The sequence below is a fragment of the Enterobacter cloacae complex sp. P24RS genome (genome assembly GCF_014982165.1).
GTDB lineage: Bacteria > Pseudomonadota > Gammaproteobacteria > Enterobacterales > Enterobacteriaceae > Enterobacter > Enterobacter quasihormaechei.
Genome location: NZ_JADCKU010000020.1, coordinates 1 through 56,602, shown reverse-complemented (window position 1 = coordinate 56,602; position 56,602 = coordinate 1). Strand labels below are relative to the sequence as shown.

At 56.9% G+C, this 56,602-nt stretch carries 55 protein-coding genes; 25 read left to right on the top strand and 30 right to left on the bottom strand.

Annotated elements, in window-relative coordinates; genetic code table 11:
* The first annotated feature begins 15 nt into the window (after positions 1–15).
* Both dinF and INF58_RS18610 read left to right on the top strand, forming a co-directional pair.
* Complete coding sequence (gene dinF, locus INF58_RS18615) at positions 16–1,353, top strand: MATE family efflux transporter DinF (protein WP_193032836.1); 1,338 nt, start codon at positions 16–18, stop codon at positions 1,351–1,353.
* Positions 1,354–1,472: 119 nt separating this feature from the next.
* Entirely contained in the window at positions 1,473–1,682 is a 210-nt protein-coding gene (locus INF58_RS18610) for a CsbD family protein (RefSeq protein ID WP_003860314.1), read from the top strand.
* Positions 1,683–1,728: 46 nt separating this feature from the next.
* Here the strand turns inward: INF58_RS18610 and zur are convergent, their stop codons facing one another.
* Complete coding sequence (gene zur, locus INF58_RS18605) at positions 1,729–2,241, bottom strand: zinc uptake transcriptional repressor Zur (protein WP_006810484.1); 513 nt, start codon at positions 2,239–2,241, stop codon at positions 1,729–1,731.
* 116 nt (positions 2,242–2,357) lie between these two features.
* Between zur and INF58_RS18600 the strand changes: the two genes are divergently transcribed.
* From INF58_RS18600 to pspG, 4 genes are all read left to right on the top strand, one after another.
* Entirely contained in the window at positions 2,358–2,846 is a 489-nt protein-coding gene (locus INF58_RS18600; protein WP_063449861.1) for a cupin domain-containing protein, read from the top strand.
* A 192-nt stretch (positions 2,847–3,038) separates the two neighbouring features.
* Entirely contained in the window at positions 3,039–4,325 is a 1,287-nt protein-coding gene (gene traF / locus INF58_RS18595) for a conjugal transfer protein TraF (protein ID WP_227415128.1), read from the top strand.
* An 82-nt stretch (positions 4,326–4,407) separates the two neighbouring features.
* Positions 4,408–5,403, top strand: coding sequence for a tRNA dihydrouridine(20/20a) synthase DusA (gene dusA / locus INF58_RS18590; protein ID WP_063449859.1), 996 nt, complete (start codon positions 4,408–4,410; stop codon positions 5,401–5,403).
* A gap of 136 nt (positions 5,404–5,539) precedes the next feature.
* Entirely contained in the window at positions 5,540–5,782 is a 243-nt protein-coding gene (gene pspG / locus INF58_RS18585) for an envelope stress response protein PspG (protein ID WP_017382623.1), read from the top strand.
* 184 nt (positions 5,783–5,966) lie between these two features.
* Here the strand turns inward: pspG and INF58_RS18580 are convergent, their stop codons facing one another.
* Positions 5,967–6,950 carry a quinone oxidoreductase gene (locus INF58_RS18580; protein ID WP_193528272.1) on the bottom strand — a complete coding sequence of 328 codons (984 nt, stop codon included), beginning with the start codon at positions 6,948–6,950 and terminating at the stop codon, positions 5,967–5,969.
* Positions 6,951–7,010: 60 nt separating this feature from the next.
* On the opposite strand from INF58_RS18580, the gene dnaB reads away from it, so the two are divergent.
* From dnaB to INF58_RS18550, 6 genes are all read left to right on the top strand, one after another.
* A complete protein-coding gene (gene dnaB / locus INF58_RS18575) occupies positions 7,011–8,423 on the top strand; it encodes a replicative DNA helicase (protein WP_003860298.1) in 1,413 nt (470 codons plus the stop codon).
* A 16-nt stretch (positions 8,424–8,439) separates the two neighbouring features.
* Positions 8,440–9,519 carry an alanine racemase gene (alr, locus tag INF58_RS18570; protein ID WP_193528271.1) on the top strand — a complete coding sequence of 360 codons (1,080 nt, stop codon included), beginning with the start codon at positions 8,440–8,442 and terminating at the stop codon, positions 9,517–9,519.
* A 109-nt stretch (positions 9,520–9,628) separates the two neighbouring features.
* A complete protein-coding gene (gene tyrB / locus INF58_RS18565) occupies positions 9,629–10,822 on the top strand; it encodes an aromatic amino acid transaminase (protein ID WP_193528270.1) in 1,194 nt (397 codons plus the stop codon).
* 234 nt (positions 10,823–11,056) lie between these two features.
* Positions 11,057–11,770, top strand: coding sequence for an acid phosphatase AphA (aphA, locus tag INF58_RS18560; RefSeq protein ID WP_107534472.1), 714 nt, complete (start codon positions 11,057–11,059; stop codon positions 11,768–11,770).
* A 111-nt stretch (positions 11,771–11,881) separates the two neighbouring features.
* On the top strand, positions 11,882–12,298 hold the full coding sequence (locus INF58_RS18555; protein WP_193528269.1) for a secondary thiamine-phosphate synthase enzyme YjbQ: 417 nt from the start codon (positions 11,882–11,884) through the stop codon (positions 12,296–12,298).
* 2 nt (positions 12,299–12,300) lie between these two features.
* Positions 12,301–12,654, top strand: a complete 354-nt coding sequence (locus tag INF58_RS18550) for an MmcQ/YjbR family DNA-binding protein (protein ID WP_063449853.1) — start codon at positions 12,301–12,303, stop codon at positions 12,652–12,654.
* 3 nt (positions 12,655–12,657) lie between these two features.
* Here the strand turns inward: INF58_RS18550 and uvrA are convergent, their stop codons facing one another.
* Entirely contained in the window at positions 12,658–15,480 is a 2,823-nt protein-coding gene (uvrA, locus tag INF58_RS18545) for an excinuclease ABC subunit UvrA (protein ID WP_003860287.1), read from the bottom strand.
* A 251-nt stretch (positions 15,481–15,731) separates the two neighbouring features.
* On the opposite strand from uvrA, the gene ssb1 reads away from it, so the two are divergent.
* Entirely contained in the window at positions 15,732–16,262 is a 531-nt protein-coding gene (ssb1, locus tag INF58_RS18540) for a single-stranded DNA-binding protein SSB1 (RefSeq protein ID WP_193528268.1), read from the top strand.
* A gap of 63 nt (positions 16,263–16,325) precedes the next feature.
* Here ssb1 and INF58_RS18535 read toward each other — a convergent pair whose 3' ends face one another.
* Entirely contained in the window at positions 16,326–16,607 is a 282-nt protein-coding gene (locus INF58_RS18535; protein ID WP_022646751.1) for a YjcB family protein, read from the bottom strand.
* 781 nt (positions 16,608–17,388) lie between these two features.
* Here INF58_RS18535 and INF58_RS18530 point away from each other — a divergent pair.
* Positions 17,389–18,954, top strand: coding sequence for an EAL domain-containing protein (locus tag INF58_RS18530; RefSeq protein ID WP_193528267.1), 1,566 nt, complete (start codon positions 17,389–17,391; stop codon positions 18,952–18,954).
* Positions 18,955–18,960: 6 nt separating this feature from the next.
* On the opposite strand, the gene soxS is transcribed toward INF58_RS18530, so the two are convergent.
* Entirely contained in the window at positions 18,961–19,287 is a 327-nt protein-coding gene (gene soxS, locus INF58_RS18525; protein WP_003860277.1) for a superoxide response transcriptional regulator SoxS, read from the bottom strand.
* Between the two features lie 98 nt (positions 19,288–19,385).
* Between soxS and soxR the strand changes: the two genes are divergently transcribed.
* From soxR to INF58_RS18505, 4 genes are all read left to right on the top strand, one after another.
* Positions 19,386–19,844 carry a redox-sensitive transcriptional activator SoxR gene (gene soxR, locus INF58_RS18520; RefSeq protein WP_003860275.1) on the top strand — a complete coding sequence of 153 codons (459 nt, stop codon included), beginning with the start codon at positions 19,386–19,388 and terminating at the stop codon, positions 19,842–19,844.
* A gap of 362 nt (positions 19,845–20,206) precedes the next feature.
* Positions 20,207–20,878 carry a glutathione S-transferase family protein gene (locus tag INF58_RS18515; protein WP_193528266.1) on the top strand — a complete coding sequence of 224 codons (672 nt, stop codon included), beginning with the start codon at positions 20,207–20,209 and terminating at the stop codon, positions 20,876–20,878.
* A gap of 297 nt (positions 20,879–21,175) precedes the next feature.
* Positions 21,176–22,525 (top strand): guanine/hypoxanthine transporter GhxP, encoded by a 1,350-nt coding sequence (gene ghxP, locus INF58_RS18510; protein WP_063449848.1) that lies wholly within the window; start codon positions 21,176–21,178, stop codon positions 22,523–22,525.
* A 153-nt stretch (positions 22,526–22,678) separates the two neighbouring features.
* Complete coding sequence (locus INF58_RS18505; protein WP_063449847.1) at positions 22,679–24,325, top strand: Na+/H+ antiporter; 1,647 nt, start codon at positions 22,679–22,681, stop codon at positions 24,323–24,325.
* Between the two features lie 81 nt (positions 24,326–24,406).
* Here INF58_RS18505 and INF58_RS18500 read toward each other — a convergent pair whose 3' ends face one another.
* Positions 24,407–25,294, bottom strand: a complete 888-nt coding sequence (locus INF58_RS18500; RefSeq protein WP_193528265.1) for a LysR family transcriptional regulator — start codon at positions 25,292–25,294, stop codon at positions 24,407–24,409.
* A 102-nt stretch (positions 25,295–25,396) separates the two neighbouring features.
* On the opposite strand from INF58_RS18500, the gene INF58_RS18495 reads away from it, so the two are divergent.
* Positions 25,397–25,807 (top strand): CidA/LrgA family protein, encoded by a 411-nt coding sequence (locus INF58_RS18495; RefSeq protein WP_063865496.1) that lies wholly within the window; start codon positions 25,397–25,399, stop codon positions 25,805–25,807.
* Entirely contained in the window at positions 25,800–26,489 is a 690-nt protein-coding gene (locus INF58_RS18490) for an LrgB family protein (RefSeq protein WP_102751355.1), read from the top strand. Before INF58_RS18495 ends, INF58_RS18490 begins: the two co-directional genes overlap by 8 nt.
* Positions 26,490–26,521: 32 nt before the next feature.
* On the opposite strand, the gene actP is transcribed toward INF58_RS18490, so the two are convergent.
* The 3 genes from actP to acs form a co-directional block, all read right to left on the bottom strand.
* Positions 26,522–28,171, bottom strand: coding sequence for a cation/acetate symporter ActP (gene actP, locus INF58_RS18485; protein WP_107534475.1), 1,650 nt, complete (start codon positions 28,169–28,171; stop codon positions 26,522–26,524).
* Entirely contained in the window at positions 28,168–28,482 is a 315-nt protein-coding gene (locus INF58_RS18480) for a DUF485 domain-containing protein (protein ID WP_131637960.1), read from the bottom strand. Before INF58_RS18480 ends, actP begins: the two co-directional genes overlap by 4 nt.
* Positions 28,483–28,570: 88 nt before the next feature.
* On the bottom strand, positions 28,571–30,529 hold the full coding sequence (gene acs, locus INF58_RS18475; protein ID WP_193528264.1) for an acetate--CoA ligase: 1,959 nt from the start codon (positions 30,527–30,529) through the stop codon (positions 28,571–28,573).
* A 423-nt stretch (positions 30,530–30,952) separates the two neighbouring features.
* Between acs and gltP the strand changes: the two genes are divergently transcribed.
* Positions 30,953–32,266 carry a glutamate/aspartate:proton symporter GltP gene (gltP, locus tag INF58_RS18470; RefSeq protein WP_102751353.1) on the top strand — a complete coding sequence of 438 codons (1,314 nt, stop codon included), beginning with the start codon at positions 30,953–30,955 and terminating at the stop codon, positions 32,264–32,266.
* Between the two features lie 80 nt (positions 32,267–32,346).
* On the opposite strand, the gene INF58_RS18465 is transcribed toward gltP, so the two are convergent.
* The 3 genes from INF58_RS18465 to fdhF all read right to left on the bottom strand — a co-directional run bounded on the left by INF58_RS18465 (position 32,347) and on the right by fdhF (position 35,763).
* A complete protein-coding gene (locus INF58_RS18465) occupies positions 32,347–33,021 on the bottom strand; it encodes a tetratricopeptide repeat protein (RefSeq protein WP_131637925.1) in 675 nt (224 codons plus the stop codon).
* 121 nt (positions 33,022–33,142) lie between these two features.
* A complete protein-coding gene (locus INF58_RS18460) occupies positions 33,143–33,295 on the bottom strand; it encodes a Hok/Gef family protein (RefSeq protein WP_063865490.1) in 153 nt (50 codons plus the stop codon).
* 320 nt (positions 33,296–33,615) lie between these two features.
* Entirely contained in the window at positions 33,616–35,763 is a 2,148-nt protein-coding gene (gene fdhF / locus INF58_RS18455; protein ID WP_107534479.1) for a formate dehydrogenase subunit alpha, read from the bottom strand.
* Positions 35,764–36,068: 305 nt separating this feature from the next.
* Here fdhF and yjdP point away from each other — a divergent pair, with 305 nt between their 5' ends.
* Positions 36,069–36,392, top strand: coding sequence for a DDRRRQL repeat protein YjdP (yjdP, locus tag INF58_RS18450; protein ID WP_058652447.1), 324 nt, complete (start codon positions 36,069–36,071; stop codon positions 36,390–36,392).
* An 81-nt stretch (positions 36,393–36,473) separates the two neighbouring features.
* Here the strand turns inward: yjdP and phnP are convergent, their stop codons facing one another.
* From phnP to INF58_RS18370, 16 genes are all read right to left on the bottom strand, one after another.
* On the bottom strand, positions 36,474–37,232 hold the full coding sequence (gene phnP, locus INF58_RS18445) for a phosphonate metabolism protein PhnP (protein WP_193528263.1): 759 nt from the start codon (positions 37,230–37,232) through the stop codon (positions 36,474–36,476).
* A gap of 9 nt (positions 37,233–37,241) precedes the next feature.
* Positions 37,242–37,676 carry an aminoalkylphosphonate N-acetyltransferase gene (phnO, locus tag INF58_RS18440; RefSeq protein WP_063865487.1) on the bottom strand — a complete coding sequence of 145 codons (435 nt, stop codon included), beginning with the start codon at positions 37,674–37,676 and terminating at the stop codon, positions 37,242–37,244.
* Positions 37,669–38,220 (bottom strand): ribose 1,5-bisphosphokinase, encoded by a 552-nt coding sequence (gene phnN, locus INF58_RS18435; RefSeq protein WP_107534481.1) that lies wholly within the window; start codon positions 38,218–38,220, stop codon positions 37,669–37,671. The genes phnO and phnN overlap by 8 nt, the downstream gene beginning before the upstream one ends.
* Positions 38,217–39,353, bottom strand: coding sequence for an alpha-D-ribose 1-methylphosphonate 5-triphosphate diphosphatase (gene phnM, locus INF58_RS18430; RefSeq protein ID WP_112793231.1), 1,137 nt, complete (start codon positions 39,351–39,353; stop codon positions 38,217–38,219). The genes phnN and phnM overlap by 4 nt, the downstream gene beginning before the upstream one ends.
* Positions 39,350–40,030 carry a phosphonate C-P lyase system protein PhnL gene (gene phnL / locus INF58_RS18425; protein WP_193528262.1) on the bottom strand — a complete coding sequence of 227 codons (681 nt, stop codon included), beginning with the start codon at positions 40,028–40,030 and terminating at the stop codon, positions 39,350–39,352. The genes phnM and phnL overlap by 4 nt, the downstream gene beginning before the upstream one ends.
* Positions 40,031–40,136: 106 nt before the next feature.
* Complete coding sequence (gene phnK / locus INF58_RS18420; RefSeq protein WP_063449830.1) at positions 40,137–40,892, bottom strand: phosphonate C-P lyase system protein PhnK; 756 nt, start codon at positions 40,890–40,892, stop codon at positions 40,137–40,139.
* Positions 40,889–41,734, bottom strand: a complete 846-nt coding sequence (gene phnJ / locus INF58_RS18415; RefSeq protein ID WP_063449829.1) for an alpha-D-ribose 1-methylphosphonate 5-phosphate C-P-lyase PhnJ — start codon at positions 41,732–41,734, stop codon at positions 40,889–40,891. The genes phnK and phnJ overlap by 4 nt, the downstream gene beginning before the upstream one ends.
* A complete protein-coding gene (locus INF58_RS18410; RefSeq protein ID WP_193528261.1) occupies positions 41,727–42,791 on the bottom strand; it encodes a carbon-phosphorus lyase complex subunit PhnI in 1,065 nt (354 codons plus the stop codon). Before INF58_RS18410 ends, phnJ begins: the two co-directional genes overlap by 8 nt.
* Positions 42,791–43,375 carry a phosphonate C-P lyase system protein PhnH gene (gene phnH / locus INF58_RS18405; RefSeq protein ID WP_193528260.1) on the bottom strand — a complete coding sequence of 195 codons (585 nt, stop codon included), beginning with the start codon at positions 43,373–43,375 and terminating at the stop codon, positions 42,791–42,793. Before phnH ends, INF58_RS18410 begins: the two co-directional genes overlap by 1 nt.
* Entirely contained in the window at positions 43,372–43,824 is a 453-nt protein-coding gene (phnG, locus tag INF58_RS18400) for a phosphonate C-P lyase system protein PhnG (RefSeq protein WP_063865482.1), read from the bottom strand. The genes phnH and phnG overlap by 4 nt, the downstream gene beginning before the upstream one ends.
* On the bottom strand, positions 43,825–44,550 hold the full coding sequence (phnF, locus tag INF58_RS18395) for a phosphonate metabolism transcriptional regulator PhnF (RefSeq protein ID WP_063865481.1): 726 nt from the start codon (positions 44,548–44,550) through the stop codon (positions 43,825–43,827).
* 20 nt (positions 44,551–44,570) lie between these two features.
* Positions 44,571–45,350, bottom strand: coding sequence for a phosphonate ABC transporter, permease protein PhnE (gene phnE, locus INF58_RS18390; protein ID WP_032646912.1), 780 nt, complete (start codon positions 45,348–45,350; stop codon positions 44,571–44,573).
* A gap of 102 nt (positions 45,351–45,452) precedes the next feature.
* Complete coding sequence (gene phnD, locus INF58_RS18385) at positions 45,453–46,469, bottom strand: phosphonate ABC transporter substrate-binding protein (protein ID WP_063865480.1); 1,017 nt, start codon at positions 46,467–46,469, stop codon at positions 45,453–45,455.
* A 23-nt stretch (positions 46,470–46,492) separates the two neighbouring features.
* The gene (gene phnC, locus INF58_RS18380) at positions 46,493–47,281 is read right to left on the bottom strand and encodes a phosphonate ABC transporter ATP-binding protein (protein ID WP_193528259.1); all 789 of its coding nucleotides are present in this window, start codon (positions 47,279–47,281) and stop codon (positions 46,493–46,495) included.
* Between the two features lie 173 nt (positions 47,282–47,454).
* Positions 47,455–47,886, bottom strand: a complete 432-nt coding sequence (gene yjdN / locus INF58_RS18375; protein ID WP_193528258.1) for a VOC family metalloprotein YjdN — start codon at positions 47,884–47,886, stop codon at positions 47,455–47,457.
* An 80-nt stretch (positions 47,887–47,966) separates the two neighbouring features.
* Positions 47,967–48,302, bottom strand: a complete 336-nt coding sequence (locus tag INF58_RS18370; RefSeq protein WP_063449823.1) for a zinc ribbon domain-containing protein YjdM — start codon at positions 48,300–48,302, stop codon at positions 47,967–47,969.
* Between the two features lie 589 nt (positions 48,303–48,891).
* Between INF58_RS18370 and crfC the strand changes: the two genes are divergently transcribed.
* Together crfC and INF58_RS18360 are read left to right on the top strand one after the other, a co-directional pair.
* Positions 48,892–51,246 carry a clamp-binding protein CrfC gene (gene crfC / locus INF58_RS18365; RefSeq protein WP_193037790.1) on the top strand — a complete coding sequence of 785 codons (2,355 nt, stop codon included), beginning with the start codon at positions 48,892–48,894 and terminating at the stop codon, positions 51,244–51,246.
* On the top strand, positions 51,243–52,121 hold the full coding sequence (locus INF58_RS18360; RefSeq protein ID WP_193528257.1) for a diguanylate cyclase regulator RdcB family protein: 879 nt from the start codon (positions 51,243–51,245) through the stop codon (positions 52,119–52,121). Before crfC ends, INF58_RS18360 begins: the two co-directional genes overlap by 4 nt.
* A 32-nt stretch (positions 52,122–52,153) precedes the next feature.
* Here the strand turns inward: INF58_RS18360 and kdgT are convergent, their stop codons facing one another.
* Positions 52,154–53,146, bottom strand: coding sequence for a 2-keto-3-deoxygluconate transporter (gene kdgT, locus INF58_RS18355; RefSeq protein ID WP_063865474.1), 993 nt, complete (start codon positions 53,144–53,146; stop codon positions 52,154–52,156).
* 645 nt (positions 53,147–53,791) lie between these two features.
* On the opposite strand from kdgT, the gene proP reads away from it, so the two are divergent.
* Positions 53,792–55,294 carry a glycine betaine/L-proline transporter ProP gene (gene proP, locus INF58_RS18350; protein ID WP_063449819.1) on the top strand — a complete coding sequence of 501 codons (1,503 nt, stop codon included), beginning with the start codon at positions 53,792–53,794 and terminating at the stop codon, positions 55,292–55,294.
* Positions 55,295–55,327: 33 nt separating this feature from the next.
* On the opposite strand, the gene INF58_RS18345 is transcribed toward proP, so the two are convergent.
* A complete protein-coding gene (locus INF58_RS18345) occupies positions 55,328–56,281 on the bottom strand; it encodes a nickel/cobalt transporter (RefSeq protein WP_107534492.1) in 954 nt (317 codons plus the stop codon).
* Between the last annotated feature and the right edge of the window lie 321 nt (positions 56,282–56,602).

Here is a 56,602-nt window from a genome sequence, read left to right as displayed (position 1 = left end):
ATTCCGGTAATTTCCATGGCATTGCTAACTTCTGCCGATAAGGCGTTGTGGCGTCTTGCGCTACCGATGATTTTTTCCAATATTACCGTTCCCCTGCTGGGGCTGGTGGATACGGCGGTAATCGGGCATCTGGATTCGCCGATTTATCTGGGCGGCGTCGCGATCGGCGCAACGGCGACCAGCTTCCTCTTTATGCTGCTGCTCTTTTTGCGCATGAGTACAACAGGCCTGACGGCCCAGGCGTATGGTGCAAAAGATCCCCTGCGTCTGGCGCGTGCGCTGGTTCAGCCGCTCATGCTGGCGTTCGGTGCCGGCGCGTTAATCGTCCTGTTGCGTACGCCGCTCATTGATCTGGCGCTCCATATTGTGGGCGGCAGTGATGCCGTGCTGGAGCAGGCCCGGCGCTTCCTCGAAATTCGCTGGCTCAGCGCGCCCGCTTCCCTGGCAAACCTGGTCCTCCTGGGCTGGTTACTGGGCGTGCAGTACGCCCGCGCGCCGGTGATCCTGCTGGTGGTGGGCAACCTGCTTAACATTGTGCTCGATCTCTGGCTGGTAATGGGACTGCACATGAACGTTCGCGGCGCGGCGCTGGCCACGGCGATTGCTGAGTACGGTACGCTGCTGATCGGTTTGTGGATGGTCTGGCGCGTGCTGACGATGCGCGGCATCACCCTCGATCTTCTGAAAACGGCCTGGCGCGGCAATATGCGTAAGCTGCTGGCGCTTAATCGCGACATCATGCTGCGCTCGCTCCTGCTGCAACTCTGCTTTGGTGCGTTAACCGTTTTTGGTGCGCGGCTTGGGCCAGAAATCGTCGCGGTCAACGCAGTGCTCATGACCTTACTGACCTTTACCGCTTACGCGCTGGATGGTTTTGCTTACGCCGTGGAGGCGCATTCCGGGCAGGCGTACGGCGCGCGTGAAAGCGGCCAGCTACGCGAAGTGTGGCGGGCCGCCTGCCGTCAGGCGGGTCTGGTGGCGCTGATCTTTGCCCTGGTTTACGCCTGTTTTGGTGGGCATATTGTCGCGCTACTTACCTCGCTGCCCGCGCTTCAGGCGCTTGCCGATCGCTACATCCTCTGGCAGGTGGTATTACCGGTGGTGGGCGTGTGGTGCTATCTGCTGGACGGCATGTTTATTGGTGCCACGCGAGGGGCGGAGATGCGCAACAGCATGGCCGTCGCGGCGGCGGGCTTCGGCCTTACGCTGCTAACCGTGCCGTATCTTGGCAATCATGGCCTGTGGCTGGCGCTGGCGGTTTTTCTCTCATTGCGTGGCCTTTCGCTGGCCGTTATCTGGCATCGTCACTGGCGAAACAATACCTGGTTTCCTGCCCGACCTGATATGTCGTAGCGGTTAAAGATTCCGAATATAAAAATAACTTCCGAATCCTTAACTACAATAATAATCAAGTCCAGCAGAAAAGAACGAAGCGGACGATACTCATAGACGCTTAACACGAGGACACGATTATGAATAAAGACGAAATCGGCGGCAACTGGAAGCAATTCAAAGGTAAAGCGAAAGAACAGTGGGGTAAGCTGACAGATGACGATATGACCGTCATTGAAGGTAAGCGCGATCAGCTGGTAGGTAAAATCCAGGAGCGCTACGGTTACGAAAAAGATCAGGCGGAAAACGAAGTCAAAGACTGGGAAACCCGTAACGACTACCGCTGGTAACCGACACTATCCCCAAGGGCGGCCATGAGCCGCCTTTTCTTTGGCCTTAACGCGGCTTTTTCTTCACCAGAATCGAGTGATCGTGCTGACAGGCATCCTGATGGCGGCATGACTCCACCTCTACGCAGGCAGAACATAAACCGTGTGCTTCGATTACGTTATGGCGCAGGGCAAAGCCCATTCTGGCCGCCAGCGTATGCATAATATCTTCCACCCCTTCCGCACACTCCTCCTTCACCACGCCACAGCGATCGCAGATAAACATGGCGGACGTGTGGGTCGGCTGGTCAAAAAGATGGCACAGCACATAGCTGTTTGTTGACTCCACCTTATGCACAAACCCTTGTTCCAGCAGAAAATCCAGCGCCCGATAGACGGTTGGCGGTTTTGCCTGCGGCTCGCTTTCACGTAACAGGTCGAGCAGATCGTAGGCGCTGATGGCACCCTGTTGCAGGCTCATCAGACGCAGGACCTCAAGGCGCTGTGGGGTCAGGCGCACATTGCGTTGCGCGCACAGCTTTTCAGCTTGCGCTAACAGCTCTTTTGTGGACTTGTCCATCGGGCACCTCGGATGTGATAAGGGTTCAAACCCTCACTTTATCATGTTCTGGTAAAAACACCGAGATCCGCCAGGCTGTGCTATACCTGACGCATCGCAAATCGGGAGATCGCGCAATGAAAAGACCTGACTGTATTCGGCACTGGCGGGACGTGGAAGGTGCCGATGACGCCACTTATCCTGACAGCAACGAACGTTTCTCAATTGGCGCGCCGCTGGCCCGCAAGCTGGGTCTCGGCCGCATTGGTATTCACCATGAACGGCTGCCGCCCGGACGCCGCACGTCTTATCCGCATGCGGAAAGTGATGAAGAAGAGTTTGTATACGTTCTGGAGGGTTATCCTGAGGCCTGGATCAATGGCTATCTGTGGAAACTCGAACCTGGCGACAGCGTCGGGTTTCCTGCCGGCACGGGTGTGTGCCATACCTTTATCAACAATACCGAGGAAGAGGTGCGCTTACTGGTGGTGGGCGAGGCCAATAAAAAGCACAACCGCATCTACTATCCGCTTAATCCGGTTTATGCCGCAACGCGCGAAGACCGCTGGGTAGACCATCCGCCTCAGTTTTTTGGGCCGCACGATGGAAAACCTGGGCGAAAATAATTTCCTCTTCTATAAATATTGATGGTCGTCACACATTAGAACAGGCCGGGATGGAATTTAACTTAGGGAAATAGCGGGTCTTTTTGTACTTATTCACAGCAATAGTTCGTTCCTGTTTGGGTGATAACAGACAGGGTTAACTAATAACAAACTATTTACGAGCACACTGTGAAAAAACATTTTAAATTTTCGATGGTTAGCATCGCTGTCTCCTTTTTTATGGCAAATCAGGCGGGAGCAGCCAATACCTGGACGGAAGCGCGTAGCGACGCAATGGGTGGCACGGGCGTAGCGGCCGGAAGTTATGGCAGCGGCGCCTTAATCAACCCGGCGCTGCTGGCAAAGTCAAAACCTGAGGATGACGTGACGGTTATTTTGCCGTCCGTCGGCGTGCAGGTGACCGATGAGGACAATCTTCAGGACGAGATTGATACCATCAATGACAAAATCAATCGCTATCAGGACGTGGTGGATAGCCTGACGCCGATTGAAATCATCACCAACCCGTTAGGCTCAATCAACCAGTTCCAGGGCGCAGCGAAAGATCTCGCGGATGAGCTGGACTATCTGAAAGGCAAAACCGCGCGCGCCACCGCAGGGGCGGGGATTGCCGTCAGCATTCCTAACGACGTGCTTTCCGTGGCCTTTATGGCGAAAGGCTATGCCCATGGGCGCGTGAGCACTTCTATCGACCAGCAGGACATTGATTATCTGCGTGGCATCCAGCGAAGCGACGCGGTGGCGGCCGGTGTGGCGCTGGACGCTGCGCTAAACGGTACCGATCAAATCACCAAAAACCTCAACTCGACGGCCTCTGGCCGGGCGGCGATTGTGTCCGACTACGGTATTGCGGTGGCCCGCCAGTTCGATCTTGGCGGCGTTCCGGTTTCCGTTGGCGTTACGCCAAAGCTGCAAAAAACCTGGCTCTATAACTACACCACCTCAATCTACGATTACGACAGTAATAAGTGGAACGACAGCCGCTACCGTACCGACGACACCGGCTTCAACGTCGATGCCGGTATTGCCGCTGATTTCGGTGAAAACTGGACGGTTGGCGTGAGTGGGCAAAACCTGATGTCCCGCGATATCGATACCAAAGATATCCGCATCCGCAACGGGCGCACGGGAGAGGTGGTGAGTTATAAAGACACCTACCAGATCCGTCCGCTGGTGACCGCCGGAGCGGCCTGGCATAACGATCTGGTGACCCTGACCGCAGACGGCGACCTGACCGAGACCAAAGGCTTCAAAAGCGAAGATACGTCCCAGTACGCTGGCATTGGTGCAGAAGTCACACCGCTGAGCTGGCTGGCGGTGCGCGCCGGTTATCGTGCGGACATGAAAGGTAACGACAGCAACGTCTTTACCGGCGGCCTCGGTTTTGCGCCGTTCAGCTCCGTTCATGTTGACCTGATGGGGCTTTATGGCGAAGACGAGACCTGGGGCGCAGGGGCGCAGTTGAGTATGACGTTCTAAAGTACACCGGAGGCGCTGCGCCTCCGGCTTTTCTTTGTGCTATAGTAGCGCCCCTTTTCCACCAGATGCTTAAAAGTTCGCCATGTCGTCAGAATTCCAGACTGCTTTCCCTGCACACCGTTTCTCCATCGCGCCGATGCTCGACTGGACGGACAGACACTGCCGCTATTTCCTGCGTCAGCTCTCCCGCCATACGCTGCTCTACACCGAAATGGTCACTACCGGGGCAATTATTCACGGCAAGGGAGACTATCTGGCGTACAGCGAAGAAGAGCATCCGGTTGCGCTGCAACTCGGTGGCAGCGATCCGGCTGCGCTGGCGCAGTGTGCGAAGCTGGCTGAAGCGCGCGGCTATGACGAGATTAACCTCAACGTCGGCTGCCCGTCCGACCGTGTGCAAAACGGTATGTTCGGCGCGTGCCTGATGGGTAATGCAAACCTGGTGGCGGACTGCATCAAAGCGATGCGCGACGTCGTCTCTATTCCGGTCACGGTCAAAACCCGTATCGGCATCGACGACCAGGACAGCTACGAATTTCTGTGTGATTTCATCAACACGGTGTCCGGGAAGGGCGAGTGCGAGATGTTTATCATCCACGCCCGTAAAGCCTGGCTCTCTGGCCTTAGCCCGAAAGAGAATCGCGAGATCCCGCCGCTGGACTACCCGCGCGTGTATCAGCTGAAGCGCGACTTCCCGCACCTGACCATGTCGATCAACGGCGGCATTACCTCGCTGGACGAGGCTAAAGCGCATCTCGAACATATGGATGGCGTGATGGTCGGACGCGAGGCGTATCAGAATCCGGGCATTCTGGCGACGGTCGACCGGGAAATTTTCGGCATTGAAGGTGCCGATACCGATCCGGTGGCCGTGGTGCGCGCTATGTATCCGTACATTGAGCGCGAGCTGAGTAAGGGTACGTACCTGGGCCATATTACCCGCCATATGCTTGGCCTGTTCCAGGGCATTCCTGGCGCGCGCCAGTGGCGTCGTTACCTCAGCGAGAACGCGCATAAAGCCGGTGCGGACATTGAGGTTCTGGAACACGCGCTGCGTCTGGTTGCGGATAAACGTTAAATTTCGCTAAAAGATGGTCAATTACACCACGCCCTGCAAGAGATTGCGGGGCGTTTTGCTTTCAGAACAACGACTTATTTTTGGCACGTTTCTTGTAATGATCGCAGCATCATTCGGGAACTCGTGGGAGAGCACCATGCTGGAACTACTTTTTGTGATTGGCTTTTTTATCATGCTGATGGTCACGGGCGTGTCGCTGCTCGGTATTCTGGCCGCGCTCGTTGTGGCCACGGTGGTAATGTTTGTCGGCGGCTTATTTGCCCTGACGATTAAGCTCCTGCCGTGGTTACTTCTGGCGATTGCGGTGGTATGGGCGATACGGGCGATTAAATCACCAAAACTGCCCACTTATCAGCGTAATAACCGCTTCCGTTACTAAGGTATTGAGGGGTTCGTCACATACCTGCAACTTTTCCGGCAGCAATCCTTAGAACAGAATAGGATTTACTTATCGAATCTGTCACTATGGCTGCCGCTAAAGAATTCATCGAGCTGTACCCTACATACAGCCGAACTAAAAAAAGAAAGGGCTTCCCACGGGAAGCCCAATTTCTTTTTATGGCTCAGGGAATTAACAGGCTTGATCCCTGCGTTGCCCGGCTCTCCAGCACTTCATGCGCGCGTTGTGCATCGGTTAGCGCGAATTTCTGCGCATCCGCCACGTCTACTTTGATGACGCCGCTGGCAATCAGCGAGAACAACTCATTGCTGGCTTCCTCAAGTTCTTTCCGGTTGGTGATGTAACCTTGCAGGGAAGGGCGTGTGACGTACAGCGACCCTTTCTGATTCAGAATGCCGAGATTGACGCCGGTGACAGCGCCAGAGGCGTTACCGAAGCTCACCATCAGCCCGCGACGTTGCAGGCAGTCCAGCGAAGACTCCCACGTATCTTTCCCCACCGAGTCATACACGACGCGCACCTTTTTGCCGCCGGTGATCTCTTTTAGCCGCTCAACGATGCTCTCTTCCCGGTAGTTGATCACCTGCCAGGCGCCCGTGTCCAGCGCACGCTGCGCTTTTTGCGCGCTGCCTACAGTGCCGATCAGCTTCGCGCCCAGTGCTTTCGCCCACTGGCAGGCAATCAAGCCCACGCCACCTGCGGCAGCATGGAACAGAAACTGCTCATCGGGCTTAATTTCATAGGTTTTGCGCAGCAGATAATAGACCGTCAGCCCTTTCAGGAATGAGGCGGCGGCCTGCTCGAAGCCAATCGCATTCGGCAGAAGCGCCGCTTTCTCGGCCGGAACGTTGTGGACGGAGCTGTAAGCGCCCAGCGCAGACTGCGCGTACACCACGCGATCGCCTTCTTTGATGTGCTTGACCCCGCTGCCCACTTTGCTGACGATACCGGCCGCCTCGGTGCCCAGCCCGCTCGGCATCGACGGAGGCGGATAGAGGCCGCCGCGAATATAGGTATCGATGTAGTTAATGCCAATCGCTTTGTTTTCAACCTGGATTTCATTCTCACCAGGCGCGGCGGGGGTGAACTCCACCGCGTTGAGTACGTCAGGGCCACCATGCTTGTGAAATTCAATACGTGTTGCCATGCTTCCTCCAGAATGTGGTAATCTTTCGACCCACTCTTTATCTCGGTAACTCCATTCACTATGGCAGGAAACAAACCCTTCAACAAACAGACTGAACCCCGTGAACGTGATTATCAGGTCGCCGGGTTAAAAGTCCCGCCGCACTCGATTGAAGCGGAACAGTCGGTGTTGGGCGGTTTAATGCTGGATAACGAACGCTGGGACGACGTCGCCGAGCGCGTCGTCGCAGAAGATTTCTATACCCGTCCGCACCGTCATATCTTCACGGAAATGGCGCGTTTGCAGGAGTCGGGCAGCCCGATTGACCTGATTACGCTCGCAGAATCGCTGGAGCGCCTGGGGCAACTGGACAGCGTCGGCGGATTTGCCTATCTGGCAGAACTGTCAAAAAACACGCCAAGCGCCGCGAACATTAGCGCTTATGCTGACATCGTCCGCGAACGCGCCGTTGTCCGCGAGATGATTTCGGTGGCGAACGAGATCGCCGAGGCCGGTTTCGACCCGCAGGGCCGCACCAGCGAAGATCTACTCGACCTTGCGGAATCCCGCGTCTTTAAAATCGCCGAAAGCCGAGCCAACAAAGACGAAGGCCCGAAAAACATTGCCGACGTGCTCGACGCCACCGTTGCGCGTATAGAGCAGCTTTTCCAGCAGCCGCACGATGGCGTGACGGGGGTGAACACCGGCTATGACGATCTCAACAAAAAAACGGCGGGTCTTCAGCCGTCGGATTTGATTATCGTCGCGGCGCGTCCGTCGATGGGTAAAACGACATTTGCGATGAACCTCGTTGAAAACGCGGCGATGTTGCAGGATAAGCCGGTGCTTATCTTCAGTCTTGAGATGCCCTCAGAACAGATTATGATGCGTTCTCTGGCATCCCTGTCGCGCGTGGATCAGACCCGCATCCGTACCGGCCAGCTGGACGACGAGGACTGGGCGCGTATCTCCGGCACCATGGGCATTTTGCTGGAAAAACGGAACATCTACATCGATGACTCCTCCGGCCTGACGCCGACGGAAGTGCGCTCCCGCGCGCGCCGCATCGCCCGTGAACACGGCGGCATCGGCCTTATCATGATCGACTACCTTCAGCTGATGCGCGTTCCGTCGCTCTCCGACAACCGTACGCTGGAGATCGCCGAGATTTCCCGCTCGCTCAAGGCGTTAGCTAAAGAGCTGCACGTTCCGGTGGTGGCGCTGTCGCAGCTTAACCGCTCCCTGGAACAGCGTGCAGACAAACGCCCGGTCAACTCCGACCTGCGTGAATCCGGCTCCATTGAGCAGGATGCTGACTTAATCATGTTCATCTACCGTGATGAGGTCTATCACGAGAACAGCGACCTGAAAGGGATCGCCGAAATTATTATTGGTAAGCAACGTAACGGCCCCATCGGTACGGTGCGTCTCACCTTTAACGGCCAGTGGTCGCGTTTCGACAACTATGCCGGTCCTCAATATGATGATGAGTAATTTCTAAGGAATTCAAATGCAAGCGGCAACTGTTGTGATTAACCGCCGCGCTCTGCGACACAACCTGCAACGTCTGCGAGAACTGGCGCCCGCCAGCAAGCTCGTTGCAGTCGTGAAAGCGAACGCTTACGGACACGGTCTTCTTGAGACCGCGCGAACGCTCCCCGATGCCGACGCCTTTGGTGTCGCCCGTCTCGAAGAAGCCCTTCGCCTGCGCGAAGGCGGCATTACGCAACCGATTCTGCTTCTTGAAGGCTTTTTTGAAGCCTCGGATCTGCCGACCATTGCAGACCAGCAGCTGCACACGGCGGTCCATAACGAAGAACAGCTGGCCGCGCTGGAAACGACTGAACTGAGCGAGCCGGTCACCGTCTGGATGAAGCTCGATACGGGCATGCACCGTCTGGGCGTGCGCCCGGAAAACGCGGAGGCGTTTTATCAGCGTTTGTGCCAGTGCAAAAATGTGCGCCAGCCGGTGAACATCGTTAGCCATTTTGCCCGTGCCGACGAGCCCGAGTGCGGGGCAACCGAACAGCAGCTCGGTATCTTCAACACCTTCTGCGAAGGCAAGCCGGGAATGCGCTCCATTGCCGCGTCCGGCGGCATTCTGCTGTGGCCGCAGTCCCACTTCGACTGGGCGCGTCCGGGCATTATCCTGTATGGCGTTTCCCCGCTTGAGAACAAACCCTGGGGGCCGGACTTCGGCTTTAAGCCAGTGATGTCGCTGGTTTCAAAGCTGATTGCCGTGCGTGAGCACAAAGCAGGCGAGCCGGTAGGTTACGGCGGCACCTGGACCAGCGAGCGCGACACGCGTCTTGGCGTGGTGGCGATGGGCTACGGCGACGGCTATCCCCGCGCCGCACCAACGGGCACACCGGTGCTGGTTAATGGCCGCGAAGTGAAGATTGTCGGTCGCGTGGCGATGGACATGATTTGTGTCGATCTGGGACCCGATGCGCAGGATAAAGCGGGCGACGATGCGGTGATGTGGGGTGAAGGGCTGCCCGTCGAGCGCATTGCTGAGGTTACAAAAGTGAGTGCTTACGAACTTATTACGCGTCTGACGTCGCGGGTGGCGATGAAATACATCGACTGAGCTTTGACGGGATGCGATGCATCCCGCTTCTGTTAACATCCTCTCGATCTTCTCCTGCTTCCGGTTTATTGTTGAAAACCCTGCCTCATAATAATCCGGAGAACATCGCGTGTTTCAGAAAGTAGACGCCTACGCTGGCGACCCTATTCTCTCCTTGATGGAGCGTTTCAAAGAAGATCCTCGCAGCGATAAAGTGAACCTCAGCATTGGTCTTTATTACAACGAGGACGGCATCATTCCTCAACTGAAAGCCGTTGCCGAAGCCGAAGCGCGTCTTAACGCAACCCCGCACGGGGCTTCGCTTTATTTGCCGATGGAAGGGTTAAATACCTACCGTAATACCATTGCGCCGCTGCTGTTTGGTGCGGACCACGCGGTGCTCGCGCAAAAGCGCGTGGCGACTATCCAGACGCTGGGTGGCTCGGGTGCGCTGAAGGTAGGCGCAGATTTCCTGAAAAAATATTTCCCGGACTCCGGCGTGTGGGTCAGCGACCCGACGTGGGAAAACCACGTGGCCATCTTTGAAGGCGCGGGCTTTAAGGTTGCGACCTATCCGTGGTTTGACAGCGAGACTAACGGCGTGCGCGTTGACGCGCTGCTGGAAAAACTGAACACCCTGCCGGCGCGCAGCATCGTGCTGCTGCACCCGTGCTGCCATAACCCGACCGGAGCCGATCTCACCAATCCACAGTGGGATGCCGTAATTGAGGTACTGAAGTCGCGTGACCTTATCCCGTTCCTCGACATCGCCTATCAGGGCTTTGCCGCGGGCATGGAGGAGGACGCCTACGCCATTCGCGCGATTGCCAGCGCGGGTCTGCCTGCGCTGGTCAGCAACTCTTTCTCAAAAATCTTCTCCCTTTACGGCGAGCGCGTCGGCGGTCTGTCCGTAGTGTGTGAAGACGCCGAAGCCGCGGGGCGCGTACTCGGCCAGCTGAAAGCGACGGTCCGCCGTATCTATTCCAGCCCGCCGAACTTTGGTGCGCAGGTGGTGGCGACCGTTCTGGGCGACGAACAGCTGAAAGCCACCTGGCTTGCGGAAGTGGAAGCGATGCGCAAGCGCATTCTGTCGATGCGTCAGGAGCTGGTTAACGTGCTGAAAGAGGCGGTGCCGGGGCAGAACTTCGACTATCTGCTTAAGCAGCGCGGGATGTTTAGCTACACCGGACTGAGCGCTGCACAGGTCGATCGCCTGCGTGACGAGTTCGGCGTCTACCTGATCGCCAGCGGACGTATGTGCGTGGCGGGGCTAAATGCTGGCAACGTCCAGCGCGTGGCGCAGGCCTTTGCATCCGTAATGTAAGTATTCACTTACTTGCATGCATATGTAGGCCGGGTAAGGCGCAGCCGCCACCCGGCTTTTTTGTTCGCGCCGGTGCCAGTCATGTCCCGTCCACGCTTTGTGATCGTCTTCTTTTTATTCAGCTTCATAACTAAAAACTCCTTTCCTTCCCCTCCCGCTGGGGTTATGGTCGGATAGTTTATTGACCATCCGCTCAAAATAAAACGATAACAAACTGAATATTCAGGGGAAAATATGCGCAAGATCACACTGGCGCTCAGCGCCGCCTGCTTATTGTTCTCGCTTAATAGTACCGTTGTTGCGCGGGCTTCTGCCCCGACGCCGCTTTACACCGGAACCACCGCCGCCATTCTTGCCGAACAGGCGCCCATTCACTGGGTTTCCGTGGCACAAATCGAAAACAGCCTGACGGGCCGCCCGCCCATGGCCGTGGGCTTCGACATTGACGATACCGTGCTCTTCTCCAGCCCCGGTTTCTGGCGCGGCAAAAAAACCTACTCGCCGGACAGCGAAGCCTATCTGAAAAACCCGGAATTCTGGGAAAAGATGAACAACGGCTGGGATGAGTTCAGTATCCCGAAAGAAGTTGCCCGCGCGCTGATCGCCATGCACGTAAAGCGCGGCGACAGCATTTACTTCGTGACCGGACGTAGCCAGACCAAAACGGAAACCGTCTCGAAAACGCTCCAGGATGATTTCCTGATCCCGGCGTCCAGCATGAACCCGGTCATTTTTGCCGGCGATCGTGAAGGGCAAAACACCAAAACCCAGTGGCTGGAGAAGAAAAACATCAAAGTGTTCTACGGGGATTCCGATAATGACATCACGGCGGCGCACGACGTGGGGGCCAGAGGCATCAGGGTGTTACGCGCCTCGAATTCCACCTACCGACCGCTGCCGATGGCCGGAAAATTTGGTGAAGAGGTGATCGTTAACTCCGAATACTGATGCGTTAACGGCGGGATGGGTGCTTTTTAAGCAAATCTCGCCGCGCGGGTTTTACCTTTCGCTTTCTTGCTGCACACTTAGAAAGATTCACCTTTCATAATGGAGCAGCACATGTGGTATCAACAGACCCTGACCTTAAGCGCAAAATCACGCGGTTTTCACCTGGTGACGGACGAAGTCATCGGGCAAATTCGCGACCTGTCGCGCGTCAAAACGGGTTTGCTGCATCTGCTGCTCCAGCACACGTCTGCTTCTCTCACGCTCAATGAAAATTGCGATCCCACCGTCCGGTCTGACATGGAGCGGCATTTTCTGAAAGCCGTCCCGGATAACGCCCCGTATGAGCATGATTACGAAGGGGCGGATGATATGCCTTCGCATATCAAATCCTCTTTGCTGGGCGTCTCGCTGACGCTGCCGGTTCACAACGGGCGGTTAGTGCTGGGCACGTGGCAAGGGATCTGGCTGGGAGAACATCGCATTCACGGTGGTTCGCGTAAAATTATCGCAACGCTACAAGGGGAATAAAGATGACAATTTCGGAGATACTTCAGTACTGCATGAGCAAGCCGGGCGCGGAACAAAGCGTTCACAGCGACTGGAAAGCCACGCAGATCAAAGTAGGTGATGTTCTGTTTGCGATGGTGAAAGAGGTGGAGGCGCGGCCTGCGGCATCACTGAAAACCAGTCCGGAACTGGCCGATTTACTGCGCCAGCAGCACGATGATGTCAGGCCAAGTAAGCATCTTAACAAAGCGCACTGGAGTACGGTGTTTCTCGACGGCTCGCTGCCAGATTCGCAAATTTACTACCTGGTGGATGCGTCGTATCAACAGGCGGTGGAACTGCTGCCAGAAACGATCCGACAGCAGCTCTCCGTGTGACGATTACAGCAACGGTTTAAGGAAGCGCGCGGTGTGCGAGGCTTCGCACTCTGCAACGGTCTCTGGCGTACCGGAGACGAGGATTTCACCGCCGCCGCTGCCGCCTTCCGGGCCGAGATCGACAATCCAGTCCGCGGTTTTAATCACGTCCAGATTGTGCTCAATCACCACGATGGTGTTGCCCTGATCGCGCAGCTGGTGCAGTACGTCCAGCAGCTGCTGGATATCCGCAAAGTGCAGGCCGGTGGTCGGTTCATCCAGAATGTACAGCGTCTGGCCGGTACCGCGTTTGGACAGCTCACGCGCCAGCTTCACGCGTTGCGCCTCACCGCCGGACAGGGTTGTTGCTGACTGACCCAGGCGAATGTAGGTCAGGCCCACGTCCATCAGGGTTTGCAGCTTACGCGCCAGCGCAGGGACGGCGTCAAAGAACTCGCGCGCCTCTTCGATGGTCATATCCAGCACTTCGTGGATGGTCTTGCCTTTGTATTTAATCTCCAGCGTTTCGCGATTATAGCGCTTGCCTTTGCACTGGTCGCACGGCACGTAGATATCCGGCAGGAAGTGCATCTCAACCTTGATCACGCCGTCGCCCTGGCACGCTTCACAGCGGCCGCCGCGCACGTTAAAGCTGAAGCGTCCTGGGGTATACCCGCGTGAACGTGCTTCCGGCACGCCAGCGAAGAGTTCACGTACGGGCGTAAAGACGCCGGTATAGGTCGCCGGGTTGGAACGCGGCGTACGACCAATCGGGCTCTGGTCGATGTCGATAACCTTGTCGAAATGCTCCAGCCCCTGAATGTCGCGGTACGGTGCAGGCTCGGCCAGCGTCGCGCCGTTCAGCGCCGTCTGCGCAATCGGGAACAGCGTGTCGTTAATCAGCGTCGATTTACCGGAACCGGACACGCCGGTAATGCAGGTAAACAGCCCGACAGGCAGCGTCAGGGTGACGTCCTTCAGGTTGTTGCCGCGCGCCCCGGTCAGCTTCAGCACTTTTTCCGGGTTCGCCGCGACGCGCTGTTTTGGCACTTCAATCTTGCGCTTGCCGCTCATGTACTGGCCGGTCAGCGACTCGGGCACCGCCATAATGTCCTTCAGCGTCCCTTCCGCCACCACCTGACCACCGTGTACGCCCGCGCCCGGGCCGATGTCGATCACGTGGTCTGCGGCGCGAATGGCGTCTTCGTCGTGCTCCACCACGATCACCGTGTTGCCGAGGTTGCGCAGATGAACCAGCGTGCCGAGCAGACGCTCGTTGTCGCGCTGGTGCAGGCCGATAGAGGGCTCATCGAGCACGTACATCACGCCCACAAGACCGGCGCCAATCTGGCTCGCCAGACGGATACGCTGGGCTTCACCGCCGGAGAGCGTTTCCGCCGAGCGGGAAAGCGTCAGGTAGTTCAGGCCGACGTTCACGAGGAACTTGAGGCGGTCGCCGATCTCTTTCAGCACTTTTTCGGCGATTTTCGCGCGCTGGCCGGAAAGCTTCAGGTTGTTGAAGAAGTCCATCGCGTGGCCGATGCTCATGTCTGAGATGGTCGGCAGCGCCGTATTTTCAACAAACACGTGGCGCGCTTCGCGACGCAGACGCGTGCCCTCACAGGTGGCGCAGGAGCGATTGCTGATGAACTTCGCCAGCTCCTCGCGCACCGCGCTGGATTCGGTCTCTTTGTAGCGGCGCTCCATGTTGTGCAGCACCCCTTCGAACGGGTGGCGACGCACGGAGGTATCGCCGCGATCGTTCATGTACTTGAACTCAATGTTCTCTTTGCCGGAACCGAACAGGATCACTTTGTGCACGTTCGCGCTCAGGCTGGCCCACGGGGCTTCAACGTCAAACTTATAGTGCTCTGCCAGCGATTTCAGCATCTGGAAGTAGTAAAAATTACGCTTATCCCAGCCGCGAATGGCGCCGCCCGCCAGCGACAGCTCCGGATTCTGGATCACGCGGTCCGGGTCGAAATACTGTTGAACGCCCAGGCCGTCACAGGTCGGACACGCGCCCGCCGGGTTGTTGAATGAGAACAGGCGCGGTTCCAGCTCGCGCATGCTGTAGCCGCAAATCGGGCAGGCAAAGTTGGCGGAGAAGAGCAGCTCTTCCGCTTTGGCGTCGTCCATATCGGAGACCACCGCCGTGCCGCCGGAGAGCTCCAGCGCCGTTTCAAAGGATTCCGCCAGACGCGTCGCCAGATCTTCACGCACCTTAAAGCGGTCAATCACCACTTCAATGGTGTGTTTCTTTTGCAGCTCCAGCTTTGGTGGATCCGACAGGTCACACACTTCACCGTCGATACGGGCGCGGATATAGCCCTGGCTTGCCAGGTTTTCCAGCGTTTTGGTGTGCTCACCCTTACGCTCTTTAATGATTGGCGCCAGCAGCATCAGGCGCTTGCCTTCCGGCTGCGACAGCACGTTATCCACCATCTGGCTGACGGTCTGGGCCGCCAGCGGGACGTCGTGGTCCGGGCAGCGCGGCTCGCCTACGCGCGCATACAGCAGGCGCAGATAGTCGTGAATTTCGGTAATGGTACCGACCGTGGAACGCGGGTTATGCGACGTGGATTTCTGCTCAATGGAGATAGCAGGGGATAACCCTTCAATGTGGTCGACATCCGGTTTTTCCATCAGCGACAGGAACTGACGCGCGTACGCCGAGAGCGATTCAACGTAACGACGCTGTCCTTCGGCATACAAGGTGTCGAAAGCCAGTGAGGATTTGCCAGACCCCGAAAGCCCGGTCACGACGATGAGTTTGTCGCGAGGGATTATGAGGTTGATATTCTTGAGATTGTGGGTGCGGGCGCCCCGAACTTCGATCTTATCCATTCACCTTTCCCGGTTGGAACACGGATTGCCTGATTTGTTTGAAGGACAAACGGCTGTCAGAAACGGCTAATTATGACACAAAATGACCTGTTTGAATATACAGTATTGGAATGCATTTTCTGATTCACTGTGTAACAATGTCGAGTCCGCGAGAGAACTCTGGAACATGCTACGCAACTATCAAAGTGTCGCATGGAAATGGTACACTCGCGCGTTTACACTATTAAGAAACGTATTCAGGAGACACGAACATGGCCAGCAGAGGCGTAAACAAGGTGATTCTCGTCGGTAATCTGGGCCAGGACCCGGAAGTACGCTACATGCCGAGTGGTGGCGCAGTTGCCAACATTACGCTGGCTACTTCCGAATCCTGGCGTGATAAAGCGACCGGTGAAATGAAAGAGCAGACCGAATGGCACCGCGTTGTGCTGTTTGGCAAACTGGCTGAAGTGGCCGGTGAGTATCTGCGTAAAGGCTCTCAGGTTTACATTGAAGGCCAGCTGCGTACCCGCAAATGGACTGACCAATCCGGTCAGGAAAAATACACCACGGAAGTGGTGGTGAACGTGGGCGGCACCATGCAGATGCTGGGTGGCCGTCAGGGCGGTGGCGCACCGGCAGGTGGCGGTCAGAACCAGCAGCAGGGCGGTTGGGGCCAGCCTCAGCAGCCTCAGGGCGGCAACCAGTTCAGCGGCGGCGCGCAGTCTCGTCCGCAGCCGCAGTCTGCTCCGGCACCGTCTAACGAACCGCCAATGGATTTCGACGACGACATCCCGTTCTGATATTCAGGCGCGTAAAGCACAAAAAAATCCAGACACCAGTCTGGGTTTTTTATTAACAGGCTATCAGGTAATCACCATCGGCCAGTCTGGTGGGGTATGGCTCATGGCTTCAACCATCACCACTTTGATGTTTTCCCAGACGGCGGCCATATCCACTAGCGTAATGCCGAGCAGACCTGTCGCGAACCAGCATGCGGCGCCCAATCCCAACAGGGTGCTAATCACAGCAAGACCTGCATAGTCGGACTTTCGGAACTGAATGTTTAACGTGCTGGCCAGGAACATCAAAACCGCGCTCAACAACGGCCAGCGCAGGAGCACCATGCTGGTGGTAATGGTTGCCATATAACCCATCCTCGACAAAACAGACGAACTGAAATGAAACAATGTTTCTCGTTACATAAGATGTGTGAACTATATCACATTTGCTGTTTTATTCGCCAGTGTCTGCGTGGAGTAAAAGTGGTTTTATAACTCAGGAAAATATATCGTCGACGCTCACTTCAGCGTCTGCGGTGAATTTTTATATTTAATTCATTCAGATAGCAAAACCTTTGCAATACACGATCGGCTGTAAAGGGTTTACAGCAGTCAGTCTATCGATTAATGACCTGTGAAAGATAAAGGCGCGAGATGACTAACGACAGCATGCTGGCCGTGGTGAAGCTGACGTCGCAACGCAACGTGCCCTGGGGCAAGCCCCTCCTGAGTCAGCGTTGAGTCCGCTGACGAGCCGCGCATGGCTGAAGTGTGTCAGGGGCAACGGGATACTTCAGCCATACTGATGCGTGCCGATAAACCATTATATGACGCCAGACGTACGGGAAGAGGAAAATCGATTCTGGCATCTGATTATTTATAAATCAGCAGAAGAAAAAATAGCAGGCTATTTAAGTTAGGGAACTTTAACGCCCATCGCGAAGAATTATTCTTCTTATCGAAAACGAAACCAATACTTTTAGTTTGGCTTACGGGAGAATATTATCGGCATCACGAATTTTAGGATTTTTAATAGCAAAAGTCAGTTGCTAACTTCCTGTGATTCATGCAACGTAATCGCCTGTTTATCAAAGCAGCCGGCCTTCATTGCTACAGGCGTACATCATGCAGGGATACAGAGCGGGAAATGAATCGTAGCGCGCAGCGCAAGATGCTCAAAGTGGCAGGGGTTATCATGGTAGTTATGCTGCCGGTGATGCTTGCGCTATGGTTTGCCCAGCTAAGAGCCGAGTCGGAAATCAGCTCCCAGCTGCGCACGTTCGCTGAACTGGCTTTAAACAAAACTGAACGGGTTATTCAACAGGTTGATCTGGCCCGGGAAGACGCGGAAAAATATCAGGGCAAAGTTTGTACGCCAGCGCATCGTCAATATATGTTGAACGTTTCCCGCGGTCGTCTTTTTGTTGCTGATTTAATATATGCTGAAGGCCAGAATTTTCTTTGTTCAACCATTTATACACCGGACCAACCTTACACCATCCCCGCGGCCAATTACACACGGAAACCTGACGTTTCCATCTATTATTTTCGCGATACGCCATTTTTTAATGGCTATAAAATGATATATGTGCAGCGCGGAAATTATGTCGTCGTGGTCAATCCGCTATCGTACAGTGAGGTGATGTCAGACGATCGTTCCCTGTCGTGGGGAGTATATGACACCGTCAGCAATGCATTCTTTTCCGTTAGCCAGAAAGCCAATATCCCTTTATTGCATTCGATGATTCGGCATGAGGAAACGACTTTTCAGCAGGATGACCGTTTTTATACGATCGTGAAATCCGGGCAGCGGCCCATTGCGGCCATCGTTTCAACGTCCAGTGCCCGTTTTTATGAAACGTTTTATCACCAGGCTACCCTGACGCTACCGTTGGGGATGATTTGCAGCATAATTATTCTGCTGGTGTGGTCGCGTACACACCGCGAATTCAATTCGCCTGGCCGTCTTCTGCACCGGGCGCTGAATAATCGCCAGCTGTGCGTACATTATCAGCCCATTATTGATATTAAAAATAATCAGTGCGTGGGGGCGGAGGCGCTATTGCGCTGGCCTGGATTTAACGGGCAGGTCATGAGCCCGGCCGAATTTATTCCGCTGGCAGAAAAAGAGGGCATGATCGCGCGCATTACCGATTACGTTGTGGAGGAGGTGTTCAGCGATCTTGGGTATTTTCTTGCCGCTCATCCCGAGCTGTATGTCTCGATTAACCTGTCGGCTTCGGATTTCCATTCCTCGCGTCTTATCGCCCTGATCTCAGATAAAGCCCGCTTTTACTCGGTTCGCGCGCAGCAGATCAAAATAGAGGTGACGGAGCGGGGGTTTATCGACGTGCCAAAAACCACGCCGGTTATCCAGGCATTTCGCCAGGCAGGCTATGAGGTGGCGATCGATGACTTCGGAACCGGTTACTCAAACCTGCATAATCTCTATTCCCTGAACGTCGATATTCTGAAAATCGATAAATCTTTTATCGATACCTTAGCCACTAACAGCACCAGCCACCTTATTGCTGAGCACATCATTGAGATGGCGCAAAGCCTGCGGTTGAAAACCATTGCGGAAGGGGTGGAGACCGCCGAGCAGGTCAGCTGGCTGCTGAAGCGAGGCGTACAGTATTGTCAGGGTTGGCACTTCGCGAAAGCGATGCCGCCCCAGGCATTTATGGCCTGGCAGCAGCAATCCTCGCGTTAACGCGCATTAATTAAGCTGGTGGCGGTAGTCGCTCGGCGTCCGGTCAAACTCGCGGCGGAAGACGCGGGAAAAGGTCTGCTGCGACACATAGCCCAGATCCATTGCGATATCAAAAATGGGCCGCTGCGTTGAGCGTAACGCCTGCGCCGCCAGCAGTAGCCTGCGCTGGCGAATGTAGTCACCCAGCGTTTGATGCATCACGGTGCGGAACATTCTCTGTAAATACCATTTCGAATAGCCCGACTTCTTCGCGACCACATCAATGTTCAACGGCTGGTCGATATGTTCATCAATCCATTCAATAAGCGTCTGAATAATTTGCTGATGCGACATAAGGTTGCCCCTCTGTAGATACAACTTTCTCGGTTGATTCGTCGTTTTCTCTGCGGGGGAGTATAATTCCTCAAGTTAACTTGAGGTAAAGAGGTTTTATGGAAAAGAGATTACCGCGCATCAAAGCGCTGTTAACCCCCGGTGAAGTGGCGAAGCGAAGCGGCGTGGCGGTGTCGGCGCTCCACTTCTATGAAAGCAAAGGGTTAATAAAAAGTATCCGTAACGCCGGAAACCAGCGGCGCTACACCCGCGACGTGCTCCGCTACGTGGCGATTATCAAAATTGCGCAACGTATCGGTATCCCGCTGGCCACCATCGGCGACGCGTTCGGCGTATTGCCGGAAGGGCACTCGCTGAGCGCGAAAGAGTGGAAGCAGCTGTCGTCCCAGTGGCGTGAAGAGCTTGATCGTCGTATTCACACGCTGGTGGCCCTGCGCGATGAACTGGACGGCTGCATTGGCTGCGGGTGTTTATCACGTAGTGACTGCCCGCTGCGTAACCCGGGCGACAGGCTGGGCGAGCAGGGAACGGGGGCGCGTCTGCTGGAGGAGGATTGAGATTCTGCGGCCCCTTCGCCGGTTGGCGCTTTGCTTACCCGGCCTACAAGACCGGGAATGTCGGCCGGGTAAGCAAACCGCCATCCGGCAACAAGCATAAAGAACTAAAGCGCCACTAAGGGCGCTTTAGTTTTTTCCGGTCTTTGTCTTTCTCTCTATCCCGCTGGTTCACGGGAGGGTTTCCCCCGACATCAGTACCCCTCGTGTCGAGCTTGTGGAGGAGGTTCCGGTTTGTACTGACACTTTAATTTTATGCCCGGCCGCCGTTTTTGCCACCGAAGACGATCGGATTTTAGCCGAATTTTTTTCGTGAAGTTGTTCAGTTTTCTATAGTTAAAAAGTAGCAATCACCGGAGAACATCATGCTAACGGTCCACCACCTTAACCAGTCTCGTTCCCATCGCGTCCTCTGGGCGCTGGAGGAGCTGGGTCTGACGTACGACATCGTGCGCTACCAGCGCGAAAAAACCATGCTCGCGCCAGACTCGCTCAAAAAAGTGCATCCGCTGGGAAAATCCCCGGTACTCGAAGATAACGGACTGGGTCTGGCCGAATCAGGTGCGATTCTGGAATATCTTCAGGAAACGTACGATCCGGAATCACGATTCAAACCGTTAGATCCCGCCAGCAAGGTGCAGTACCGTTTCTGGCTGCATTACGCCGAAGGATCACTGATGCCGCTGCTGTTAATGAAGCTGGTGTTTAACAGCCTCGGCAAGCCTCCGGTACCGTTTGGCCTGCGCACGCTGGGCAAAGCGCTGGGGCAGGGAGTGCAGAAAGCATATCTCAACCGCCAGCTGGAAACGCACGCGCGCTTTATTGACGCGCATCTTGCCGAAAACCCCTGGTTTGCCGGCGATGCGCTGTCCATGGCGGATATCCAGATGAGTTTTCCGATCTTCGCCCTGCTGGCGCGGGGCGGTATCGACAATCTCAGCCACATAGCGGCATGGAAACAGAACGTGGAGGCGCGCCCGGGCTGGCAGACCACGCTGGAGAAAGGCGGCCCGCTGACCATTCCCGGCGAGGCGTGAAATGTAACGAAATTGCGCACGGACGATAACGTTTGCGCATCCTCTGCTTAATTCTTCATCGCCATGAGGTCATTTTAGCGAAAAACGAGAAAGTTCAGTTGAAAAGGGCGGGTATTAGGCTAGATAATCGTTTGCCTACATTTGACCACCCGTTTTGTAAGCGCGGAGCTAAACGTTTGCTTTTTTTGTGACGCCCCTTTCGTCGCAAACGCAGCACAAGGATTTGACGTTTCGCTGGCAGTGGAGTCTCCACCACGCTTACGGACTTTCAATAAAAATTTTCAGGGGATGTTTTCTATGTCTACGCCATCTGCGCGTACCGGCGGTTCACTTGACGCCATGTTTAAAATTTCTGCTCGCGGCAGTACCGTGCGCCAGGAAGTTGTTGCCGGTCTGACCACGTTTCTGGCGATGGTGTACTCCGTCATCGTGGTGCCGGGCATGCTCGGCAAAGCCGGCTTCCCGCCCGCGGCGGTCTTCGTTGCCACCTGTCTGGTAGCGGGCGTTGGCTCCATCGTGATGGGGCTGTGGGCGAACCTGCCGCTGGCGATCGGCTGCGCCATCTCCCTGACCGCGTTTACCGCTTTCAGCCTGGTACTGGGCCAGCAGATCAGCGTCCCCGTAGCGCTCGGCGCGGTGTTCCTGATGGGCGTACTGTTCACTGTGATTTCTGCCACCGGCATCCGCAGCTGGATTTTGCGCAACCTGCCGCAGGGCGTGGCGCATGGCACCGGTATCGGTATTGGCCTGTTCCTGCTGCTGATTGCCGCCAACGGCGTGGGTCTGGTCATCAAGAATCCGCTGGACGGTCTGCCGGTTGCGCTGGGTAACTTTGCGAGCTTCCCGGTGATCATGTCGCTGGTGGGGCTGGCGGTGATTATCGGCCTGGAAAAACTGAAGGTGCCGGGCGGCATTCTGCTGACCATTATCGGCGTGTCCATCGTCGGGCTGATCTTCGACCCGACCGTTCACTTTTCCGGTATTTTCGCCATGCCGTCGCTGAGCGACGACAACGGCAACTCCCTGATCGGCAGCCTGGATATCGTGGGCGCGCTGAACCCGGTGATCCTGCCAAGCGTGCTGGCGCTGGTGATGACGGCGGTGTTTGACGCCACCGGGACCATCCGCGCGGTGGCGGGGCAGGCTAACCTGCTGGATAAAGACGGCCAGATTATCGACGGCGGCAAAGCGCTGACCACCGACTCCCTGAGCAGCGTCTTCTCTGGTCTGGTGGGCGCGGCGCCTGCGGCGGTGTACATCGAATCCGCAGCGGGTACGGCGGCAGGCGGTAAAACCGGCCTGACGGCCATCACCGTTGGCGTGCTGTTCCTGCTGATCCTGTTCCTCTCTCCGCTCTCCTACCTGGTGCCTGCGTATGCAACCGCGCCAGCGCTGATGTACGTCGGCCTGCTGATGCTGAGCAACGTGGCGAAAATCGACTTCGCGGATTTTGTCGACGCCATGTCCGGCCTGATCACCGCAGTATTCATCGTGCTGACCTGTAACATCGTGACCGGCATCATGATCGGCTTCGCCTCGCTGGTGATTGGCCGCCTGGTCTCCGGTGAGTGGCGCAAGCTGAACATCGGCACCGTGGTGATCGCCGTTGCGCTGGTCGCGTTCTACGCGGGCGGCTGGGCAATCTAAATTATCCATTGATGCGAAAACGGGTGGCTCAGGCCGCCCGTTTTAATTTTCAGGACTCATCCCGTTGCCTTTTGCGTTACTCTGGAGAGGATAGAATAAGAGGCACGACGCCTCAGGTTTGGCTTAAAAAGAAACACAGCAAACAGGGAACGCATGGAAATTTTCTTCACAATACTCATCATGACCCTTGTGGTCTCATTATCCGGGGTGGTTACACGCGTACTGCCCTTCCAGGTCCCCCTGCCTTTAATGCAAATAGCCATCGGCGCGCTGCTGGCGTGGCCGACGTTCGGTCTGCACGTGGAGTTCGATCCGGAACTGTTCCTCGTGCTGTTTATCCCGCCGCTGCTGTTTGCCGATGGGTGGAAAACGCCGACGCGCGAATTTCTTGAGCACGGGCGAGAGATCTTCGGTCTGGCGCTGGCGCTGGTGGTCGTTACCGTGGTCGGGATAGGTTTCCTGATCTACTGGGCTGTACCGGGTATCCCGTTAATTCCCGCCTTTGCGCTGGCCGCCGTACTGTCGCCGACCGACGCCGTGGCGCTGTCCGGCATCGTAGGCGAAGGGCGCATTCCAAAGAAAATCATGGGCATTTTGCAGGGTGAAGCGTTGATGAACGACGCTTCCGGCCTGGTGGCCCTGAAGTTTGCCGTGGCGGTAGCCATGGGCACCATGGTCTTTACCATTGGTGGCGCGACCCTGGAATTCTTCAAGGTGGCGATTGGCGGGATCCTCGCAGGCTTTGTGGTGAGCTGGCTGTACGGTCGTTCGCTGCGCTTCCTCAGCCGCTGGGGCGGCGATGAACCGGCGACGCAGATCGTTCTGCTGTTCCTGCTGCCGTTTGCCTCTTATCTGATTGCCGAACATATCGGCGTGTCGGGCATTCTGGCAGCGGTAGCCGCAGGGATGACCATCACCCGCTCCGGCGTGATGCGCCGCGCGCCGCTGGCGATGCGCCTGCGTGCAAACAGTACCTGGGCGATGCTGGAATTCGTGTTCAACGGCATGGTCTTCCTGCTGTTGGGTCTACAGTTGCCGGGCATTATGGAATCTTCGCTGATCGCGGCAGAAGCCGATCCGAACGTTGAAGTCTGGATGCTGTTTACCGATATCGTGCTCATCTACCTTGCGCTGATGCTGGTGCGTTTCGGCTGGCTGTGGACGATGAAAAAGTTCAGCGTCCGCTTCCTGACGAAAAAGCCGATGGAGTTCGGCTCCTGGACCACGCGCGAGCTGCTGATTGCCTCTTTCGCCGGCGTGCGCGGGGCGATTACCCTTGCCGGTGTGCTCTCCATTCCGCTGCTGCTGCCGACGGGCGATGTCTTCCCGGCGCGCTACGAGCTGGTGTTCCTGGCGGCGGGCGTGATCCTCTTCTCGCTGTTTGTCGGCGTGATTATGCTGCCGATTCTGCTGCAACACATTGATGCGGGTGACTCTTCGCAGCAGCATAAAGAAGAGCGGATTGCCCGCGCGGCGACGGCGGAAGTCGCGATTGTCGCCATTGAGAAGATGGAGGAGCGTCTGGCAGCCGATGCCGAAGAGAACATTGATAACCAGCTGCTGAAGGAAGTCAGTTCACGCGTGATTGGTAATTTGCGCCGTCGTGCTGACGGGCGTAACGACGTGGAAAGTTCGTTGCAGGAAGAGAACCTCGAGCGTCGTTTCCGCCTGGCGGCGCTGCGCTCCGAGCGTGCCGAGCTGTATCACCTGCGCGCGACGCGTCAGATCAGCAACGAGACGCTGCAAAAGCTGCTGCACGATCTGGATCTGCTGGAAGCGCTGTTGATAGAGAATCAGTAGCGCGTTGTTGCCCGGTGGCGCTGCGCTTACCGGGCCTACATTTGAACCGTAGGCCGGGTAAGGCGAAGCCGCCACCCGGCACTATTCAGACCGCACCCAAAACCCCTCACAACATTGCAGCCACGCCTGTGCGCTGTGCGACAGATACACCCCTTCACGCCAGATCATCCCCAACTGCCAGTGCAGGTCACTCTCCAGCGGGATCCAGCGCAGCGTGTTTTTATCCAGCCGTTCGCAAATCGGCTGCGGCAGAATGGCAATCCCCACGCCCGCCTGGACCATCGCCGCGAGAAAATCCCACTGGCCGCTGCGCACCGCAATGCGGGGCTTCACGTTATGGTGATTAAACAGCGCCATCAGCTGGCGGCTTAAGGCGAAATCTTCGTTGTAAATCAGCAGCGGGTGCTCGCCGAGCAGCTCGGGGTTCACCGACTCAACCTTCAGCCAGTCGCCGGAGCGAGGCACCAGCACGCACAGCGGATGGCTGAACAGCGGCAGCGTTGCCAGCCCGCTCTCTTCCTCCACGGGAAGGGCCGTCATGGCCACGTCCAGCTCGCCGTTGATCACCGCCTGCTGCACGGTCAGGCCGCCAAACTCAGAAATTTTAAGCTCAACGCCGGGGTAGCGCTGACGGAAGAGGCTTATCGGCCCGGCCATCATCATGCCGACCATCGGCGGAATGCCGAGCCGCAGCAGCCCTTTTGTCAGGTGATTAATGTCACCAAGCTCGGCCTCCAGCTGGCGGAACTCTGCCAGGATCGCCAGCCCGCGCTCGAACACCACGCGGCCGGTATCGGTCAGCAGCAGCTTGCGTCCGTCACGAATAAGCAGGGTACAGTTCAGCTCGTCCTCGAGGTTTTTCAGCATCTTGCTTATGGTCGGCTGGGTAACGAACAACTTCTCCGCTGCGCGGGTAAAACTTTGCTGGCGAACCACCTCGACAAAATAGCGCAGCGTTCTTATGTCCATGATTATTCCTCGAAACTATACCTTCGATGATTTTAATTCATTTCAGTCGATGACGTACGCTCACTATACTGGCGCCTCGTCTCAATTCTGAGGAAAAAACCCATGGCCGTGGCGTTAAGCCGTGTTACGCCTGCCGTTGTGCAACGACTCCAGGTCCCGGTTCAGGTACTGCTTTACGCGGGACTGTTTGTTTTTGCGGAATATCTTGTCGACTGGCTTCACCTGCCTTTACCCGCTAACCTGGTGGGGATGGTGCTGATGCTGGCGCTGATCCTCTGCCGCGCGTTGCCCCTCAGCTGGGTGCGCGCCGGCGCGCGCTGGCTGCTGGCGGAGATGCTGCTGTTTTTCGTTCCGGCCGTGGTCGCCGTGGTGAACTATGCGCAGCTGCTGATGGTCGACGGCTGGCGCATCTTCGCGGTTATTGCCCTGAGCACGCTGATGGTGCTGGGGGCCACCGCCTGGGTGGTGGACAAGGTGTACCGGTTCGAAATCAGCAGGCAAAAGCATGACTAACTTTCAGATAAGCGTGCTGTGCCTGATCGTGACGGTCGCCATCTACTTTGCCAACAAGCGCCTGTATCGCCGCTTTCGCACGCTGCCGCTGATGCCGCTGGTCTTCACGCCCATCCTGCTGGTGCTGATGCTGGTCTTCGGCCATATCTCCTGGCAGAACTACATTGGTGAATCCCACTGGCTGCTGTGGCTGCTCGGCCCGGCGACTATCGCCTTTGCGGTGCCGGTGTATGACAACCTGGCGATTATCAAACGCCACTGGATGTCGCTCAGCGCGGGGGTCGTCACCGCGACGGTGGTGGCGGTCTGTAGCTCCGTCTGGCTGGCGCGGCTGTTTACCCTCTCCGATGAAATTCAGCGCAGCCTGGCCGTGCGCTCGGTGACCACGCCGTTTGCGCTGGCGGCCGCCAAACCGCTCGGCGGGCAGCCGGACCTGGTGGCGCTGTTTGTGGTCGTCACCGGCGTATTCGGCATGGCGGTGGGCGATATGCTGTTTCTGCGGCTGTCCATTCGGGAAGGGATGGCGAAAGGGGCGGGCTTTGGCGCGGCGTCGCACGGTGCGGGGACGGCGCGTTCGTATGAACTCGGTCAGCAGGAGGGCGTGGTGGCAAGCCTGGTGATGATGCTGTCGGGCGTGACGATGGTATTAATCGCGCCGCTGGTGGCGTGGGTGATGTTTTAAGCTCCCCGGCCAGCATGACCGGGGAGAAAGGCTTAGTGCGCGCGGCCCTGCTCAACGCCCAGGCCGGTCTGCGAGCGGATAAACTGGGCGCGGAATTTCTCACGCTCCAGGTTACCCTCCGGCGAGTTGTCGGTGGCCGAGAAGAACCAGATCCCGATAAACGCCACGGCAATGGAGAACAGCGCCGGGTATTCATACGGGAAGATAGCGCTTTCGTGACCAAGGATCTGCACCCAAATCGTCGGGCCGAGGATCATCAGAACCACCGCCGTCAGCAGCCCCAGCCAGCCGCCAATCATCGCCCCACGGGTGGTCAGTTTTGACCAGTACATGGAGAGCAGAATGATCGGGAAGTTACAGCTCGCCGCAATCGAGAAGGCCAGCCCTACCATGAAGGCGATGTTCTGCTTCTCGAAGAGAATGCCCAGCAGAATGGCGACCACGCCCAGCACCAGCACGGTGATTTTGGAAACCTTCAGCTCGTCGCGCTCGCTCGCGCCTTTACGGAAGACGTTGGCGTAGAGGTCGTGCGATACCGCAGACGCGCCCGCCAGCGTCAGCCCGGCGACCACCGCAAGGATGGTGGCGAAGGCCACGGCGGAGATAAAGCCGAGGAACAGGTTACCGCCCACCGCGTCGGCCAGGTGCACCGCCGCCATGTTGTTACCGCCAATCAGCGCGCCTGCCGCGTCTTTAAACGCCGGGTTCGCCCCCACCAGCATGATCGCGCCGAAGCCGATAATGAAGGTCAGAATGTAGAAGTAGCCCATGAAACCGGTGGCGTAGAACACGCTCTTGCGCGCTTCACGCGCGTCTGACACGGTGAAGAAACGCATCAGAATGTGCGGCAGCCCCGCAGTACCAAACATCAGGCCGAGACCGAGCGAGAGCGCGGATATCGGATCTTTCACCAGCCCGCCCGGGCTCATGATCGCTTCTCCTTTCGGGTGTACCGACATCGCTTCGGTAAACAGGTTATTGAAGCTGAAGCCGACGTGTTTCATCACCATAAAGGCCATAAAGCTTGCGCCGAACAGCAGCAGCACGGCTTTGATGATCTGCACCCAGGTGGTGGCCAGCATGCCGCCGAACAGAACGTACATCACCATCAGCACGCCCACCAGCACCACCGCGACGTGGTAGTTCAGGCCGAACAGCAGCTCGATCAGCTTGCCTGCGCCCACCATCTGGGCAATCAGGTACAGCGCCACGACCACCAGCGAACCGCAGGCGGACAGCATGCGGATAGGGCCTTGCTTCAGACGGTAGGAGGCCACGTCGGCAAAGGTGTAGCGACCAAGGTTACGCAGGCGCTCGGCAATCAGGAACAGAATGATCGGCCAGCCGACGAGGAAGCCGAGGGAGTAGATCAGGCCGTCGTAGCCGGAGGTGTAAACCAGCGCGGAGATCCCGAGGAACGAGGCGGCAGACATAAAGTCACCCGCAATCGCCAGCCCGTTCTGGAAGCCGGTTATGTTGCCGCCCGCGGTGTAGTAATCGTTACGGGAGCGCACGCGTTTCGATGCCCAGTACGTAATGTACAGCGTCAGCACCACGAAAATCAGGAACATGACGATAGCCTGCCAGTTGGTGGGCTGGCGCTGAACCTCGCCGGTAAGGGCATCCGCCGCCTGGGCAGCAAAGGGAAGTGTGGCGGCAAGCGCCGTCAGGACTCGCTTCATGATGCTTTTACCTCTTGCAGTACTGCTTTATTAAGACGATCGAATTCACCGTTCGCACGCCAGACGTACACACCCGTCAGCACAAACGAAATCACGATAACGCCAATGCCAATCGGGATACCACGCGTAACGCTGGTTCCGGCGTGCAGCGGCGTCCCAAGCCACTGCGGCGCAAAGGCGATCAGCAGAATAAAGCCGACGTAGATAATCAGCATGATGATGGAAAGGATGAAGGCAAACCGTTGCCGTTTTTCGACGAGCTCCCTGTAGTGCGCACTATTCTCTATCTGCTGACAAATATCATGATTCATCACAGAAATCTCCAGAGGTAAGGTTGGTTTGTTTTATCCCCTCTCCCCTATGGGGAGAGGGTTAGGGTGAGGGGAGAGGGAGAAAAGATTATGATGGCATCGCGATGGCCTGCTTCTCTTCGAGCAGTTTGTCCACCACGCCAGGATCGGCAAGCGTTGAGGTATCGCCGAGGTTGCTGGTATCGCCTGCCGCGATTTTGCGCAGGATACGGCGCATAATCTTGCCGGAACGGGTTTTCGGCAGCGAGTCTGTCCAGTGCAGTACGTCCGGCGTGGCAAGCGGGCCAATCTCTTTACGTACCCAGTTGCGCACCTCGGTATACAGCTCCGGAGACGGCTCTTCACCGTGGTTCAGGGTGACGTAGGCGTAAATCGCCTGGCCCTTGATGTTGTGCGGAATGCCGACCACCGCCGCTTCGGCAATCTTCGGATGCGACACCAGCGCGGATTCAATCTCTGCCGTACCCAGACGGTGGCCGGAAACGTTCAGCACGTCGTCCACGCGTCCGGTGATCCAGTAATAACCGTCTTCATCCCGGCGCGCGCCGTCGCCGCTGAAGTACATGTTTTTGAAGGTCGAGAAGTAGGTCTGCTCGAAGCGCTCATGGTCGCCGAACAGGGTGCGTGCCTGGCCTGGCCAGGAATCGACGATCACCAGGTTGCCTTCGGTGGCGCCTTCCTGCGGATTGCCTTCGTTGTCCACCAGCGCAGGCTGCACGCCGAAGAACGGGCGCGTGGCCGAACCGGCTTTCAGCTGCGTGGCGCCCGGCATTGGCGTGATCATGAAGCCGCCGGTTTCGGTCTGCCACCAGGTGTCCATCACCGGGCACTTCTCGTTGCCGATTTTCTTCCAGTACCACTCCCAGGCTTCCGGATTAATCGGCTCGCCTACGGAGCCGAGGATGCGCAGGGAAGAGCGGTCAGTTCCCTCGATGGCTTTATCCCCTTCCGCCATCAGCGCACGGATTGCCGTTGGCGCGGTGTAGAGAATGTTAACCTGATGCTTATCAACTACCTGGCACATGCGCGCCGGGGTCGGCCAGTTCGGTACGCCTTCAAACATCAGCGTCGTTGCGCCGCAGGCCAGCGGGCCGTACAGCAGGTAGCTGTGACCGGTGACCCAGCCCACGTCGGCGGTGCACCAGTAGATGTCGCCCGGATGGTAGTCGAAAACGTATTTAAAGGTCGTCGCGGCGTACACCAGATAGCCGCCGGTGGTATGCAGTACGCCCTTCGGCTTACCGGTGGAGCCGGAGGTATAAAGGATAAACAGCGGATCTTCCGCGTTCATCTCTTCCGGCTGATGCTGGTCACTCGCGTTTTCAATCAGATCGCTCCACCACAGGTCGCGCCCCTCGTGCCAGTCGATGTTGCCGCCCGTACGTTTGAAGACAATGACGTTATTGATGGACTTCACGTTCGGGTTTTTCAGCGCTTCATCGACGTTTTTCTTCAGCGGAATACCGCGACCGGCGCGCACGCCCTCGTCAGCGGTGATCACCAGCTTCGAATTAGAGTCAACGATGCGTCCGGCAACCGCTTCCGGCGAGAAGCCGCCGAAGATCACGGAGTGGATCGCACCGATGCGCGCGCAGGCCAGCATAGCCACCGCGGCTTCCGGCACCATGGGCATATAGATAGCCACCACGTCGCCTTTTTTAATGCCCTGGGCCAGCAGCACGTTGGCGAAGCGGCAGACGTCGCGGTGCAGTTCTTTATAGGAGATGTGTTTGCTCTGAGAGGCATCGTCGCCTTCCCAGATAATGGCCGTTTCGTTGCCGCGTTCGGCAAGATGGCGGTCCAGGCAGTTCGCCGCCAGGTTCAGCGTGCCGTCTTCATACCATTTAATGGAGACGTTACCCGGCGCGAAAGAGGTGTTCTTTACCTTCTGATAAGGTTTGATCCAGTCGAGGATGTGGCCCTGTTCGCCCCAGAACGCGTCAGGGCTGGAAATAGACTGCTGATATTTCTTCTGGTACTGCTCCGGGCTTATCAGGCAACGGTCCGCAATGTTTGCGGGAATGTCGTGTTTGTGTATTTGGCTCATGGCTTTTTTTCTCCTTGTAAGATGTTAATAATATGTCGCAAAAACGTTAATAGTAGGGGCTTTACAAGCTTTGTTTAGTATTTGGGCGACAGATCACGCATTGTCTGAAGCGTATGAAAATTGAGCGAATGAAACTTTGAAGGGAAATAATTCATCTGAAGAATTATTCACTTTTTTGCAGTGAAAATATTTTGTATAACAAACGGTTATTTATGCGAATTGCTATAAATTACCGCCAGTGACCCTTTTTGCAGTGAAATGCCTTGTTCTTTAAGGCTTGCGCAGCATGCCGTGCAAATGATACTCATACGGCGCGTTAAAAAATCCCATAAACCAACGCAACACAATTCATACCCTTTCAGTATGTCTCCATATTCATGCAGTTTTGCTGGTGCGGAGATTTCATTGAGGAAGTCAGTTTCTATGAAAAATTTGAAAGTCAGCCTGGCCTGGCAGATCCTGCTGGCCCTTGTGCTGGGCATCTTGCTGGGCAGTTACCTCCATTATCATAGCGACAGCCGCGAGTGGCTGATTGCGAACCTTCTCTCCCCTGCGGGCGATATCTTTATTCATCTGATCAAGATGATTGTGGTGCCCATTGTGATCTCGACGCTGGTGGTCGGTATTGCCGGGGTAGGTGATGCGAAGCAGTTAGGCCGCATCGGTGCAAAAACCATTATCTATTTCGAAGTGATCACCACGGTTGCCATCATTCTTGGCATTACCCTGGCGAACGTATTCCAGCCAGGTTCCGGGATCGATATGTCGCAGCTGGCGACGGTGGATATTTCGAAATATCAAAGCACGACCGCTGACGTGCAGAGCCACGCTCACGGCCTGATGGGCACGATCCTGTCGCTGGTGCCGACCAACATTATCGCGTCGATGGCGAAAGGCGAGATGCTGCCGATCATCTTCTTCTCGGTCCTCTTTGGTCTGGGGCTCTCCTCCCTGCCGGCAACGCACCGTGAGCCGCTGGTGACCGTGTTCCGCTCTATCTCCGAAACCATGTTCAAAGTCACCCACATGGTCATGCGCTATGCACCGGTTGGGGTCTTTGCGCTGATCGCCGTGACCGTGGCGAACTTCGGTTTTGCCTCCCTGTGGCCGCTGGCGAAGCTGGTGCTCCTGGTGCACTTCGCCATTCTGTTCTTCGCGCTGGTGGTGCTGGGGATTGTGGCGCGCCTGTGCGGGCTGAGTATCTGGATCCTGATCCGCATCCTGAAGGATGAGCTGATTCTGGCGTATTCCACCGCAAGCTCCGAGAGCGTGCTGCCGCGCATTATCGAGAAGATGGAGGCGTACGGTGCGCCAGCGTCGATAACGAGCTTCGTGGTGCCGACCGGCTACTCCTTTAACCTGGATGGCTCGACGCTGTACCAGAGTATTGCGGCGATCTTTATCGCGCAGCTGTACGGCATTGACCTGTCGCTGTGGCAGGAGATCGTACTGGTTCTGACGCTGATGGTGACCTCAAAGGGCATCGCAGGCGTGCCGGGCGTCTCCTTCGTGGTGCTGCTGGCGACGCTGGGCAGCGTGGGTATTCCGCTGGAAGGCCTGGCGTTCATCGCCGGTGTAGACCGTATCCTCGACATGGCGCGTACCGCGCTGAACGTGGTAGGTAACGCGCTGGCGGTGCTGGTTATCTCCAAGTGGGAACACAAATTCGACCGTAAAAAAGCGCTGGCGTATGAACGCGAGGTGCTGGGTCGTTTTGATAAGACGGCTGACCAGTAACATCCTAAGCCCGGTGGCGCTGCGCTTACCGGGCCTACGGGTTTTGTAGGCCGGGTAAGGCGAAGCCGCCACCCGGCACGTTATTCTCCGCTCAACGCATCAAACTCCTCACACCCCGTATCAAACCCTTCGGTACAGCTCAGGTTTAGCCAGTAGAGCGCTTTCTGCTTATTCGGCGTAATAAACCCTTTCTCCCCCTGCTGAAACAGCATTCCTGCCCAGTACTCCGCATAACCGGTACGTGACAGTGACGAGCTGCGTTTAAACCACGACGCGGCCTGCGCGTCATCCTGAGGGACGTCAACACCGTTGGCATAAATCAGCCCCAGCAGCAGCTGCGCGTCCACCGCCGCGTCGCTATCGATATCTTCGGTCGCCGATTGCAGGAGCTTGATGGCCTGGGGATAGTCGGTTTTACCCGCCTGCGTGTTCACCAGAATGCGCGCCAGCATAATTGTGCCGCGCTTGCTGCCTGCGATGGTGGCCTGCTGCGCCAGCGTTTTGGACTGAGCATAATCCCCCTGCGTAAAGAGGATCTGCGAGAGTAACCCCATGGCGTCGACATCACCGCCTTTCGCGGCTTTCTCGGCCCATAGCGCTGCCTGCATTTTGTCACCGGAGCTGAAGTACGTATCGGCGAGATAATACTGCGCGCGCGCATTGCCCGCTTCAGCCTGCTTTTTATACTGGCCGCCAATCTCATCGGCATGGGCAAATGCGGTTAAAAAGAACAACATCAGAAAAAGGGTTTTCATGGATTCTTATCATCTGGGTACACGCCGCGCAGTATAATCGCGGCGACAGAAGAAAAAAACGGGTGCGTTAAGACCTCAGCATCCCACAAGCCGGGCGGAACACGCGTTCCGCCCGAAGAGGTTAGCCCGCGGTGCAGGCTAATTTTGCCGCCACCTCCTGATGTTCACTCTTTATTGAAAACTCACATAACTTATCGCGAGTAATAAAGGTAAAGATCACTATCGTCAGGCAAATAATAAAGACGATGCCTAACGCAGTTTTTAATGGCGTCATGCCTTTTACTCCTTGCTTACAAAAGAATAAGAGGCTACTCTCAACCTGTTGGTAGTTGAGGGGTAGCCTCGGGTAAATGCAAATTTCCCGGGGCTTTCCACTTTCTGTCCCTCAACAATGCTCAAGACAGAAAGTCTTAAGCACCCGCCGCATATCTTATCCCTCTGAATTAAAATGCAAAGATGTAATTTATTTCCGCGCAAATTACATTTTTCTGCGAGACGCCTTCAGAAATATATATAGATGTAATTAATATTGGTGCAAGAAATAATAATGGGGTGAATATCTCACCCCATTTAGTCAGCGATTATTTAACAGCATTAACCCATTGCGCTTTCACGCAGTCGGGCCTTCAGCTTGTTATATTCGTCGATCACATACTGTTCCGCCGCGTGCTGGTCCGCAATCGGCTCCACGTTGACGGCGCAGTATTTATACTCCGGCGTTTTGGTTATCGGGCTGAGGTTCTCCGTCACCAGTTCGTTACAGGCGCCAATCCACCACTGGTAGGTCATGTAGACCGCCCCTTTGTTCGGACGGTCGCTGACCTGCGCGCGGGTAATGACGCGGCCTTTACGCGAGTTCACCCACACCAGCGCTTCATCTTCAATACCGAGCCGTTCGGCGTCGGCGGTGTTGATCTGCGCGTAGCCCGGCTCGTCCGCCAGCGCCGCCAGCGCGGCACAGTTGCCGGTCATTGAACGGCAGGAGTAGTGGCCCACTTCGCGCACGGTGGAGAGCACCATCGGAAACTCGTCAGTGAGTTTATCGATCGGCGCGACCCAGTCGCAGGTGAAGAACTGCGCCAGCCCGTTCGGGGTATCGAATTTCTCCTTAAAGAGATAAGACGTCCCCTGGTCGGCCTCCGACTCGTCCCGGCACGGCCACTGGATATACCCCAGCTCGCCCATTTTTTCATAGGTTGCCCCGTAAAAATCCGGGCAGAGATGACGCAGCTCGTCCCAGATCTCCTGGGTGTTGTTGTAGTGCATCGGGTAGCCCATGCGGGTGGCGATTTCGCTGATGATCTGCCAGTCGGTTTTCAGATCCCACTTCGGCTCAACGGCCTTAAAGAAGCGCTGGAAACCGCGGTCTGCCGCCGTGTAGACACCTTCATGCTCGCCCCAGGAGGTCGACGGGAGAATCACATCCGCCGCCGCCGCGGTTTTGGTCATGAAGATATCCTGGACAATCACCAGCTCCAGATCCTCGAAGCCTTTGCGCACCGCAGACAGCTCGGCGTCGGTCTGGAGCGGATCTTCACCCATGATGTAGGCCGCCCGCACTTCGCCGTGCGCCGCGCGGTGCGGCAGCTCGCTGATGCGGTATCCGGTGTGTTCCGGCAGGCTCTCCACGCCCCAGGCCTTCGCAAACTTCTCGCGGTTTTCCGGGTACTTCACGTACTGATAGCCAGGATACGTGTCCGGCAGCGCGCCCATGTCGCACGCGCCCTGCACGTTATTCTGACCGCGCACCGGGTTCACGCCGACATGCGCTTTACCCAGATTTCCGGTCAGCATCGCGAGGCTGGTCAGGGAACGCACGGTTTCCACGCCCTGATAGAACTGGGTGACGCCCATGCCCCACAGAATGGCGGCGGTTTTGGCCCCGGCGTACATGCGTGCGGCCTGGCGGATCGCCTGTGCGCTCACGCCGGTTATCGACTCTACCGACTCCGGCGTGTAGCCTTCGACAATTTTCCGGTACTCTTCAAACCCTTCCGTACGCGTGGCGACAAACGCCTGGTCATACAGGTTTTCCTCAATAATGACGTGCCCCATCGCGTTCAACAGCGCGATGTTCGAGCCGTTTTTCAGTGCGATGTGCATATCCGCAATGCGCGCGGTTTCGATTTTGCGCGGATCGCAGACGATGATTTTCGCCCCGTTCTGTTTGGCGCGAATAACGTGGTTCGCGACGATAGGGTGAGAATCCGCCGGGTTATAACCGAAGATAAACACCAGATCGGTGTTATCTATCTCATTGATGGCATTGCTCATTGCGCCATTACCGACCGACTGGTGCAGACCTGCAACCGATGGGCCGTGTCAGACGCGAGCGCAGCAGTCGACGTTATTGGTACCAATAACGGCGCGCGCGAATTTTTGCATCACGTAGTTGGTTTCGTTCCCCGTCCCGCGCGAGGAGCCGGTGGTCTGAATCGCATCCGGGCCATACTTGGCCTTGATGGCGCTGAGGCGCGTGGCGACATAATCCAGCGCTTCATTCCAGGAGACGGCTTCCAGCTTGCCACCGCGCTCGCGGCGGATCATGGGGGTTTTCAGGCGCGGCGTGAGGATTTGGGTATCGTTAATAAAATCCCAGCCGTAATACCCTTTCAGGCACAGCGTGCCCTGATTGGTTTTACCCTGCGCCGCTTCCGCCCGGACGATTTTGCCGTTATCGACCACCAGGTGGATCTTGCAACCTGAGGCACAATAAGGGCAAACCGTGACGACCTTTTTCATCACTTTGCTCCCGTTAAACAGTTCTTACCTGCCCTTTATGCAGCATCTATGCCATGTTTTTAATAGGGGTATTTCCTGACGTTACGGCCGTTTGCGGAGCAAAACCCTGACGAAAAACAGCCAATCGTCAAAATTGACGTGTCGAAAGGGCAGGGATGTGACGTGGATTGAATTTCCGTCACGTCAAAAAGATGTCGGCAAGCCTGAGCGGCGCTGCGCAGGTGAGGGCAATTTGAGATTCCTCCGCTACTCCCGCCAATAGCCAGTCATTACCTTAAGGCCAGTTCACCTGCGAGTCTGGCCTTATGAAACGTTACTCTACCGCCCTGTTATTTGGCTTGCTGACTTTAACCAGCCAGCTGGCGCATGCCGATGTGATTGATGATGCCATTGGCAATATTCAGCAGGCGATCAACGACGCCTATAACCCCGGCAGCAGCCGTAATGACGATGACGACGATCGTTACGATCGCAGCCGTCAAACCGACAGCCGGCAGTACGACGATCGTCGCCGGCAGTTAGAGGATCGACGCCAGCGTTTAGACGAGCGTCAGCGCCAGCTGGATGACGACAGGCGTCGGTTAGAAGAAGATGAGCGTCGGTTAGAGGATGATTACGATCGAGGCTAAAACCTGGTGGCGCTTCGCTTACGCAGGCCTACAAAACCTGGAGCGTAGGCCGGGTAAGGCACAGCCGCCACCCGGCAGAACTCAGTCGAGAACCAAAACCATCCCGTCATATCCCGCTTCAATGCCGTCCGGCAGCGGGTTATCCATCATCCACGCGTCAAACTGATGGCTGATATGCGTCAGGATCACCTGCGGACAGCCAATCACCTCGTTCAGGGCCATCACCGTATTTAAATCACAGTGGTTGCGCGGCGTCTCCGGACGTGGTTCATGGCTACAGTCGATGATTATCGCCTGCGGCTGGTTGTTAAGCAGAAACGTCACCGTTTTATCCGGCAGTCCGGCGGTATCAGACAGCCACGCCACGCGGCTGTGGGCGGACTCCAGCAGATAGCCAAACGTGAGTTTAGAATGGTTGAGCGGCAGCGGCGTCACCCGCAGGCCCTGTAGCTCAAACATCACGAACGGCTCGACCGTGTGGCTGAAATCCAGGATGCCCGGATGTTTGAACAGATCGTCACAGCCTGCCTCGTCTGGCGGACCGTAGACGGGAATGGTGGCGCCTACACCCCAGCGCAGAGGGAAAAGCCCCTGAACGTGATCCATATGATAATGGGTAAGCAAAAACTGCTGGAAGCTGCCCGCAGGCCAGTCGTCCATCAGGTGCGGAATACCCGCGTCCAGCAAGGTGACCGCATCGTTGAATTTGACCGCCGCGCTACAGGGGCGACGGCGATAATTTTCCTGCAAGCGCGCCCTTCGGCACGCGGCACAGTCGCAGCCAAACACCGGCACCAGCTGTGCGCTTCCGGTTCCCGTTAACGTGATGGTCAGACTCATAACGCACCTCTACAGCGGTTTGGTGAAGCGGAAATGGCTTTGCGTATACCCTTCACGAACATAAAAACGGTGTGCATCCACGCGCTTCACGCTGGTGGAAAGTTCGGTCAGCTCGGCACCTGCCTGCCTCGCGATGTCCTCTGCCCAGGCCAGGAGCTGGCTGCCCACTTTCAGTCCGCGCGCCTGCGGCATCACCACCAGCTCCTGGATCTCGCCGATCCAGCGGGCATGGTGCAGGTGAAACTGCATGTGCAGGCCGATCATGCCGATGACCTGCCCGTCCAGCTCGGCAAGCTGGTAGCGCATATTGTGATCCTGAAGGTTGGCCAGAAATCCGGCGTGAAACGCCTGGTGATCGAACTCTGCCTGCTTCAGTTCACAGATCAGGGCGTAAACAATTTGTGCATCGTCGGCGGTGGCGGGGCGAAGCTGGCAGTCAGGCATGCTGTCTCTCCTTCTGGCGAATAAGCGATAAAAAGGTCTCGACTGACTGTAGCAAACTTCCGTCGTTATTGAGGACGTGACAGCCCGATGGGGTGTAGCGCGCCGCACGTTCCAGCCGCTGGTCGATCTCACGCGCATTTTCGCGCCCCCGGCTTTGCAGGCGGCTGCGCAGAATATCCGGAGAAACCTGCAAACAGACTGGCAGCAGCGCCGCTTCGTACCGGGCTATGGCCTGCGGCAGATGCGCGCGTGAACCGTTGACCAGCACGTCGAAGCCCGCGTGCAGCCAGAGGTCGATCTCGATGCCGACGCCGTAATAAAAGCCGTTCGCGTGCCAGCTCAGCGCCAGCAAGTTTTGCCCGGCGCGGGTAAAAAACTCCTGCTCGCTCAGGGCGATATGGTTTTCACTCCCGGCGTTCGCCGCGCGGGTAATGTAGCGGTGCGCCACCAGCAGCTGTGAATGTTCTCGCTGCCGTAACGCCGACAGCAGGCTGTCCTTCCCGGAGCCGGACGGGCCCATTAACCAGATGAGTCTTCCCATCAGAACACCCTTTTTCCCTGACGCCAGACGTGGTCGATATGAATGTGCTCGCCCTTGCGGTGCGCCAGCACCAGATCCGCCCGTTTGCCTTCGGCAATCTCACCGCGATCGTGAAGGTTGAGCGCGCTGGCCGGGTTTTTCGTCACCAGACGGATCGCCTGCGGCAGCGTAAAGCGGTTGTCTTCGTCGTCCGCGACGCGGAAGGCCGCGTCCAGCAGGCTGGCGGGGTAATAGTCAGATGAGAGGATATCCAGCAGGCCGAGCGAGGCCAGCGAGCTTGCCGCCACGTTGCCGGAGTGCGAGCCGCCGCGCACGATGTTCGGCGCACCCATCAGCACGTTCATACCGTGCTTGCGGGAGGCTTCAGCCGCCTCGAACGTGGTGGGAAATTCGGCGATCACGCTGCCAAGCTGGTGGGATTCCCGTACGTGATCGTGCGTGGCGTCGTCATGGCTGGCCAGCGCGATATTCCGGTCGCGACACATCGCGGCAATGGAGAGGCGGTTCGGCTGCGACCACCGGGCTGCCAGCGCCAGTTGCTCTTCTTCATAGCGCGCCATCTCCGCATCGCTGAGAGAATACTTGCCCTGATAGTATTCGCGATATTTTTCAATGTTGGCGAACTGGCGCTGCCCCGGGGAGTGATCCATCAGCGAAACCAGCGACACCGGCTCGCGCCCGACCAGTTTTTCAAACAGCGGCAGCGTGGTGTGGTGCGGCAGCTCGCAGCGCAGGTGCAGGCGGTGCTCGGCGCGGTTGAGGCCGCGCTTTTGCGTCTCTTCCACGGCGTTGATCATCTTTTCCAGATTCTCCAGACGATCGCCGCCGTCGCGCACGTCGCCGATCGCCACCGCGTCCAGCACCGTGGTGATACCGCTGGCGACCATCAGCGCGTCGTGGCTGCTCATCGCCGAATGGGCGGGCCAGTCCACCTTCGGGCGGGGAGTGAAGAATTTGTCCAGATTATCGGTGTGCAGCTCAATCAGCCCCGGCAGCAGCCAGCCGCCTTCGCCGTCCATCGCCTCCGGGGAGCGGCTCTGGGTTTCGGCAAACGCGCGGATGACGCCGTCCCGGACCTCAACCGAGCCGTTCACGACCTCATTTTCCAGTACCAGCCTGACGTTATTGATAATCATACGTTTGTCCCCATTGGATGCAGCCTGTCCGCCACGAGATTGCGGACGGCGTCGTCGTGGAAGATCCCGACGATCGCCGCGCCGCGCGCTTTGGCCTGTTCGATCAGATCCATCACCGCTGCGCTGTTTTTAGCGTCGAGCGAGGCGGTGGGTTCATCCAGCAGTAAAATCGGATAGTCGACAATAAAGCCGCGCGCGATGTTCACGCGCTGCTGTTCGCCACCGGAAAAGGTCGACGGGGCGAGGTGCCACAGACGCTCCGGCACGTTGAGGCGCGTCAGCAGGCTGGCGGCTTTAGCGGCGCAGGTTTCGCGCGGGACGCCAAGATCCAGCAGGGGCTGCATCACCACGTCCAGGGCGGAGATCCGCGGGATCACCCGCAGGAACTGGCTGACCCAGCCGATCGTTGTACGGCGCACTTCCAGTACTTTGCGCGCAGGGGCCTGGACCAGATCGATCCATTCATTGTTATGGTAAATATGGATATGGCCTTCGTCCGGTAAATAGTTGGCGTACAGGGAACGCAGCAGAGTGGATTTTCCGCTGCCGGAATGGCCATGCAGCACCACGCATTCGCCGCCGCTGACCTCTAACGAGGCATTTTGCAGTACCGGCAGGCGGACGCCGTTTTGCTGGTGGAGCACAAAGGTCTTACTGACATTTTCAACGTGGATCATTTTGGCCTCGCGATTCGTTTTGCCGGGTGGCGGCTTCGCCTTACCCGGCCTACAGGTGCGGTGTTCGTAGGCCGGGTAAGCGCAGCGCCACCCGGCAACAGCACCCTCAGTTCTGCAACACCGACGACACCAGCAGCTGGGTGTACGGATGATGTGGATCGTCGAGCACGCGGTCGGTCAGCCCACTTTCCACCACCTGGCCCTGCTTCATCACCAGCAGACGGTCCGCCAGCAGCCGCGCAACGCCCAGATCGTGGGTGACAATCACCACCGCCAGGTTCAGCTCCACCACCAGGCCGCGCAGCAGGTCGAGCAGGCGCGCCTGCACGGAGACGTCCAGCCCGCCGGTCGGTTCATCCATAAACACCAGCTTCGGATGGGTGACCAGATTGCGGGCAATCTGCAAGCGCTGCTGCATGCCGCCGGAGAAGGTCGTTGGCAGGTCGTCGATGCGCGAGGCGGGGATTTCCACCTCCTCCAGCCAGCGCTGCGCGGTGGCGCGGATGTTGCCGTAGTGGCGCGCGCCGGTGGCCATCAGCCGTTCGCCGATATTGCCTCCCGCCGACACCTGACGGCGCAGGCCATCCATCGGATGCTGATGCACCACGCCCCACTCGGTGCGCAGCAGGCGGCGGCGCTCGGCCTCGCTCATGGCGTACAGGGATTTGCCTTCATACAGAATGTCGCCGTTCTGCGGCGTCAGGCGCGCGGAGATAGACTTCAGCAGGGTGGTTTTACCGGAGCCGGACTCGCCGACAATGCCCAGCACTTCGCCCGGCCACAGCTCAAACGACACGTCGCTGAAGCCTTTGCCCGGCGCATATAGGTGAGTCAGGTTATTAACCGAAAGCAGCGGTTTCATTGGCCGTTCGCCTCGCTCTGTTGGCGGCAGTAATCGGTGTCGGAGCAGACAAACATTCGTTTGCCCGTGTCGTCCAGCACCACTTCATCCAGATAACTGTGCTTTGAACCGCAGATGGCGCACGGCTCGTCCCACTCCTGCACCGTAAACGGGTGATCGTCAAAATCCAGGCTTTCGACGCGCGTATACGGCGGTACGGCGTAAATGCGTTTTTCACGTCCGGCACCAAAGAGTTGCAGGGCAGGCATCATGTCCATCTTCGGGTTATCGAATTTCGGGATCGGCGACGGGTCCATCACGTAGCGGCCGTTCACCTTCACCGGGTAGGCGTAGGTGGTGGCGATATGGCCGAAGCGGGCGATGTCTTCATACAGTTTGACCTGCATGATCCCGTACTCTTCCAGGGCATGCATGGTGCGGGTTTCGGTTTCCCGCGGCTCGATAAAGCGCAGCGGCTCCGGGATCGGCACCTGGAAAATCAAAATCTGATCTTCCGTCAGCGGGGTTTCCGGGATGCGGTGACGGGTCTGGATCAGCGTCGCATCCTCGGTTTTCTCTGTGGTGTTGACGCCCGTTACGCGCTTAAAGAAGTGGCGGATCGACACGGCGTTGGTGGTGTCGTCTGCCCCCTGATCGATGACCTTCAGCACGTCCGCTTCGCCGATCACGCTGGCGGTGATCTGAATGCCGCCGGTGCCCCAGCCGTACGGCATAGGCATTTCACGGCCACCAAACGGCACCTGATAGCCGGGGATCGCCACTGCTTTAAGAATGGCGCGGCGGATCATGCGTTTCGTTTGCTCATCCAGATAGGCAAAGTTGTAGCCGCTTAAGTTAGCCATTGGCGCGCTCCCGTTGCAGACGTTTCAGCAGTTCCAGTTCGGCCTGGAAATCGACGTAGTGCGGCAGCTTGAGGTGCGAGACAAAGCCTGCGGCCTCAACGTTATCCGCGTGGGCCAGCACGAACTCTTCGTCCTGTGCCGGGCCGGAGACTGGCTCGCCGTAGTCCGGCGCCTGGAGCGCACGGTCAACCAGCGCCATCGCCATCGCCTTACGCTCGCTCAGGCCGTACACCAGCCCATAGCCGCGGGTAAAGTGCGGATCTTCATTGTCTGGCGCGACAAAACCGTTGACCATTTCACATTCGGTCATCAGCAGTTCGCCGATGTTCACCGCAAAACCCAGCTCTTCGGGCACAATGTCGATGTCGAGAGAGCCGCTGCGAATCTCTGCCGCGAACGGGTGGTTGCGCCCGTAGCCGCGCTGTGTGGAGTAGGCCAGCGCCAGCAGATACCCTTCGTCGCCGCGCATCAGCTGTTGCAGGCGGGACGAGCGTGAGCACGGGTAAACCGGCGGCGTGCGGGTGATGTCATCCGGTGTGCTGCCGGTGTCCTCCTCCGCCTTCGCCAGCCCCTGGTTTGCCAGCAGGCTAAAAACGTGCGGAGAGGCGTCTTGTTCAGCGTCAGAGGCGCTGAGCTGAGGGACTTCACCGTTCGCCAGCAGCGTGAAGTCCAGCAGACGATGGGTGTAGTCGTAGGTCGGGCCAAGGAGCTGGCCGCCGGGAATGTCTTTGTACACGGCTGAAATGCGGCGCTCTAAACGCATTTCAGCCGTGTTCACCGGCTCGCTCACCGCCAGCTTCGCCAGCGTAGTGCGGTAGGCGCGCAGCAGAAAGATAGCTTCCACGTTATCGCCGCTGGCCTGTTTTAGCGCCAGCGCCGCCAGCTCGCGGTCCGCGATGCCGCCTTCGGTCATTACGCGGTCGACGGCCAAATTTAACTGCTGTTCAATCTGGGCGACGCTCAGCTCGGGAAGCGCGTCATCCCCCCGGCGTCTGTGCTCCTGTAAGGCATGGGCGGCGGCAATCGCCTTTTCCCCCCCTTTGACGGCAACGTACATCAGCACACCTCCACGTGAGTGGTCCGCGGGATCGCCAGCATGCGTTCGCCGCAGGTCAGGATCAGGTCAATGCCGAGCGGGAACGGGTGCGGACGCTCGGTCAGCTCATGGATGATGCACTCCGGCAGTTGGGGCGCGACCATCCGCTCGTCGGCGATGCCTGCGCCCGTCAGGCGAAGCATGCGGCCACCGCTCAGGCTGGAGACTTGCAGGATCAGCGTGGCGCTGGTTTCCGGTGCGACGGCGCTGCCTTCACTCAGGGCGTTAAGCTGTTCATGGCTGATCTGTTCGTCGGCCACGGCAAAGACCGCCTGCTGGGGCTGCTCGACCAGCGGCGCGCTGGTGTGAAAGCGCAGGTTCTGGCTGGCGATATCGTTCAGCAATGCGCCTGACAGCCATACCGGGGTGTCGTTGTCCGCCAGCGTCAGCAGCACGCTGGTAGAGGCGAGGTTCAGCGGCAGCCAGCCCTGCGAAAGCTGGTGCAGCGAGACGATCACGCCCGGCTCGCTCATGGCCTTCAGCAGGCGACGGAAACTTTGTTGGGCATCCTGGACGGCCAGGGTAAAGGCAGGTTGAAGCGTCATGCGTTGTCTCCGCGAACGAGCGTAAAGAAGTCGACCCGGCTGGTGTTCACTTCGGCCTGACGCGCGGCAAGGCGTGCGGCGCGGTCAGCTTCCAGCGGGGCAATAAGGGTTTCCATTAACGTCTGGAAATGCGGGTGTTCCTGTAAAAGCGCGTCGATCACCGCGCAGCGCTCGGCGTGCGTTTTGTCGCGCCCAAGTACGTAGCTGTAACCCAGCGTGCCGCTGTTAAGGCGGATCACCGCGCGGGTGAGAGTGGCATCGCCAGCGAAGAAGCGCTCGCCGGTGCCGCCCATGCGTGCCTGGATCTGCACCAGGCCGATCTCCGGCGCGCGGATCGTGTCGTAGTCCGGCGTCAGGCCGAGAGCGTTCATGCGGGCGGCCAGCGCAGCAGGCTGGCTGTGGGCCAGCACGCGCATCCAGCGCTGACGAGTGGAGGTGTCGAAGTGCATTCAGTGCTCCATGGTGAATTCAATCATGTCGGCGCGGGTCAGGCTGACGGAGTATTCCGTTGCGTTGACCTCGCCGTCACGGTGGTTGAGGGTGCGCACGCAGAGCAGCGGGGCCATATTGGGGATCTCCAGCACCTTGCTCTCTTTCGCCTGCGCGCGACGGGCGCTGATGCGCGTCTGGGTGCGTTTGAGCGCAATGCCGGTCGCGTCCTGAAGAAAATCATGCAGGGAACCGCTGGCGAAATGTTGCAGCACGGGCCAGAGGGTGAGGTCCGCGAAGTAATGGTCAATCTGGCACACTGCCACGCCGTTGACCCGGCGCAACGTGCGCAGGTGTACGACGTTGTCACCCTCCTGAATCCCGAGTGCGTCCGCCACGTGGCGGGAGGCCGGGCGCAGGACCGAAAGCAGTTTTTCGCTGGTGGGATGGCTGCCCTGATCGAGCAGGTTCTGGCTAAAACGCGCCTGGGCGTTGAGCGGGTAGTCAAACGGGCGCATCAGCACCAGCACGCCGACGCCCTGACGGCGTTGGACCCAACCGCGCTCGACCAGCTGGTCAATGGCGCGGCGCAGGGTGTGGCGGTTCACTTCGTAGCGGTCGGCAAGCTGCTGCTCGGCGGGCAGGTAGTCACCGCAGCGGTAATGCGTGCGCAGCTCCACTTCGAGCCTGGCCGCAATCTCTTGCCAGCGGGTGGGGTAACTGGTCGGATGTCTGGATAAGTGCATACCAATCAAAGCCTCGCTTATCAGATGAAGTGCTTACGCAAGCGTTGAGAGAGGAAATCCAGCAGGCTGACGGTGACGATGATAAGTACCATCAGGGCGCAGGTTTGCTGGAACTGGAAACCGCGAATCGCTTCCCACAGCGTGACACCAATCCCGCCTGCGCCCACCATGCCGACCACGGTGGCGGAGCGGACGTTGGACTCGAAGCGGTACAGCGAGTAGGAGATGAGCAGCGGCATCACCTGCGGCAGGACGCCGTAGAGGATCTCTTCGATTTTGTTGGCGCCGGTTGCGCGGATGCCTTCCACCGGGCCGGGCTCGATGGCTTCAACCGCTTCCGAGAGCAGCTTGGAGAGCACGCCGGTGGTGTGGATGAACAGCGCCATCACGCCCGCGAACGGCCCCAGACCGACGGCCACCACGAACAGCATCGCAAAGACCATTTCGTTGATGGCGCGACAGGCGTCCATCAGGCGGCGCATCGGCTGGTATACCCACCACGGCACGATGTTCTCGGCGCTCATCAGGCCGAAGGGAATGGAGAGAATGACGGCGAGGGCGGTGCCCCAGACGGCGATTTGCAGGGTGATTGCCATTTCACCGAGGTAGTCCTGCCACTGGCTGAAGTCCGGCGGGAAGAAGTCGGCGGCGAAGGTCGCCATATTGCCGGAATCTTTGAAGAGCAGCAGCGGATCCATCTCTGCGCCTTTCCAGGAGATAACCAGCACCGCCAGCAGAATGGCCCAGCTTATAAGCGAGAACCAGCTGCGCTTCGGCGGCGGGAGGGTGATGGTTTGCATGTTTGACTCCGTGGGTCTTTGTGTGCCGGATGGCGCGACGCTTATCCGGCCTACGATCCAAAATGTAGGCCCGGTAAGCGCAGCGCCACCGGGCGAAAAGCGTTACTGCACCGCTTTATTCACGCTGGTCATTGCGCCGAGCGCGGCGGTCAGGCGGTCGAGATCGTCCAGCTGCGCCTGAAGCTCAGAGACCTTGCTGGTTTTCTCTTCTTCCTTGAGCCCTTTGTTGTCCTTCACGCCCTGCATCTGTTTGAACAGCGCCAGCTGGCGAATCGGCACCAGCTGCAAATCGCTGGACGCGCGGAACGGTGCCCAGCCCAGGCGCGCCAGCACCGCTTTCTCTTCCGGCGTTTTGCCGTAGTTCATAAAGAAGTCGTAGACCTTGTCCTTGGTGCTTTCGGAGAGGTTTTTACGCCACACGATCGGGTCGCCCGGGATCAGCGGTGATTTCCAGATCACCTTCAGCGCTTTCAGCTTGTCCGGCGCGGAGGTCTTCAGCTTGTCGAGGTTTTCGGTGTTGTTAGTCGCAACGTCTACCTGCTTGTTCGCTACGGCCAGGGCGTTGGTTTCGTGGCCAGCGTTCACCGTGCGCTTGAAGTCGCTGGCGGAGATGTTGTTTTTCGCGAAGACGTAGTAGCCAGGGACGAGGAAGCCGGAGGTGGAATTCGGATCGCCGTTACCAAAGGTCAGCTCTTTGCGTTTGGCGATCATGTCGTTGAGGGTGTTGATCGGGCTGTCTTTGTTGACGATCAGCACGCTCCAGTAGCCCGGGGAGCCATCTGCCGCAACGGTCTGGGCAAAGACCTGGCCGTTGGCGCGGTCCACCGCTTCCATGGCAGAAAGGTTGCCGTACCACGCGATGTCCACTTTGTTGAAGCGCATTCCCTGGATGATGCCCGCGTAGTCCGGGGCGAAGAAGGCGTTCACTTTGATCCCCAGTTTGGTTTCCATATCTTTCAGGAACGGTTCCCACTGCGGCTTCAGGTTTTGCTGTGATTCCGTTGAAATGATGCCAAAGTTCAACGCTTTTTCCTGCTCTTCGGCGTAGGCCGGGCTTAACAGGGTGCTGATGCTGAACATGCTGGTGAAGGCCAGCGCGGCAACGGCTTTGTAGTTCATTTCCATTCCTCGTTATCGGGGCGTTAAGCAGCCTGCGCGCGTTCTTCGACGCGGTTTACGCTGCGGTAGAGATGATCAAAACGTTCGTTATCAAACTGGTGGCTGGCGCCATCGAAGAACACGTGGCCCTGACGCAGGGCGACGATGCGCTCGCAGTAGCGCAGGGCGTAATCCACCTGATGCAGCGTCACCACCACGGTGATGCCGTCGTTCTGGTTGATGTCGCGCAGGGTTTCCATCACGATGCGCGCCGATTCCGGGTCCAGCGAGGCGATGGGCTCATCGGCCAGAATGATTTTGGCTTTCTGCATCAGGGCGCGGGCAATGGCGACGCGCTGCTGCTGCCCGCCGGACAGCGTGGACACGCGCTGGTGGGCGAAATGCGCCATGCCGACGCGAGTCAGCGCCTGTAAGGCTTCTTGTTTCTGGGAAGGGGAGAACCAGCGCAGGCAGGTACGCCAGAACGGGGTGCTGCCGAGCGCGCCAATCAGCACGTTCTCGAGCACCGTCAGGCGGCTCACCAGGTTGAACTGCTGAAAGATGTAGCCCGTCTGGGCGCGGCTTTTGCGAATATCGCTCGCCAGACGGCCCGCATGCTGCACGGTGTTACCCAGCAGCTCGACGCGGCTTTCCGGCGTTTTGTCGCAGGTGATAAGGCCGCTTAAGTGACGCAGAAGGGTAGATTTCCCTGAACCGGACGGCCCCAGCAGAGCTACCATTTCGCCCTGCTGGACGGTCAGATCAACGGCATGCAGCGCCTTGTTGTGATTGAAGGTTTTGCTCAGTTTCTCGACGCGGATGACAGTGTGCATGTGCTGGGCCTCACGATAAATGTGGCCTCATGCTGGCGCATCAATATGACATTTGGGTTAAGTCTCGGTTGCGGAAAGTTGAAGAGTTGAGGGGGATTTGATGACAATCACCGTAGGTCCGGTCAGCGCAGCGCCACCGGGCGCTGTTGCCGGATGCGCTGCGCTTATACGGCCTACGATTTAACGACGTTAATCATCCACGGCACGCCGTATTTATCGGTCACAGTACCGAAACCGTGCGCCCAGAAGGTTTCCTGCCAGGCCATTTCGATATTCCCGCCATCGGCAAGGTTGTCGAACCAGCGCTTGCCTTCCGATACATCCTGGGTGTCGAGCACCAGCGTGAAACCCGCGTATTGCGCGCTGCTGCCAAGCGGTATTCCGTCGCTCATCATAATATCGCTGCCCGCGATGCGGACGTTAGAGTGGGCGATGGCGGAATCCGGGAACTGCATGCCTGACGGACAGCCTTCTTCGCTGCTTTCGTCTTTAGGCATTTCGCCGAAGGTGATTTTGTAGAGGAGTTCTGCGCCGACGGCCTGCTGATAGAAGGCGGTGGCCTCCGCACAGTTGCCGGCGAAAGAGATGTAGGGACTTAACGGCATAATCTTTACCTCACGTAGGAAAAGCCCGTTAAGTGTAGTTCCCGAACGCCCGGTAAGCGAAGCGTCACCGGGCGGGTAAATCAGTTCTTTTTCACGAACTCAGATTTCAGTTTCATCGGACCGAAGCCGTCAATTTTGCAGTCAATATTATGATCGCCTTCAACCAGACGGATATTTTTGACTTTAGTGCCGATCTTCAGCATGGAGGAGCTGCCTTTTACCTTCAGATCTTTCACAACGGTAACGCTGTCGCCGTCTGCCAGCAGGTTGCCGTTCGCGTCTTTTACGATCGGCGTATCGCTGTCCTGCTCTGGCTCCGCATCGTTCCATTCATGAGCGCATTCCGGGCAAACGAACATGCCGTTGTCTTCATAGGTATATTCAGAATTGCATTTCGGGCAGTGGGGAAGTTGCATGTTGGTATCCTCAAAAGTGTTAACACGCTGGAAAATGCCAGCTAAATGACGGCAGTATGCCGAAAAAGGCAGCGAGTATAACGCAAATCCCCACTTTTGTCGGTGATATTGTTTAAGGAAAATAGTGCGCCAGCACGCCAGAGATGACGCGAACCGTCAGTGAATAAAAAGAAGCGTATGCCTTGAACGGCAGAGAGCGAAGGGATGTTAAATATATCGAATATTTTATTACAGCAAATTGCTACGCTGGGCCATTTCGGATAAGGTGAAGGAACAAGCCGTTATTTATCTCCCTCTCTGAGGCCATACATCTTTTGGCGTCCGGGAATACCTCTCTTTTTTGGTGGGTAAATAACGATGATATATCCTGATGTTTCCTGAAAATGCGTTTTGTCTATTCACTTTTGGCTTTCTGGCCAGAGGGATGTTTTACACGTATTACAAGTCGGGATTTAAATTCTCATTACCTTCAGTTAGTTGTATTAAATGAACATGTTTTCCATACGTGATCATATAAGCCTGAAAAGTATAATTAAAACAATGTGGCTTAATAAAAGTAATAAATTTGCGTTAAGGAAAGGCTTTTATCATGCACACACAGACCATATTTGAATTAAGCCAGGAAGCTGAACGTTTGTTACAGCTCGCGCTGAACAATCTTGATTCATTAAAATCAATGCCGATTGCAAAGCTGGATAGCACAGCCGCTGCCATGAGCGGCGTTAATAACAACGTTTTGCCATTACATTTTAGCGCCCGGGGCGTCGACGCGCAGCAGGCGATGCTGAATAACGAATTACGCAAAATAACCCGCCTCGAAATGGTGCTGGCGATTGTGGGTACCATGAAGGCGGGGAAATCGACCACCATTAATGCGATTGTGGGCACTGAAGTACTGCCGAACCGCAATCGTCCGATGACGGCACTTCCCACGCTGATCCGCCACACGCCGGGCCAGAAGGAGCCGGTGCTGCATTTTTTGCACGTTTCGCCTATTGATACCCTGATCTCCCAGCTACAAAAGAAGTTGTGCGATAACGATCGCGGCAAGTTGGCGCGGCGGCTGGAGATCGACAAGGACATGAATACGCTGCTGGAGCGCATCGAAAAAGGCGAGGCGTTTGAAAAACACCACCTCGGCGCGGAGCCCATCTTTCATTGTCTGAAAAGCCTGAACGATCTGGTGCGGCTTTCCCAGGCGCTGGGCGTTGAGTTTCCTTTTTCTGAGTATGCCGCGATTGAACATATACCGGTGATTGAGGTGGAGTTTATGCACCTCGCCGGTCTGGATGCGCACCTGGGGCAACTGACGCTGCTCGACACGCCGGGGCCGAACGAGGCCGGTCAGCCGCACCTGCAAAAAATGCTCAGCGAACAGCTGGCGCGCGCCTCCGCCGTGCTGGCGGTGATGGACTATACCCAGCTTAAATCCATTTCTGATGCAGAGGTTCGTCAGGCAATTTCGGCGGCGGGGAAATCCGTGCCGCTTTATGCCCTGGTTAATAAATTCGACCAGAAAGATCGTAACAGCGACGATGAAGAGCAGGTGCGGGCGATGATTTCCGGCACGCTGATGAAAGGAAATATCTCTCCAGGGAAAATTTATCCGGTTTCGTCCATGTGGGCCTATCTGGCGAACCGCGCCCGCTATGAGATGACCATCCACGGGCGGCTGCCCGATCATCAGGATCAGCCCTGGGTGCAGGATTTTGCCGAGGCTGCGCTGGGTCGCCGCTGGCGAACGGCCGATCTGGACGATATTGACCATATTCGTCATGCGGCGGATCTGCTGTGGGAGGATTCGCTGTTCGAACAACCGATCCGTAAATTGATTTACGCGGCTTACGCCAACGCCTCGCTGTTCGCGCTGCGGTCGGCCTCGCATAAGCTGCTCAATTATGCGCAAAACGCCAGAGAATACCTGGATTTTCGCCATCAGGGACTGACGGTCGCCTTTGATGAGCTGGAGCGGAATATTACACGCCTGGAAGAGGATATGGCGATGCTGCATCAGCGGCAGAGCGTGGTGGGCGATGAAGTCCAGCATGAAGTAGAAGAGGCGCTCAACGCAACGGACGCATTCCTGCTTCGTCAGAAAGGTGAGCTACACCAGGCGCTGGCCGACATCTTTAGCCGCCCGTCTGTTCTTGATTTAGCGGGAGGCGACCCAGCCCGTTTGCGTGCAGACGACGCGGATGCGATCCAACAGCTGGTGCTTGACGATGAAGGGCAGGCGCAGATTGTGCTGAGTAAGATCCGATCGTCATGCGAGCGGATTATGCTGGATGCGCAGAGCAAAATCGGCCGGGAGCTGGCGTTACGCTTCGATCAGCTGGAATCCACGCTGGCCCGATCGCTGAATGAGGCGATGCGCCCCATCGAGACGCGAATTAAAGAACAGCTCAGTCATGCCGGCTTTCGGGCGCGGATTAGCTTTCCTGCGTTTCAGGCAAACCAGCTTAATTTCAATACGCGCGGCCTGTTTAATGATGCCATTGTGCAGGACATCCCTCCCGCCACTCCGCCAACAGGGGCGGGCAGCGTGCGCGATACCGTCGCGCGCTGGCTCAATCATCCCGGCTGGGGCTGGGAAGAGTACGTGGTGACGCGCACCCGATATGTTATCGACATCGCTCAGCTTCGTGGCAAATTTACGCAGCATACCGATCAGTTTTGCGATCAAATCCGTAAAGCTTTGGCCGCGCAGGTCGATGTCTCTGTTACGGCGGGTATGGCAACGTTCTTTGCGGAGTTTTCGTTATGCCTGACCGGGTTACAGGAAAGCTTGCGTGATAGCCTTGCCGTGCGGCAGCAGAATGAGCACTCAACCCGAGCGCTTAGCCAGTTGTTGAAGCAAAGTATGACCACTGCGGCGTGGATTCAGGAAGATACCCGACTGTTACGCGATGATATTCAAACCCTTTTCGCGGCAGAGCAACCATGACAACACGGCTACTGGACGGTCCCGGGCGGACGCTGGAGTGTATTCATCCAAAATTTATGGTCGATTTGGTCCAGGGGGCGGATGCTGCACGTCACTCTCTTCTGGGGCCACAGCAGCTGCAATTTCGTGAGCGTTTGACGCAGGATATTGTTACGCAGACCCGGCTGCGGCCGTGGGCAATGGCGGGAATGCTCAACGAAAATGCAGCACTGCGGCTGGGGCTGGCGGAGAAACTGGTCGGTATGCTTGACCCCGGACATCTTGCGCTGACCCGTATGGCCGACAAGCTGGTAGCCCTGCGCCAGCAGGTTAATCCACGCATCTCTCAGTCTCCCGGATTGTTGCAACAGTACGAGGCGCTCTCCGCCCATTTCAACCAGCGTGCCGCCTATAAAGAGAAAGCGCTCGCGCAGCGCGGCCTCATAGTTCAGGCGGGTGAGCACAGCGAACAAATTTTTACCCGCTGGCGAGCCGGGCAGTATGACGGCTGGTCGCTGGCTGGCCGCTGCTTTATCGCGCTGGAAGAGTTGCGCTGGGGCGCTTTTGGCGATGCCTGTCGTCTGGCGAATGGCGATGTGGCGGCCATGCTAAAAGATAACCTGCGCAGCATGGCCGCAAACTATCTGGCCCAGGGAATTGATGCCTCTCCCACGACCCGGCATTTTTACCATCAGTGGCTGTCCACGCCCGCCTCTCCTGGCCTGCTGGAATATAAAGGTATGCTGGGCTGGCTGGGGGACTGGTGTCAGGCGGATAAACATCCGGTAAGCTGGTCAGTGACGCAGAGCTGGCAAACGGTGGCGCTGGGCATGCCGAGACTCTGTTCGGCAAAACGGCTGGTGGATGGCATGGTGGAAGAGATGTTTGGTGCGTGATTGCCCCCTCTTTTAAGGAGGGGGCGAACGGCTTAGTGATGCATTTCTACCGCTTTAGGTTCTGCCTGGGTCTCAGGCACATGGCCAAAGCGTCTGGCGTACAGCGCCGTGATGATCGGGACCAGAATCGCCGTCACAATCACGCTGGCGGCAACCAGGGCCGTGGCGGACGCGGCAACCGGTTCAAAGGCCGGATTAATCTGGGCGATAATCACCGGGTTGGCTACCGCAGCGCCTGCGGCTGAAGAAGCGGCCACGCCCGCGGTTCCGTTGCCGCCCCCGATGACGCGGTCTGCGATAATCAGCGGAATACCCGTGATGATGATGACGGCAACACCCAGCACAATCCCCAGCAGGCCGGTTTCCAGGATTACGTTCAGGTTGATGGTATTGCCCAACGCGAAGCCGAAGAACGGGATCAGTACCGGGGTGGCTTTGCTGAAGAAATCGCGCAGATCGTGATCGAGATTGCCCAGCGCAAAGCCAATCAGGAACGGCAGGATCGCCCCAACAAAGTGGTGTGGTTCAAAAGAGGCAAGGCCGGCAGAACCCAGAATCAACATGGTCATCAGCGGACCCGATTCCAGGGACATCAGCACGAACGCACCCGATTCTTCTTTGGTACCATATTGATTCATCAGGCTGGCATAGAGTCCGCCGTTGGTCATATCCATTGCGGAGACAATGGCCAGAACGGATAATCCGGCGAAGAAGCCGGTCTGAATGCCATTCTCCGGAATGAACATCGCACAGATCATGGCAACGACCCAGGCGACCGCAATTTTGGTAATGACCAGCGTCCCTGATTTACGTAATACCGTACCTGTTGCACGCAAGTTAATAGACGCGCCGATACAAAAGAACCAGACTGCCAGAATCGGAACCGTTCCGGTAATCATACCTTTTGTAAAACCACCAAAATAAGCACCGGTGTTCGGGGCCAGCGTATTTAATATCGCACCAAGTACCAGCGGGACCAGCATCATCCCACCCGGGATGCGTTCTATTGTTGCTTTAATCTTCATCATTAACCCTCACATCTCGCCCGCGTGGCTGGCGGAAAGCTCAAAAAATAGATCAACAAATTCAATAAATTGCCCTTTGCGGGGAACAATCCATTCGTGACTTATGCTGTAAAGCGACATTAAGGCTTTCCGTGTTCCTTCATGTGAAAGCCGTTGAGATATCGTGTTCGGATTTATCATGCGATCTTTGGAATTGCGATTCAATGAAAATAAAACGCTGTTTTAGTTATCTTCGTCACATATTGTAAGTAAACAGGAATCCATACTGTGAATAATTAAATTTTGTGTAAATTAGGTGTGAAGAAATGTGATTGTTTTTCGTTTTAAGAGTAATAATAACGGGCGTTAAGATGTGTTTGATAAGGGGGTTGAGAATGACCTTATTTATAGTGAATTGACAAAACTCGAAGCCAACTTACGCGCAGGAAAAATATATGTGAAGTTGATCACATATATAAACGCTGGTAGGGTAAAAAGGTCTTTAACTGCCCAGACAGGCGTCAACAGGTTCGGTTGTATCGACATAAAACGTCAATGTAAGTAAACCTGCTACGCTTGAATAAGGAGATTCGCATGGAGCGGATCTCGCATTCACAGCCTGAAATGCGCTGTGAATTGGACGGGGCTGAGTCTACGAGGAAAGCTATGCTTAGAAGGAAAAAAGTAAAACCCATCACGCTGCGCGATGTCACCATTATTGATGACGCGAAACTGCGCAAAGCGATTACAGCGGCCTCGCTCGGTAATGCGATGGAGTGGTTCGATTTTGGTGTCTACGGCTTCGTTGCCTACGCGCTTGGTAAAGTGTTCTTCCCCGGTGCCGATCCCAGCTTGCAGATGATTGCCGCGCTGGGTACGTTCTCTGTTCCCTTCCTTATTCGTCCTCTCGGTGGCCTGTTCTTCGGCATGCTGGGTGATAAATATGGTCGCCAGAAGATCCTGGCTATTACCATTGTCATCATGTCGATAAGTACATTCTGTATCGGCCTTATTCCGTCCTATGCGACCATTGGTATATGGGCGCCTATCCTGCTGCTGATCTGTAAGATGGCGCAGGGCTTCTCGGTTGGCGGCGAATATACCGGCGCATCGATTTTTGTCGCCGAGTATTCCCCGGACCGTAAACGCGGCTTTATGGGCAGCTGGCTCGACTTTGGCTCGATTGCCGGGTTCGTCATGGGCGCAGGGGTTGTGGTTCTGATCTCGACCGTCGTCGGTGAACAGAACTTCCTCGACTGGGGCTGGCGTATTCCGTTCTTCCTGGCGCTGCCGCTGGGCATCATCGGTCTTTACCTGCGTCACGCTCTGGAAGAGACGCCTGCGTTCCAGCAGCACGTTGAAAAGCTGGAGCAGGGCGACCGCGAAGGGTTGCAGGACGGTCCGAAAGTGTCGTTCAAAGAGATTGCGACCAAACACTGGCGCAGCCTGCTGACCTGTATCGGTCTGGTGATTTCCACCAACGTGACCTACTACATGCTGCTGACCTACATGCCGAGCTACCTGTCGCATAACCTGCACTACTCGGAAGATCACGGCGTGCTGATTATTATCGCCATCATGGTGGGTATGCTGTTCGTGCAGCCGATTATGGGCCTGCTGAGTGACCGCTTTGGCCGTAAGCCATTCATCATTCTCGGTAGCGTCGCGCTGTTCGCGCTGGCTATTCCGGCCTTTATCCTGATTAACAGCAACGTGCTGGGGCTGATTTTCGCCGGCCTGCTGATGCTGGCGGTGATCCTCAACTGCTTCATTGGGGTAATGGCTTCTACGCTGCCGGCAATGTTCCCGACGCATATTCGCTACAGCGCGCTGGCGGCGGCCTTTAATATCTCCGTTCTGATTGCCGGCCTGACGCCGACGCTTGCCGCTTCACTGGTGGAGAGCACGCAGAACCTGATGATGCCTGCTTACTATCTGATGGTCATCGCGGTGATCGGCCTGATTACCGGCATCACCATGAAGGAGACGGCGAACCGTCCGCTGAAAGGGGCAACGCCTGCGGCGTCTGATATTCAGGAAGCGAAGGAGATCCTGCGCGAGCACTACGATAACGTAGAGCAGAAGATTGAAGATATAGACGCAGAGATTGAAGAGCTTCAGAAAAAACGTTCTCGCCTGGTTGATCAGCATCCGAGAATTAACGAGTAATAAAAAAACCCGCCGCCGGCGGGTTTTCTTTTATTAGCATCCTGCGGCGATGTAATCCCCGTTGGCGCTAATGGGGATCACCGTCAGGAACAGGACAGTCGCGAACAGGATCAGCACAACCCCTCCGGCAATTTTGACCATCGGCACCATCCAGTTCAGCGAAGAGCCGCCGCCAAACCAGGCGACTGTTCGTTCACGGGCATAACGTACCGCCAGCGATAGCCCCATAATCGACAGCGCCGTGCCCAGCGACATTGTCATCACAGCAGCAATCCCCCAGCTAACGATGCCGAGCGCATTCGAGAACATCAGGATCATAATTGCCCCGCTGCACGGGCGTGCGCCAATGGCCAGCACCACGCCCAGACGGGTTTTCCAGTCGCTTTTTGCCAGATCCACCCCTACGCCGTGATGGCCGCAGCCACAGCGTTCATCATGCTGGTGAAGCGGCTTGATGGCGTTAATCGCCATTTTGCGCGGACGCAGGCTGCTTAGCGCCTGATAGATGATAAACGCACCGAAGGCGGCAATCAGTACGGCGCTGATTTTCTCGACATACCAACGGCTGGTGCTGATATCCCCTGACGCGAGGTTCAATCCAACCGCCAGGATAAAGACAAAGAGGATCGCGCTGACGCCCTGCATCAGGCTACCGATAAACGGTACGACGCGCGCCGCGAGCTGGCTCTCTTTATTAGTAGTGAGATACGTGGCGACGATAAATTTGCCGTGCCCCGGTCCAACAGCATGGAGTACGCCATAAAGAAATGCACCGGTTAACAACCACAGCCCACCGCTGTACTGATGGTTATTAAGTTGCAGCAGATACATCACCAGATAACGGTGCAGGGCGATCTGGGTGGCGAGGCACCACTGTATAAAAGCATTCCAGTGAGTATGAAGAACAAAACCTGCCGTAAGCAACACCAGCACGGTGAGCCCGGCGGTTGGGATACGCCAGTCTCGATGAAGTCGCTGTGTCGTCATGATGTTGACCCGTGAGAGAAATATTTGCCGCTAGTATAGTGTTCAATTGAGTGGATCACACAAGGATCGTCAATGGATTGTGGATAACTCTGTGCGTAAAAGGGTATAAGGCGGGGTTTTGCTGGGGAATACAGCAGTCAGTCATTTTTTTGCAACTTTTCTGTTGCGGTCGCTCGGGAACTCCCTATAATGCGCCTCCATCGACACGGCGGATGTGAATCACTTCACAGTTAACCCGGTCGGTTGAAGAGAAAAAATCCTGAAATAACGGGTTGACTCTGAAAGAGGAAAGCGTAATATACGCCACCTCGCAACGGTGAG

Bases quoted from the DNA above. Each gene is read 5' to 3' on its own strand.
- phnM (WP_112793231.1), bottom strand. From the start codon at position 39,353: ATGATTATCAATAACGTCAGGCTGGTACTGGAAAATGAGGTCGTGAAC.
- INF58_RS18490 (WP_102751355.1), top strand. From the start codon at position 25,800: ATGACTAACTTTCAGATAAGCGTGCTGTGCCTGATCGTGACGGTCGCC.
- INF58_RS18345 (WP_107534492.1), bottom strand. From the start codon at position 56,281: ATGACGACACAGCGACTTCATCGAGACTGGCGTATCCCAACCGCCGGG.
- actP (WP_107534475.1), bottom strand. From the start codon at position 28,171: ATGAAGCGAGTCCTGACGGCGCTTGCCGCCACACTTCCCTTTGCTGCC.
- soxS (WP_003860277.1), bottom strand. From the start codon at position 19,287: ATGTCGCATCAGCAAATTATTCAGACGCTTATTGAATGGATTGATGAA.
- gltP (WP_102751353.1), top strand. From the start codon at position 30,953: ATGAAAAATTTGAAAGTCAGCCTGGCCTGGCAGATCCTGCTGGCCCTT.
- INF58_RS18610 (WP_003860314.1), top strand. From the start codon at position 1,473: ATGAATAAAGACGAAATCGGCGGCAACTGGAAGCAATTCAAAGGTAAA.
- INF58_RS18515 (WP_193528266.1), top strand. From the start codon at position 20,207: ATGCTAACGGTCCACCACCTTAACCAGTCTCGTTCCCATCGCGTCCTC.
- INF58_RS18580 (WP_193528272.1), bottom strand. From the start codon at position 6,950: ATGGCAACACGTATTGAATTTCACAAGCATGGTGGCCCTGACGTACTC.
- phnP (WP_193528263.1), bottom strand. From the start codon at position 37,232: ATGAGTCTGACCATCACGTTAACGGGAACCGGAAGCGCACAGCTGGTG.
- INF58_RS18550 (WP_063449853.1), top strand. From the start codon at position 12,301: ATGACAATTTCGGAGATACTTCAGTACTGCATGAGCAAGCCGGGCGCG.
- yjdN (WP_193528258.1), bottom strand. From the start codon at position 47,886: ATGCCGTTAAGTCCCTACATCTCTTTCGCCGGCAACTGTGCGGAGGCC.
- INF58_RS18495 (WP_063865496.1), top strand. From the start codon at position 25,397: ATGGCCGTGGCGTTAAGCCGTGTTACGCCTGCCGTTGTGCAACGACTC.
- phnK (WP_063449830.1), bottom strand. From the start codon at position 40,892: ATGAAACCGCTGCTTTCGGTTAATAACCTGACTCACCTATATGCGCCG.
- INF58_RS18600 (WP_063449861.1), top strand. From the start codon at position 2,358: ATGAAAAGACCTGACTGTATTCGGCACTGGCGGGACGTGGAAGGTGCC.
- phnJ (WP_063449829.1), bottom strand. From the start codon at position 41,734: ATGGCTAACTTAAGCGGCTACAACTTTGCCTATCTGGATGAGCAAACG.
- INF58_RS18480 (WP_131637960.1), bottom strand. From the start codon at position 28,482: ATGAATCATGATATTTGTCAGCAGATAGAGAATAGTGCGCACTACAGG.
- phnD (WP_063865480.1), bottom strand. From the start codon at position 46,469: ATGAACTACAAAGCCGTTGCCGCGCTGGCCTTCACCAGCATGTTCAGC.
- INF58_RS18370 (WP_063449823.1), bottom strand. From the start codon at position 48,302: ATGCAACTTCCCCACTGCCCGAAATGCAATTCTGAATATACCTATGAA.
- INF58_RS18500 (WP_193528265.1), bottom strand. From the start codon at position 25,294: ATGGACATAAGAACGCTGCGCTATTTTGTCGAGGTGGTTCGCCAGCAA.
- alr (WP_193528271.1), top strand. From the start codon at position 8,440: ATGCAAGCGGCAACTGTTGTGATTAACCGCCGCGCTCTGCGACACAAC.
- INF58_RS18505 (WP_063449847.1), top strand. From the start codon at position 22,679: ATGGAAATTTTCTTCACAATACTCATCATGACCCTTGTGGTCTCATTA.
- kdgT (WP_063865474.1), bottom strand. From the start codon at position 53,146: ATGAAGATTAAAGCAACAATAGAACGCATCCCGGGTGGGATGATGCTG.
- phnL (WP_193528262.1), bottom strand. From the start codon at position 40,030: ATGATCCACGTTGAAAATGTCAGTAAGACCTTTGTGCTCCACCAGCAA.
- ssb1 (WP_193528268.1), top strand. From the start codon at position 15,732: ATGGCCAGCAGAGGCGTAAACAAGGTGATTCTCGTCGGTAATCTGGGC.
- acs (WP_193528264.1), bottom strand. From the start codon at position 30,529: ATGAGCCAAATACACAAACACGACATTCCCGCAAACATTGCGGACCGT.
- dinF (WP_193032836.1), top strand. From the start codon at position 16: ATGGCATTGCTAACTTCTGCCGATAAGGCGTTGTGGCGTCTTGCGCTA.
- aphA (WP_107534472.1), top strand. From the start codon at position 11,057: ATGCGCAAGATCACACTGGCGCTCAGCGCCGCCTGCTTATTGTTCTCG.
- INF58_RS18360 (WP_193528257.1), top strand. From the start codon at position 51,243: ATGACAACACGGCTACTGGACGGTCCCGGGCGGACGCTGGAGTGTATT.
- traF (WP_227415128.1), top strand. From the start codon at position 3,039: ATGGTTAGCATCGCTGTCTCCTTTTTTATGGCAAATCAGGCGGGAGCA.
- yjdP (WP_058652447.1), top strand. From the start codon at position 36,069: ATGAAACGTTACTCTACCGCCCTGTTATTTGGCTTGCTGACTTTAACC.
- phnH (WP_193528260.1), bottom strand. From the start codon at position 43,375: ATGACGCTTCAACCTGCCTTTACCCTGGCCGTCCAGGATGCCCAACAA.
- INF58_RS18535 (WP_022646751.1), bottom strand. From the start codon at position 16,607: ATGGCAACCATTACCACCAGCATGGTGCTCCTGCGCTGGCCGTTGTTG.
- soxR (WP_003860275.1), top strand. From the start codon at position 19,386: ATGGAAAAGAGATTACCGCGCATCAAAGCGCTGTTAACCCCCGGTGAA.
- phnO (WP_063865487.1), bottom strand. From the start codon at position 37,676: ATGCCTGACTGCCAGCTTCGCCCCGCCACCGCCGACGATGCACAAATT.
- dnaB (WP_003860298.1), top strand. From the start codon at position 7,011: ATGGCAGGAAACAAACCCTTCAACAAACAGACTGAACCCCGTGAACGT.
- crfC (WP_193037790.1), top strand. From the start codon at position 48,892: ATGCACACACAGACCATATTTGAATTAAGCCAGGAAGCTGAACGTTTG.
- INF58_RS18460 (WP_063865490.1), bottom strand. From the start codon at position 33,295: ATGACGCCATTAAAAACTGCGTTAGGCATCGTCTTTATTATTTGCCTG.
- INF58_RS18530 (WP_193528267.1), top strand. From the start codon at position 17,389: ATGAATCGTAGCGCGCAGCGCAAGATGCTCAAAGTGGCAGGGGTTATC.
- phnE (WP_032646912.1), bottom strand. From the start codon at position 45,350: ATGCAAACCATCACCCTCCCGCCGCCGAAGCGCAGCTGGTTCTCGCTT.
- INF58_RS18465 (WP_131637925.1), bottom strand. From the start codon at position 33,021: ATGAAAACCCTTTTTCTGATGTTGTTCTTTTTAACCGCATTTGCCCAT.
- phnF (WP_063865481.1), bottom strand. From the start codon at position 44,550: ATGCACTTATCCAGACATCCGACCAGTTACCCCACCCGCTGGCAAGAG.
- INF58_RS18555 (WP_193528269.1), top strand. From the start codon at position 11,882: ATGTGGTATCAACAGACCCTGACCTTAAGCGCAAAATCACGCGGTTTT.
- pspG (WP_017382623.1), top strand. From the start codon at position 5,540: ATGCTGGAACTACTTTTTGTGATTGGCTTTTTTATCATGCTGATGGTC.
- dusA (WP_063449859.1), top strand. From the start codon at position 4,408: ATGTCGTCAGAATTCCAGACTGCTTTCCCTGCACACCGTTTCTCCATC.
- uvrA (WP_003860287.1), bottom strand. From the start codon at position 15,480: ATGGATAAGATCGAAGTTCGGGGCGCCCGCACCCACAATCTCAAGAAT.
- ghxP (WP_063449848.1), top strand. From the start codon at position 21,176: ATGTCTACGCCATCTGCGCGTACCGGCGGTTCACTTGACGCCATGTTT.
- phnG (WP_063865482.1), bottom strand. From the start codon at position 43,824: ATGCACTTCGACACCTCCACTCGTCAGCGCTGGATGCGCGTGCTGGCC.
- proP (WP_063449819.1), top strand. From the start codon at position 53,792: ATGCTTAGAAGGAAAAAAGTAAAACCCATCACGCTGCGCGATGTCACC.
- zur (WP_006810484.1), bottom strand. From the start codon at position 2,241: ATGGACAAGTCCACAAAAGAGCTGTTAGCGCAAGCTGAAAAGCTGTGC.
- INF58_RS18410 (WP_193528261.1), bottom strand. From the start codon at position 42,791: ATGTACGTTGCCGTCAAAGGGGGGGAAAAGGCGATTGCCGCCGCCCAT.
- phnC (WP_193528259.1), bottom strand. From the start codon at position 47,281: ATGCACACTGTCATCCGCGTCGAGAAACTGAGCAAAACCTTCAATCAC.